The organism is Clostridium hominis, assembly GCF_014287825.1.
GTDB classification, from domain to species: domain Bacteria; phylum Bacillota; class Clostridia; order Clostridiales; family Clostridiaceae; genus Clostridium; species Clostridium hominis.
On sequence record NZ_JACOOO010000005.1, the window covers coordinates 57,672 to 115,342 of the forward strand.

At 29.0% G+C, this 57,671-nt stretch carries 46 protein-coding genes and 2 tRNA genes (2 of these 48 cut by a window edge); 9 read left to right on the forward strand and 39 right to left on the reverse strand.

The annotated features are described in order from the left end of the window. On the reverse strand, positions 1-104 hold the start of the coding sequence (locus H8S20_RS04875; protein ID WP_032117833.1) for a GNAT family N-acetyltransferase. The gene continues 403 nt to the left of window position 1, outside the view; only the first 104 of its 507 coding nucleotides appear in the window; it begins with the start codon at positions 102-104; its stop codon lies beyond the left edge, outside the window. 624 nt (positions 105-728) lie between these two features. Between H8S20_RS04875 and H8S20_RS04880 the strand changes: the two genes are divergently transcribed. Beyond that, the gene (locus H8S20_RS04880) at positions 729-2,474 is read left to right on the forward strand and encodes an ABC-F family ATP-binding cassette domain-containing protein (RefSeq protein WP_032117832.1); all 1,746 of its coding nucleotides are present in this window, start codon (positions 729-731) and stop codon (positions 2,472-2,474) included. A gap of 60 nt (positions 2,475-2,534) precedes the next feature. Here H8S20_RS04880 and H8S20_RS04885 read toward each other — a convergent pair whose 3' ends face one another. Together H8S20_RS04885 and H8S20_RS04890 are read right to left on the reverse strand one after the other, a co-directional pair. After that, the gene (locus H8S20_RS04885) at positions 2,535-3,188 is read right to left on the reverse strand and encodes an SIMPL domain-containing protein (protein WP_032117831.1); all 654 of its coding nucleotides are present in this window, start codon (positions 3,186-3,188) and stop codon (positions 2,535-2,537) included. Between the two features lie 255 nt (positions 3,189-3,443). Next, the gene (locus tag H8S20_RS04890) at positions 3,444-3,971 is read right to left on the reverse strand and encodes a putative immunity protein (protein ID WP_032117830.1); all 528 of its coding nucleotides are present in this window, start codon (positions 3,969-3,971) and stop codon (positions 3,444-3,446) included. Positions 3,972-4,190: 219 nt separating this feature from the next. Here H8S20_RS04890 and H8S20_RS04895 point away from each other — a divergent pair. Together H8S20_RS04895 and H8S20_RS04900 are read left to right on the forward strand one after the other, a co-directional pair. Beyond that, a tRNA-Val gene (locus H8S20_RS04895) sits at positions 4,191-4,266 on the forward strand. Between the two features lie 6 nt (positions 4,267-4,272). Continuing rightward, positions 4,273-4,346 (forward strand) — tRNA-Gly (locus H8S20_RS04900). Positions 4,347-4,446: 100 nt separating this feature from the next. On the opposite strand, the gene H8S20_RS04905 is transcribed toward H8S20_RS04900, so the two are convergent. From H8S20_RS04905 to recA, 8 genes are all read right to left on the reverse strand, one after another. After that, positions 4,447-4,602 (reverse strand): FeoB-associated Cys-rich membrane protein, encoded by a 156-nt coding sequence (locus tag H8S20_RS04905; protein WP_081921685.1) that lies wholly within the window; start codon positions 4,600-4,602, stop codon positions 4,447-4,449. Next, complete coding sequence (gene feoB / locus H8S20_RS04910; RefSeq protein ID WP_032117829.1) at positions 4,590-6,605, reverse strand: ferrous iron transporter B; 2,016 nt, start codon at positions 6,603-6,605, stop codon at positions 4,590-4,592. The genes H8S20_RS04905 and feoB overlap by 13 nt, the downstream gene beginning before the upstream one ends. 23 nt (positions 6,606-6,628) lie before the next feature. Beyond that, positions 6,629-6,919, reverse strand: coding sequence for a FeoA family protein (locus H8S20_RS04915; protein ID WP_081921684.1), 291 nt, complete (start codon positions 6,917-6,919; stop codon positions 6,629-6,631). 221 nt (positions 6,920-7,140) lie between these two features. Then, positions 7,141-8,427, reverse strand: a complete 1,287-nt coding sequence (locus tag H8S20_RS04920) for a glycoside hydrolase family 125 protein (RefSeq protein WP_032117828.1) — start codon at positions 8,425-8,427, stop codon at positions 7,141-7,143. 1 nt (position 8,428) lies between these two features. Then, positions 8,429-9,196 carry a MurR/RpiR family transcriptional regulator gene (locus H8S20_RS04925; protein WP_032117827.1) on the reverse strand — a complete coding sequence of 256 codons (768 nt, stop codon included), beginning with the start codon at positions 9,194-9,196 and terminating at the stop codon, positions 8,429-8,431. A 117-nt stretch (positions 9,197-9,313) separates the two neighbouring features. After that, positions 9,314-11,974: a glycoside hydrolase family 38 N-terminal domain-containing protein gene (locus H8S20_RS04930; protein WP_032117826.1), complete on the reverse strand. Its 2,661-nt coding sequence runs from the start codon at positions 11,972-11,974 to the stop codon at positions 9,314-9,316. Positions 11,975-12,039: 65 nt separating this feature from the next. Next, positions 12,040-13,371, reverse strand: a complete 1,332-nt coding sequence (locus H8S20_RS04935; RefSeq protein ID WP_032117825.1) for a PTS sugar transporter subunit IIC — start codon at positions 13,369-13,371, stop codon at positions 12,040-12,042. Between the two features lie 312 nt (positions 13,372-13,683). Beyond that, positions 13,684-14,712, reverse strand: coding sequence for a recombinase RecA (gene recA / locus H8S20_RS04940; RefSeq protein ID WP_186859443.1), 1,029 nt, complete (start codon positions 14,710-14,712; stop codon positions 13,684-13,686). 285 nt (positions 14,713-14,997) lie between these two features. Between recA and H8S20_RS04945 the strand changes: the two genes are divergently transcribed. Both H8S20_RS04945 and H8S20_RS04950 read left to right on the forward strand, forming a co-directional pair. Further along, complete coding sequence (locus H8S20_RS04945) at positions 14,998-15,186, forward strand: hypothetical protein (protein ID WP_032117824.1); 189 nt, start codon at positions 14,998-15,000, stop codon at positions 15,184-15,186. A gap of 12 nt (positions 15,187-15,198) precedes the next feature. Continuing rightward, on the forward strand, positions 15,199-15,393 hold the full coding sequence (locus H8S20_RS04950) for a hypothetical protein (protein WP_032117823.1): 195 nt from the start codon (positions 15,199-15,201) through the stop codon (positions 15,391-15,393). Between the two features lie 138 nt (positions 15,394-15,531). On the opposite strand, the gene H8S20_RS04955 is transcribed toward H8S20_RS04950, so the two are convergent. From H8S20_RS04955 to H8S20_RS05030, 16 genes are all read right to left on the reverse strand, one after another. Continuing rightward, positions 15,532-16,179 carry a helix-turn-helix transcriptional regulator gene (locus tag H8S20_RS04955; RefSeq protein ID WP_032117822.1) on the reverse strand — a complete coding sequence of 216 codons (648 nt, stop codon included), beginning with the start codon at positions 16,177-16,179 and terminating at the stop codon, positions 15,532-15,534. A 22-nt stretch (positions 16,180-16,201) separates the two neighbouring features. Then, positions 16,202-17,386, reverse strand: a complete 1,185-nt coding sequence (locus tag H8S20_RS04960; RefSeq protein WP_032117821.1) for a M20 metallopeptidase family protein — start codon at positions 17,384-17,386, stop codon at positions 16,202-16,204. 233 nt (positions 17,387-17,619) lie between these two features. Then, positions 17,620-18,789, reverse strand: coding sequence for an FMN-binding protein (locus tag H8S20_RS04965; RefSeq protein ID WP_032117820.1), 1,170 nt, complete (start codon positions 18,787-18,789; stop codon positions 17,620-17,622). Positions 18,790-19,038: 249 nt separating this feature from the next. After that, positions 19,039-19,812: an HD domain-containing protein gene (locus H8S20_RS04970; RefSeq protein ID WP_032117819.1), complete on the reverse strand. Its 774-nt coding sequence runs from the start codon at positions 19,810-19,812 to the stop codon at positions 19,039-19,041. 208 nt (positions 19,813-20,020) lie between these two features. Beyond that, complete coding sequence (locus H8S20_RS04975; RefSeq protein WP_032117818.1) at positions 20,021-20,431, reverse strand: peptide deformylase; 411 nt, start codon at positions 20,429-20,431, stop codon at positions 20,021-20,023. Positions 20,432-20,464: 33 nt separating this feature from the next. Then, the gene (locus H8S20_RS04980) at positions 20,465-21,337 is read right to left on the reverse strand and encodes an SPL family radical SAM protein (protein WP_032117817.1); all 873 of its coding nucleotides are present in this window, start codon (positions 21,335-21,337) and stop codon (positions 20,465-20,467) included. A gap of 186 nt (positions 21,338-21,523) precedes the next feature. Continuing rightward, positions 21,524-21,664, reverse strand: coding sequence for a hypothetical protein (locus tag H8S20_RS04985; protein WP_186859444.1), 141 nt, complete (start codon positions 21,662-21,664; stop codon positions 21,524-21,526). 100 nt (positions 21,665-21,764) lie between these two features. Next, entirely contained in the window at positions 21,765-22,847 is a 1,083-nt protein-coding gene (locus H8S20_RS04990; RefSeq protein ID WP_051986825.1) for an HRDC domain-containing protein, read from the reverse strand. 122 nt (positions 22,848-22,969) lie between these two features. Further along, positions 22,970-23,686, reverse strand: a complete 717-nt coding sequence (locus H8S20_RS04995) for a response regulator transcription factor (RefSeq protein ID WP_032117816.1) — start codon at positions 23,684-23,686, stop codon at positions 22,970-22,972. Next, positions 23,679-25,328, reverse strand: coding sequence for a sensor histidine kinase (locus H8S20_RS05000; protein WP_032117815.1), 1,650 nt, complete (start codon positions 25,326-25,328; stop codon positions 23,679-23,681). Before H8S20_RS05000 ends, H8S20_RS04995 begins: the two co-directional genes overlap by 8 nt. A gap of 102 nt (positions 25,329-25,430) precedes the next feature. Further along, positions 25,431-27,227 (reverse strand): flavocytochrome c, encoded by a 1,797-nt coding sequence (locus H8S20_RS05005; protein WP_032117814.1) that lies wholly within the window; start codon positions 27,225-27,227, stop codon positions 25,431-25,433. Positions 27,228-27,439: 212 nt separating this feature from the next. Next, positions 27,440-28,321, reverse strand: coding sequence for a DUF4300 family protein (locus H8S20_RS05010; protein ID WP_032117813.1), 882 nt, complete (start codon positions 28,319-28,321; stop codon positions 27,440-27,442). Positions 28,322-28,529: 208 nt separating this feature from the next. Beyond that, a complete protein-coding gene (locus H8S20_RS05015; RefSeq protein WP_032117812.1) occupies positions 28,530-31,748 on the reverse strand; it encodes a sensor histidine kinase in 3,219 nt (1,072 codons plus the stop codon). Between the two features lie 242 nt (positions 31,749-31,990). Further along, entirely contained in the window at positions 31,991-34,093 is a 2,103-nt protein-coding gene (locus tag H8S20_RS05020; protein ID WP_032117811.1) for a diguanylate cyclase, read from the reverse strand. A 183-nt stretch (positions 34,094-34,276) separates the two neighbouring features. Beyond that, the gene (locus H8S20_RS05025; RefSeq protein WP_032117810.1) at positions 34,277-34,741 is read right to left on the reverse strand and encodes a hypothetical protein; all 465 of its coding nucleotides are present in this window, start codon (positions 34,739-34,741) and stop codon (positions 34,277-34,279) included. 6 nt (positions 34,742-34,747) lie between these two features. After that, a complete protein-coding gene (locus H8S20_RS05030) occupies positions 34,748-35,662 on the reverse strand; it encodes a ParA family protein (protein WP_032117809.1) in 915 nt (304 codons plus the stop codon). 311 nt (positions 35,663-35,973) lie between these two features. Here H8S20_RS05030 and H8S20_RS05035 point away from each other — a divergent pair, with 311 nt between their 5' ends. Next, complete coding sequence (locus H8S20_RS05035) at positions 35,974-36,342, forward strand: metal-sensing transcriptional repressor (RefSeq protein WP_032117808.1); 369 nt, start codon at positions 35,974-35,976, stop codon at positions 36,340-36,342. A gap of 142 nt (positions 36,343-36,484) precedes the next feature. Here H8S20_RS05035 and H8S20_RS05040 read toward each other — a convergent pair whose 3' ends face one another. The 7 genes from H8S20_RS05040 to H8S20_RS05070 form a co-directional block, all read right to left on the reverse strand. Continuing rightward, the gene (locus H8S20_RS05040; RefSeq protein ID WP_032117807.1) at positions 36,485-37,012 is read right to left on the reverse strand and encodes an FmdE family protein; all 528 of its coding nucleotides are present in this window, start codon (positions 37,010-37,012) and stop codon (positions 36,485-36,487) included. Positions 37,013-37,031: 19 nt separating this feature from the next. Continuing rightward, positions 37,032-38,732: an ABC transporter ATP-binding protein gene (locus H8S20_RS05045; protein ID WP_032117806.1), complete on the reverse strand. Its 1,701-nt coding sequence runs from the start codon at positions 38,730-38,732 to the stop codon at positions 37,032-37,034. A 1-nt stretch (position 38,733) separates the two neighbouring features. Further along, positions 38,734-39,570 carry an ABC transporter permease gene (locus tag H8S20_RS05050; protein ID WP_186859445.1) on the reverse strand — a complete coding sequence of 279 codons (837 nt, stop codon included), beginning with the start codon at positions 39,568-39,570 and terminating at the stop codon, positions 38,734-38,736. Next, the gene (locus tag H8S20_RS05055; protein WP_032117805.1) at positions 39,567-40,535 is read right to left on the reverse strand and encodes an ABC transporter permease; all 969 of its coding nucleotides are present in this window, start codon (positions 40,533-40,535) and stop codon (positions 39,567-39,569) included. Before H8S20_RS05055 ends, H8S20_RS05050 begins: the two co-directional genes overlap by 4 nt. A gap of 17 nt (positions 40,536-40,552) precedes the next feature. Continuing rightward, complete coding sequence (locus H8S20_RS05060) at positions 40,553-42,184, reverse strand: ABC transporter substrate-binding protein (protein WP_243177516.1); 1,632 nt, start codon at positions 42,182-42,184, stop codon at positions 40,553-40,555. A 254-nt stretch (positions 42,185-42,438) separates the two neighbouring features. Continuing rightward, positions 42,439-42,762 carry a DUF1904 family protein gene (locus tag H8S20_RS05065; RefSeq protein ID WP_032117803.1) on the reverse strand — a complete coding sequence of 108 codons (324 nt, stop codon included), beginning with the start codon at positions 42,760-42,762 and terminating at the stop codon, positions 42,439-42,441. A 77-nt stretch (positions 42,763-42,839) separates the two neighbouring features. Continuing rightward, positions 42,840-43,694, reverse strand: coding sequence for a YitT family protein (locus H8S20_RS05070; protein ID WP_032117802.1), 855 nt, complete (start codon positions 43,692-43,694; stop codon positions 42,840-42,842). Between the two features lie 335 nt (positions 43,695-44,029). On the opposite strand from H8S20_RS05070, the gene H8S20_RS05075 reads away from it, so the two are divergent. Next, a complete protein-coding gene (locus tag H8S20_RS05075; RefSeq protein ID WP_032117801.1) occupies positions 44,030-45,040 on the forward strand; it encodes a phosphotransferase in 1,011 nt (336 codons plus the stop codon). Between the two features lie 37 nt (positions 45,041-45,077). Here the strand turns inward: H8S20_RS05075 and polC are convergent, their stop codons facing one another. Then, complete coding sequence (polC, locus tag H8S20_RS05080) at positions 45,078-49,466, reverse strand: DNA polymerase III subunit alpha (protein ID WP_366455647.1); 4,389 nt, start codon at positions 49,464-49,466, stop codon at positions 45,078-45,080. 383 nt (positions 49,467-49,849) lie between these two features. Then, entirely contained in the window at positions 49,850-51,226 is a 1,377-nt protein-coding gene (locus tag H8S20_RS05085; RefSeq protein ID WP_186859446.1) for a clostripain-related cysteine peptidase, read from the reverse strand. 150 nt (positions 51,227-51,376) lie between these two features. Here H8S20_RS05085 and yaaA point away from each other — a divergent pair, with 150 nt between their 5' ends. Further along, positions 51,377-52,132, forward strand: a complete 756-nt coding sequence (gene yaaA / locus H8S20_RS05090) for a peroxide stress protein YaaA (protein WP_207725252.1) — start codon at positions 51,377-51,379, stop codon at positions 52,130-52,132. A 112-nt stretch (positions 52,133-52,244) separates the two neighbouring features. Here yaaA and H8S20_RS05095 read toward each other — a convergent pair whose 3' ends face one another. The 3 genes from H8S20_RS05095 to H8S20_RS05105 form a co-directional block, all read right to left on the reverse strand. Beyond that, positions 52,245-53,696, reverse strand: a complete 1,452-nt coding sequence (locus tag H8S20_RS05095; RefSeq protein ID WP_032117799.1) for a protein adenylyltransferase SelO — start codon at positions 53,694-53,696, stop codon at positions 52,245-52,247. Positions 53,697-53,916: 220 nt separating this feature from the next. Beyond that, entirely contained in the window at positions 53,917-55,461 is a 1,545-nt protein-coding gene (locus tag H8S20_RS05100) for a beta-N-acetylhexosaminidase (RefSeq protein WP_186859447.1), read from the reverse strand. 263 nt (positions 55,462-55,724) lie between these two features. Further along, entirely contained in the window at positions 55,725-57,101 is a 1,377-nt protein-coding gene (locus H8S20_RS05105) for an MATE family efflux transporter (RefSeq protein WP_243177518.1), read from the reverse strand. A gap of 162 nt (positions 57,102-57,263) precedes the next feature. On the opposite strand from H8S20_RS05105, the gene H8S20_RS05110 reads away from it, so the two are divergent. Then, a protein-coding gene (locus H8S20_RS05110) for a hypothetical protein (RefSeq protein ID WP_032117795.1) crosses the window boundary here: on the forward strand, positions 57,264-57,671 show its 5' portion. The gene runs 183 nt beyond the window's last position; the window shows 408 of its 591 coding nt (coding positions 1-408); it begins with the start codon at positions 57,264-57,266; its stop codon lies beyond the right edge, outside the window.

The window sequence follows — 57,671 nt, forward strand, 5'->3', positions numbered from 1 at the left end:
TCATTCAAATTGCTAATTATTTCTTTGTCGCTAAGCCAATTAACCATTTTCTCCGCATCGGATCTATATACCTCTTGACTTAGCTCAATACTAATAGTTTCCACTAGTTACACTCCTTAAATTATTATCACACTTTTAAATATAGACTAGTCTCAACACAAACCTTACCATCAATATCTATATAAGTAAAAATCTATATTCTTAATTACTTAAATTTACCTCACTTTTTAAGTATTTATCTTAACTTTTTACTCTTTTTTTATTAAGTTTATATTTTCCATTTTTAGTATTTAACTTCCATTTAAAGTTATTAAAAGTATTTTTATTACATTTATAATAAAATAAAGTAATATTATTTTATATTTATGGTAATTAATTTTAATTTTTTCAATCTAAGTTTTCGATATAATTTGCTACTTTATATATAAATAAAAATACACCTATATGATAAGTTATAAGTGCATACTATGACAGTTTTTTCTACTTAATATGAAATGATTGAACTTATGCAAAAAAGGTGTTATGCTATCAATAAGTGAAGTTCTAAATCTTCGATTTAGTCAACTGAACTTACTCCTACGAACACAGGTGAGTAGTGAGTTTCCTTATTAAAACCAATAAAATTTTTTACTACGTAAAAATAAAGCGTAAAATTTCAATTCATAAGATAATAATATTAGGGAGCTTATTTTGATAGGCTCTTTTTTAGCGATAAGCGAGGTACTAACATGATAAAAGTTGATAATTTGTCCTACTCATTTCCACAAAAAAATCTATATAATAATATTTCCTTTACATTAGAAGATGGCCAGCATTGTGCCTTTATCGGAACAAATGGTAGTGGAAAAAGTACACTTATAGATATAATTATGGATCCAGAAAAGTATATGTATGATGGTTCTTTAGAAATTGATCCAAATTGTAGAATTGGATATGTACGTCAATTCCAAGAATTAGATAAAACAAAAGAAATCACAGTTTTTGAATACCTAGCAGAGGATTTTCTAAAATTACAAAATGAAATAACTGCTATATGTACTGAAATGGAAACATCTTCTGATATTGATATTTTACTTGAAAAATATCAACAAGCTTTAGATGCATTTGAAGCTATTAATGGTGATGATTTCGAAAACATTATTGATAAGAAACTAAATCTTATAGAATTAATTAAGTATAAATACCTAAATATATCTGAACTTAGTGGTGGAGAGTTTAAGCTTATTCAAGTAATTAAAGCAATGCTAACTAGTCCAGACCTACTTATTATGGATGAGCCTGATGTGTTTTTAGACTTTACAAATCTAAATGCTCTTAAAAACCTAATTAATTCTCATAAAGGAACAACTTTAGTTGTTACCCATAATAGATACCTATTAAATCATTGTTTCAATAAAATTATTCACCTTGAAAATATGGAACTACAAGAGTTTGATGGAGGCTATATCGAGTATAACTTCTCATTACTTCAAACAAAAATCGAGCTACAAGAGCTTGCTGCTGCTGATACTGAAGAAATTGAGAGAACTGAAATATTAATAGATAAATTAAGAGAGCTAGCAACTGAGAATGCTGAACAGTTTAGAGGAAAAACTTTAAGAGCTAGGGTTAAAATTAAAGAAAGATTAGAAGAGCGTAGAATTAAAGCTCCATTTGTAGAGATTAAAGAACCTAACATAATCTTTGTTACAGCTAATGAAGTTGAAGAAAAAACTGTTTTAAAAGTTAATGACTATAATGTTGCTTTTGATGAAGTACTTTTAGAAAATATTAACTTTGAGATTAAATCCACTGATAAAGTAGCCATTGTTGGTTCAAATGGTACAGGTAAAACTACACTATTCCAAAGAATAATTAAAAACGATGATCCTTCTATAGAAATAGATAAAGATATTAAAATAGGTTATTTATCTCAACTTCAAGGTCAAACGCTAAATTATTCTAATACAATATTTGAAGAATTCTTTGATATTGGTTTTAAAACCCGTGATGATATTAAAGAATATCTAGAAGGTTATAACTTTGATGAAGAATTACTAAATCAAAAGATAGGAACTTTATCTGGTGGAGAAAAAAATCTACTTCAGCTAGCTAAAATTTCTGAAACTGGAGCTGATTTATTACTTCTTGATGAACCTACAAGTCATTTAGATACATATTCACAAATAGCTTTAGAAAAAGCTATAAAAAGATATAAAGGTGCTATTTTAATGGTTTCTCATGATTACTATACTATAGCAAACTGTATGGATTATGTTTTACTTATTAAAGATAAAAAGATTAGAAAAATAAACATCAATCATTTCAAAGATATAATTTATGCTAATCATTTTGATAAGCACTATTTAAAAAATGAAGAAAAGAAAAAAGCACTTGAGACAAAAATAGAATTAGCTTTAAGGGATAATGATTTTCTTCTTGCACAATCTTTATCTGAAGAATTAGAACCTATTATTAAATTACTACAAAATTAGCCAATAAGTAAAAACCTCAACAATACATTTGTGTATTGTCGAGGTTTTTCATACTTGCTATTATTTTATCTCCCAAACAAAAGTTATAGTATCACTTACATTTATTTCATCTGGTTCAATACTTGGTGCATATGATTCTTCCATAGCATAACTTTTATTTTCTATTTCGTAATTTGTTTTAGAATAAATATTTATCTCACTCCAACTATAGTCTATGTTTACTAATTTCCCAAGAGTAGTCCTTGATGCTTTAGTTAAAATCTCTGCTTTACTTCTTGCATTTTCAGTTGCTTTAATAAGAAGCTCTTCATTTATTACATCTTTATCTTTTACAGAAAATCTTATATTAAATCTTGGCTCTACCTTTGACTTAGCAATAGCTGTAAGCACCTTAGATAATAGCTCCATATCTAAATCAAACTGAAGCTTTAAGTCTTGCTCGGCCTTATATCCGTCAAACTTACTTTTATACTTATTATTTTCATCATAATAATTTGTATAATTTGTTGTAATATTGAATCTTGTAGTTTTTAAATCTTTCTTATTAAAACCTACTTCTTCTATAGCTCTTTCTAATGCATCTACTGATTCTGCAGCAAGCTTCATAGTTTCATCGTAATTATATTTATGTGATACTAAATTCATAGTAATAACTATTAAATCTGGTTTAACTTTTATATTAGCAATTCCTTTAACTGTAATTAACCTCTCCATACCCTTTCCCCCTTAAATATAATAAATTTATTTATTATAAATTCTCTCTATCTTATATATTTGTTGTACACTATAGTAATCTGCCATACCTATATTTACCATTTTACTGATACCGTCTTTATAAGTTATGTAATTAGCTTTATAATCACATATTGCAGGTAATACCACTCCCTGTATCTTCTATAGATATAGCAATATAGTTATTTTTCTTATTGTCATATTCAATTATTTCACTAAAAATAGTTTTATTATATATTAACAATTCCAACTTATCTTAACTGGATTAACTTCGTTTTCTACAGCTACCTCTTGTAATGATTCTAACACTTTAACAAACTCATTAGCTGCAAGTTCGTCATAAGTTTCTATCTTTTCTTTTAAGCCAACTTGGTTATATACTATAGCTGCCACTGCATAAAATGTAAACCCTAACGCATTTGTTGGTGTTTGAACAGTTCCGCAAGCAGTTAAAATTGCTCTAGCTGAAGCTTGTGCAACTGGATTTTCTTCTACTTCCTTGGGAATTGCTTTTACTTCTCTTAAAGCTTCTTTTATTTCTTTTAGCTTAATATTTCCACTTAAATATTCCTTTGTTGCAGATATTACTTCTCTTAACCTTAATTGGTCATTACTTTCTTCTTCATATATATTAAGTATATTTTTTTCTACATAGTTGACTGCCCATAATGATATAGTTTCCTTACTTTGTGTTTCTATCACTCTCATTAATTTAACTATAACCTCATCATTGATATTGCCTAACATTTTTCTTAACTTAGCCATTACTTTCCCCCTATTAATACAATTTATCTTCTCTAAATAACTTTCCTAATATAAGCATTAGGATATTACTATTCTTTTCCTTATTATATCTTAAATTAATATTATCTAAAACTACAAAAATATATTAAAATTTTTTATTGTTTTTATATAAAAATTATTGACTAATTTAGAGGAATATTATAATATAATTATTGTAATCAGGACAAGCATAATAAATACGGAAGCATAGCTCAGCTGGGAGAGCATCTGCCTTACAAGCAGAGGGTCACAGGTTCGATCCCTGTTGTTTCCACCATAATATGCGGGTATCGTATATCGGTAATACTCCAGCCTTCCAAGCTGGAAAGGTGGGTTCGATTCCCACTACCCGCTCCACAGTTAAAGTAGCTTATTAAAAGCTACTTTTTTTATACGTACGAAACAATAAAAGGCTGCGACAGTAATTAACTTACTGTTACAGCCCTTTAGTTTAACTTTATTTTTTTATAGTTATATTTCCATTATTTTTTGAGCATTCCTTACTATGTGGACATCCTATGCACTTAGAACCTTTTTTCTTCTCTTTAATTACTTTTCTAATTGATAATCCTAATATAAGTATAATTATTAATAATACAATTACATTTCCCATGCTGCACCTTTATTTTCACCATTACTAGCAGCCTTTTCACTACCCTTTTTCATAAGGTATATAATTATAGATGCTATAACTGCCACTACTATAAGTCCAGGAACAAATGCAGTTCCAAGTGAACCTGTAGTTACTAATGTTCCTATTTGATAAACTAAGAACGAAACAGTATATCCAGTAGCAAATTGGAAGGCTATTCCTCCCCATAACCACTTTTTATCTTCCATCTCTGAGTTCATTGCTCCAATAGCTGCGAAGCAAGGTGGTGTGAATAAGTTAAACATTAAGTATGAAAGTGCTGCTACTGAAGTAAGTCCCATAACTTGAGATACTTCAGAAACCCCTGATACTAAGGCTAATTCTTCTACATCTATAAAGTTAGTTATTGAATATACAACTGCTAAAGTTCCTACAACATTTTCCTTAGCTATAAATCCAGTAATTGCTGCTGCCGCTAATTGCCACACTCCAAATCCTAATGGTATTAATATAAATGCAAATGGTGAAGCTATTGTAGCTAATATGCTAGTGTTCTCTGCACCTTCTGCAACTAATTGGAATTGCCAGTTGAAGCTTTGCATAATCTGTATAACTGTGTTACAAAGTAATATAATTGTCCCTGCCTTAACTATGAAAGCTTTTCCTCTTTCAAACATTGAAACTGTAGCTCTTTTTATACTTGGAACTTTATATTGAGGAAGTTCCATAATGAAATATGAATTTGACCTCTTATCGCCTGTAATTCTAACAACAATTAATGCACCTATAATTATTAATAATATTCCTAAGAAATACATTAACGTTCCAACCCATGCAGCATCGTTGAAAAATACTCCAGCAAATAAAGCAATTACAGGAAGCTTTGCTCCACATGGCATAAATGGAGTTAACATTGCTGTTGTTCTTCTTTGTCTCTCATCTTTTATAGTTCTAGTAGCCATTATCCCTGGTATTGCACACCCTGTACCAATTATCATTGGAATAATACTTTTTCCGCTTAATCCTATTTTCTTGAAAAATCTATCCATGATTACAGCTATTCTAGCCATATACCCACTATCTTCTAATAATGCAATTAAGAAGAATAATATCATTATTAATGGTAAGAATCCTATAACAGCTCCTACTCCACCAATAATACCATCTAATAATATTGAGCTTAGTAAAGGTGATACGCTATCCCCTAGTAATTTCTCTACAAAGGCATAAATTTGATCAACGCCTCCAACAAGAATATCTGCAAATAATGGTCCTAAATATGTTTGAGATATTGAGAAAACCGCCCACATAACTGCTGCAAATATAGGAAGTCCAAGCCACTTATGAGCTAATATTCTATCAGCCTTATCTTGCCTTTTTATCTTATCTTCATCTTTACTTCTTTTCTCAACCTTTGATATTATACCTTTAACAAAGTCATATCTCTTTTTATCATTTTCTTCTACTTCTTTTTTATTTGATAAATCAACACCTTGTCCATTAAAAGGCGCTTTTTGATTATTTCCTTTAACTTCTATAGCTTTCTTTATAAGAGCTTCTATTCCATTATTGCTATTAGCTATTGATACCGTCTCTACGATTGAACATCCTAGAAGCTTTTCTAAAACTTTTACATCAATTTTAGTTCCTTGCTTTTTATTTAAATCAGTTTTGTTTAATGCGATTACAACTGGTATATCTAATTCTAATAACTGAGTTGTAAAGAATAAACTTCTGCTTAAGTTTGTTCCATCAACTATATTTATAATAACATCTGGATTTTCATTTTTTATAAAATCCCTAGTTACATTTTCTTCGCTTGTAAATGGAGACATAGAGTATGCCCCTGGAAGGTCTATTATTTTTATCGAATCTCCATCTTTCATTAATGATTTTCTTATAGTACCTTCTTTTTTATCTACGGTAACACCTGCCCAGTTACCAACCTTTTCACTTCTACCTGTAATAAGATTAAACAAAGTAGTCTTACCACTATTAGGATTTCCAGCTAATGCTATCTTCATAATTTACCCCCATATCTATTATTTTATATATTTTTCACGCTTATAGCTGATGCTAACTGCTTGTCTATGCTATATCTTCCATCTTTTATCTTGATTACATAAGTGTCTCCTAAAATAGAAACCAAAGTAACTATCTCACCTTCATAACAACCAAGTGAGAATAGAAATTTCTCCATCTCTTCATCATTACTTTTTACATCTGTAATTATATATTCTTTATTAACTTTCCCTTGGCTTAAATTTTCTATCGCTGACATAGTCTTGTCTTTTCCTTTTGATTTTGAAAAAAACATTCTACTTAGTAATCCTTCCATGGTAATCTCCTTCAAAAACTTACTTAACTGATAATGAATATCATTTTTATATTATAATACCAATAAGTTAATTCTTTGTCAATACAATTGATAACATTTTTCAATTAAATCTTATTCTCTCTCACTCTCTTTACTGTAACCCGCAAATAAATAATAAAAGTTCCTATGACATCATCATAGGAACTTTTATTATTTATTGTTAATTCACTCTACTAAAAACTTTAAGCTTTAATTAAAGTGTCGTATATAAACTTTGCAAACATTGAATTTGACCATGCAAACCAGTCTCTTGTAAATTCATTAGAATTATTACAATTAAATCCTTCATGCATTAGTCCCCTACCACCATCAGTATTAACAAGCGTATTTACTATATCTAGCTTCTCTTCTTTATCAAGTGAAGTTAATCCTTGAATAGAAAGAGCTATATGCCATATATATTCCTCAGGAGTATGCGGACTTCCAATCCCCTTAGCTTCACTTCCCTCGTAATAGTAAGGATTATTTGTACTTAAAACAAACTTTCTTGTGTTTTGATAAATCTCATCATTAGCATTTCTATATCCTAAATAAGGAATTGCAAGAAGGCTCGGTACATTTGCATCATCCATTAAATTAATGTTTCCATTTCCATCAACCTCATAAGCATAAATATCGCCATATTCTTCATGATGAATAATTCCAAATTTGTTTATTCCCTCTTCAATCTCAATTTTAAGGTTATTAGCTTTTAATTTTAAAGCTTCATCCTTATATACCTCACTAAAAATTTCCTCCATATATCCTAGAACAACAACAGCAAACATATTTGAAGGAATTAAATAACCATATGTACATGCATCGTCACTAGGTCTAAACCCTGACCATGTCATTCCTGTATAAGAAACTGGATTTCCCATTCCATTATTGTGAAGAGTATCTTGGTATGGACAATTTAATCTTGTAAATCTATATTTAGATCTTTCAAAATGCATTTGCTCTACTGTCCATAAAGCAATCACTGTTTCTAAAACTTCCTTGACATCCTTATCGAAGAAGCTATCATTACCACTTTCCCTCCAATAGTTATACATTAATCTTACTGGATAACAAAGTGAATCTATTTCGTATTTTCTTTCCCAAACCCATGGGCTATCCTCTGTAATATCGTTGTCCCATTTTTGCCCATTAGCTTCCTTATTAAAAGCATTTGCATAAGGGTCAATTTTAATACATTTAACATATCTATTAATAAGTCCTAGAAATAAGTCATTTAGTACTGGATATTCATTTACAAACGGTAGATAATGCTCTATTTGTGAAGCAGAATCTCTAAGCCACATTGCAGGAATATCTCCTGTAATAACAAAAGCATCATCATCCATTACATCAACTGTAGTATCTATTGTATTAATGAAGCAATCATAAAACATTTTTCTTAATTTTTCGTCTTCTAATTGGTCACTTAACCTATTTCCTATTTCATATACACTCTTTTTAATTTGCTCTAACTTTTTATTTTCTTCCACTTCACACACTCTCCTGTTTTCCAGCCTGTATTTTATCAGTAATCTTTTTAGTTAGCAGATTTACTGCAAAATGTTCTTGGAGTCTAGAATCCATATCAATTCCTTCTTCTTCAACCTTTGCAACTGAAAGCTTATAGTCAGCTAAATCACCTATTGTTGAATATCCAACCTCTCCTATATAAATTACACTTACTCCATTTAATTTTATATTTTTCACGATATCAATTAAGGATTTTGTCTCTCCTGTCTTTGATAAGATAATTACTACATCATCCTTAGTTAGATTGGATGATTCTAAATACATAAGCCAACTATCTTCCCTATATTTAGTATCAATATTGCATAAATTCAATTTCACCTCTAAAATTCCACCAATATAATTATTCATTCCACTTCCGCAAACCATAACTCTTTTGGCATTAATTATCTTATCAACTATTGGATCTATATTACTCTCCCTTAAAAGTTTCTCTGTTTCTGCAAGGCTTTCAGAAATAGTACTTAAAGCATCCTTTTTATCATCATATCTATTAGGAAACTTTTCTCGCTTTAAGTATAGTAAATCATATCTAAAATCTCTAAAGGATTCATATCCCAAATTCTTAATCATACGGAATATCGTTGTTGTTGATACGCTTGTTTCATCCGCAATTTTTTGTATTGTTATATCTGTTTTTATATCAATATTTTTTAGTAAATTTTCAAAGCATAGTTTTTCAGTTTTAGTTAAGTATTCCTCATTTTCTTGATACATCTTTAATAAGCTCATAAATTAATCACTACTCCCTATAAATCAAAGCTTTCGACAATATACGATACTAACATTATACAAAATTTAATATAAGAAAAATACTTAACTTTAACATTTATAAATAATAATCCCAACTTATTTTATTATTATAGTTACAAAACTTTCTTTATTAATATATGGAATAGTAATAATTCCATTATCCATAGCTAAAATATCTCCTGCTTTTTCCCTTAATGAGCTTAAATATGCTTTTCCTTCTCCAAAGTTAACTTTAATATTAACATTGTGAAGCTCTTCTTTGCCAGGGTTTAAAATCCTTAGAACATATCCATCTTTGTTTTCAGCTCTCTTAAATGCAGTCAATTCCACATTTTCAGGTAATTCTAATATTGAATTTTCCCAAGGCCTATCCTCATGTTTTTCTCTTTTAAATATATTTAACTGTCTTGATGGTACAGGAACATTAAGCATATTAGCTTCTCTGAATAGCTGCCCAATATTTTCACTTTCTCCTATAAATAATGAATACTCAAAAGTTAATTCCTTTAAAAGTTGAGATGATGGAGCATCTAATCTATATCCTGAACTTCTTCCTGGTCTTATTAAAAGATCAGCTTTTCCAAGCTTACCAACACTTCTAAATAATGTTAGTGCGATCTCCTTATTGTTGTAAATCATATATTCACAAGGTCCCTTGCTAAGTACAGCAAATGTATTTTTTGTGTTATTAAGCTTAACAAATCTTTGCATTGGATAAATCGGAAGTTCTTCCTCTGTTGCCCCATTCTTAAGACCAACTTGCTCTAAGATTTCATTATTTCTAACTATAGTTCCAAAATGATCTTGTGCAAGACTTTCTTTACTACACTCAACATCCTCAAATATTGCCTTAACAATATGATCCTTTGCCTTATTATCTATTGTTGTTCTAAAATCAACTCTTTTTGAATTATCCTTTAAAGAAACCTCAGTACTTATTGTAGAGTTAACCATTTCCTCTGTTCTTTTATGTTCTATACATTCTAAAGGTGTTTCAATATTAAATGTAATCTTAAACTTAACCTCATAACTTGTATTTTCTATTAATTCAATAGATGGGGTTAATTCTTTTGTTGTAATTACCTTATCAACTACTGGTGGTGAGAAATTATATTCATCTCCATCATCACCTTTTTCTTCAAAGTAATGAACATTTTCGTAGCTAACGTTATTTTCTTTATTTAAAACATTTAATGTTCCGTTATCATTAATTTTTACTTTTATGAACTTATTTTCAAAAGTTCTTTCGTCAATTAATTTAACAGTTCCACAAACTTCTTCCTCAAACTTTTCTCCATAGCAAACTTTAATTACCTTATATCCCATTTTAGGTAATATATCTCCCTTAATTTTTACCTGTACATTAAACTTTGTACCCTCAAGAATTTCACCAGCATCATGATAATTGTCAGTTCCATTATAATGCTCAATTTCTGTATTAATTTTTTCCATATGCTCTACCTTAACAAATGGAATTATATTATCATTTTCATCTTTTAATGTAAATTCTTTATCCTTACATATAAAATTTAATAATACTAAATCTTCTCTCTTATAAGGAAGTGTATTAAATAATACAACAGCCTCTTCATTTTCTTTAAATGCTGTAAAATCAAGCTTATCCTTTAAACTTCTTAAATTTAACCACATAAGTTCATTAAGTCCATGTCTTAAATTTAGTAACCTATTTTTAACTGTTTCATTTATAGAATCTGGTGAAGATGAGTATATTGAATCATGGAACTGATTCTTAAAAATCGTCTTCCAATAATAATTAGCTATTGATTGGTCATATTTCCCGCCAATTGTACTACTAATTATTGACATTGGTTCTACTACAAGTGGTAATATTACCTCATATTTTTTCATTTCATTTTTAATATCCATTCTTGTTGAAGTTATACCTGCATGTATTCTTCCAAGTGCAGCTGATTTTGCCTCACCTTTAAATACTTCAAGCTTTCTATTTGAAGCTTCAAGCTTTTTCTTAACTTCTTTTGAGAATATCTCTGGGTTTGATTGTTTTATCGTATAACCATCTTTTCCAACCATATCTTCAAGCTCACTAATAGTTTTTGCTATACTTTCTTGTGGCCTTGTATGGTCACTTCCACCCATTAATAATATTTCACCATCTGTAAATCTATTTTCAACTCTCTCTACAAATCCCATAATATCTTTATATGCATTCTCTTTATCTGTTGGTAGGTATCTATAATATCCATAACCAAGCGGAAAATGTATAGTTAAAATATTGTCTCCATTTGGTGCTTCCCATAAAAATACCGAGTCATCTGTATACTCATAGTTGAAACCTCTCCAAACGAAAAGTGATTTCATACCTAACTCTTTAAAAATTTGTGGAGTTGATTGAATTTGTCCAAATGCATCTGGTATCCATCCACACTCCATACAATGTCCCATATTCTCTGCAATGTTACTTCCAATAATTAAATTTCTAAGTAATGACTCCCCACTAACTAAAGCTAAATCAGGTTGAGTATACCAAGGCCCTATAAATATTCTTCCTTCTTTAACAAACTTACTTATTTTTTCTCTATTCTCAGGTCTTATTTGTAGATAATCCTCTACAACAGCAGTTTGCCCATCATATGTAAAGTACTTATATTCACTGTTTTTTTCTAATATTTCTATAAGCATATCAAACATATATACAGCTCTTATCCTATATGTATCTGATGATCTTAGCCATTCTCTGTCCCAATGTGTATGATTAATATAGTGTATATTTTTCATTTTCTTCACCTTCTATTGCTATAATTTTAGGACTAAGAGTATTTATTCTCTTAGTCCTCTTTACATTAAAATGACATTTCAGTCTCTTGATTTGCACTATTTTGTTTAAGTTGTAACTTTAAGAATGGTGCATATAATACCATATCTAATACGAATAATAGTGCATATAAAATTACTGGTGACCACTTAAATGCTGCTAAAACTAAGACATTTAAGAATACTGGTTCTGCTCCGGAGTTTAATACAACTAATGGAGTAACAAGTCCTGAATTAATTGCAAAATAAGCTATAATTGCATTTATTACTGGTACAAATACAAAAGGTATAAACATTATAGGATTTAAAACTATTGGTAATCCAAATGTTAATGGCTCATTTATTCCAAAGCATCCTGGTATTAAAGAAACCTTTCCAACTGCTCTTTCAGCTGAACTCTTTGGTGCCACTATTAATATTAGTACAACAAGTGCTAGTGTTGAACCTGATCCACCTATCATTGCATAAACATTACTTAATGTGTTTGGTGCTACCTGAGTTATTGATTCAAAGCTTCCTGTTTTTAAGTATATATCTATATGTTCCATAAATATTGGCATCCATAATACTGATATTAATCCCCACATGATTGAGAATCCATGAATTCCAAAGAACCAAAGTAATTGCATTATAATTATTACGATAATTACTGCTGGTAAGCCTGTCCCAACCCCTGATAGCGGTGCTACAATTGTGTCTGCTACAAGCCTTTGTAATGATTCGAATCCTAAAGTTTCTACTACTACTCTTAATGTTGAGAATAATAATAGCACTACAAAGAATGGTACTATTGCCATAAATGAGTTCATAATCATTGGTGGTACTGAATCAGGTAATTTAATTGTAAACTTTGATTTTATTAATTTTGAATATATGTAAGCTGTTAATAAACCTATTATTAATCCCGTAAACATTCCTTCATAGTTGAAAAAGTTTATAGTATATGCTGAAACTACTTCTGTTCCAACAGTAATTTTATCTGGTATTGTTACAAAATACGTTACAAGTGCAACTAATGATGTTATTATAGGATTTACTTTATCATTGTTCAGCTTTAAATGACTAGCATAATAGTATGATGATGCCACAACGATAATTATTCCAACTAACCCCATGGCAACTGTATTTATATTTCCAAATATACTTAGTAACTTTCCTAAAAATCCATCTAGCGAAACTCCCCATTGAGCAAACCAATAATCTCCTTGAGATTTAACAAGTCCAGTTAATGAACCGACTACTGTAAAAGGCATACTTAATATAAAAGCATCTTTTATTGCCATCAATACATGATTTGCTGATACTTTAGCAGCTATTGGTGAAAGATACCTTTCTAATAATTCTAAAAATTTGTTATACATTATTCTCACTCCTCAATATCATTTTTACAATTTCATTATATTTGATACCCTTTACAATTGGAATTACTAAGTCCGTAAAACTTTTACTTTTTAAATTTTTCACAAGTCTATATTTCTCCAAATACAAATGCACCTATAACTTTAGCTATAAGTGCACTTATATTTAGTAAATAAGGTATTTCCTATTTTATTACATTACGATGTAACTTTTATATTTCCATTCATATTTTTAATTTTTTATTTATTCGGATTGAGGTAATATATCAATCCTCAACTTTTACTTTTTTTATCACTACTATCCTATAATATGCATTATTTTTTACTTTCAGCAGAACTTACACTTATTAGTGGCATATTATTCTTCTCTCTTATTAAGTTTTCTATTTCTAATGACAGAGCAGAATTCTCTTTTAAGAACTTCTTTGCATTTTCTCTTCCTTGTCCTAGCCTTATATCATTATAAGAGAACCATGCACCGCTTTTTTGAATTATTCCATTATTAACAGCAACATCTACTAGATTTCCTTCTTTTGAAATTCCTTCATTGAACATTATATCAAATTCAGCTTGTTTAAAAGGTGCTGCAACTTTATTTTTTATAACTTTTACTCTAACTTTATTTCCTAAGAACTCATCACCATTTTTTATACTCTCAATCCTTCTAATATCTAACCTTACAGATGCATAAAACTTAAGTGCTCTTCCACCTGCTGTCGTTTCTGGATTACCAAACATAACACCAATTTTCTCTCTTAACTGGTTTATAAATATCACTGTGCACTTTGACTTATTAATTGCTGCAGTTAACTTTCTTAAAGCCTGTGACATAAGTCTTGCTTGTAATCCTACATGAGAAGCTCCCATTTCGCCTTCTATTTCTGCTCTAGGTACAAGTGCTGCTACAGAGTCAATTATTATTACATCTATTGCATTACTTCTTACAAGTGCTTCTGCTATCTCTAATGCCTCTTCTCCTCTATCTGGTTGACTCACTATAAGCTCATCAGTATCAACGCCTAGTTTTTTAGCATATGAAGGATCTAATGCATGCTCAGCATCAACAACTGCAGCTGCACCTCCATTTTTTTGAGCTTGTGCTGCTATACTTAGTGCAATAGTAGTTTTTCCCGAAGACTCTGGCCCATAAATTTCTATTATTCTCCCCTTTGGAACTCCTCCTATTCCTAAAGCAATATCTAAAGATAATGAACCTGTTGAAATTGCCTCAACCTCCATAGTAGATTCACTTCCAAGCTTAATAACAGCTCCTTTTCCGAACTGTTTTTCTATTTGACTCATTACATTATCTAAAGCCTTTAACTTATTATCATCAATATTCATTTATACCATCTCCATCTCTTAAAATAAAAATGCGTTGTACTTTACGGCAAGTAGTATAACCGTAGGTACAACGCATTGACTTATAAAAAGTATATCATAAATTTTTATTTAAATGTAATATTTATTTTTTATATTTTTTTACATAAAAATATAAATTTATTTCTAAGAGATATTTAATACTTACATAGTTTCCTTACACTACCTTTATTAAAAACTTTTCACTAAAATCTTTTTCTTATTTTTACATAAGATATATTTATAATCTTTTAAAAGGTGGTGTGAAATATGCCTTATAACGCTAAAGATAACTTAAAAGAAGCCATAGATGAGCTATGTTGTTGTGAAACTCACTTAAATTCTGCTTATATACACGCTGAAGGAACTCATAATAGGATTGAAATACATGCAGCATTAAAAGCTGTAGGAAGTGCTTTAGATTCAGCTCAATATACACTTCTTCATTTTAAAGATTAAGGAGGATTTATTATGGGACATAAACCTAGTGCTAAGGAAGAATTAAAAGCTGCCCTTAATGATGTTATTTATGCTCAATCATTACTTTATGAAGCTATTGATATAGTAGAAGATAATGACAATAAACAACTTTTACAAAATACATTATCTAATGTAAATGAAGCCTTATCTGCTACAAAAACATCTACTTATGGTTTTAAATATTAAGCTGTTAACTTCATTTAATAATACATAGTTTAAAAACTCTTCTATAAAAACTATAAAAGCTAGACTTGTAATTAATTGCTCACTGTCTACTTGATAGGGAAGTTCATAATCAACCTAGCTTTTATAGTTTTATTATAATTAGATAATCTTTTTATCCTTATTATCCTTGTATGGAATTATTTTTCCTTCATAAACTTTTTCACAATTTGTTACATTAGATATGTTATCTATTAAAATTAATTTATATTCTCCATCATAGCAATATAAATATAACCCTTCCTTTTTTAATACATAGGAAATTGGAAATAACTCTATTACTTTTCCTTCACTCTCCAACTTAACATAAGTTTTATTATCTAAGGAATTATTAATAATTTTACAAATATCATTATTAATAATTGTCCTTTGATCATCTAAATCTACTATAAGTCTTTTCTCTAGACTATCTAATATCTCTGTACACCTATTATGATTAACAAGCTTAAATTTATTAATAAGATCTGATTTTTTCAAACTTTCTATTATATGTTCAGATATATATAATGATAGTATTAAATCTTTATAATCGCTTTCTGTTAAAACATATTTGGCTATTATATAGTTTTTATCTAATTCTATTCCACCATTAACTCCCCTATATGAGATTATAGGAATACCTAAAACAGATAGTTTATCTAAGTCTCTTTGTATAGTTTTGGGTGACACATTAAATATATATGCTAATTGTTTAACTGTAGTTTTAGAATTACTTTTTAATAAATAAAATAGTATTTCTAATAATCTCATCTTGCTCTCCTCTCATCTACATTTATTTATTATTTTGTAACCACTTAATTGCACAATATGTATGCATAGCTGCCCCTGTAACTAATATATCCTCATTAAATACAACCTTCTCATTATGCATTGGTTCTCCATATAATGGATTCTCTTGTTTTGTACCTGCACCTAACATAAAGTAAACGCTAGGTACTTCATACGAATACGATGCAAAATCTTCTGATCCCATACCTCCTCCTTGGAATGCAACAACAGCTTTTTCACCTATTAACTCTTTTACATAAGCTCCAAGTTCATTAGCTAAATCTTCATTATTAGTTAATGGTGGTACTGAAGATAATTCTATTAATTCAGCATCTCCTCTAAACATTTTTGCTGTAGCTGTTACTATTTCATTCATCCTGTTAAATATGAATTCACCTAACTCTTTATCTAAGCTTCTTATTGTTCCTTCCATAATAACTTCTCCTGGAATTATGTTTGGTGCATCTCCTCCTGAAAATTTACCAATTGTCAATACGGCTGGTTTAGTTGCAGATATTTCTCTACTTATTATTTCTTGTAAAGATATATATATATGAGCTGCTATATTAATAGGGTCAACTCCTGTTTCTGGCATAGCCCCATGACATCCATTTCCTTTTACAACTATTCTAAATCTATTACACCCAGCTATACTCGTTCCTAAACCATATAATACAATATTTGAAGGTGTTCCTGAATGAACATGCATAGCCATAGCTGCATCCACTTTAGGATTTTCAAGCACTCCTGCTCTAATCATCTTTTTAGCGCCAGTAAATCCTTCTTCATCTGGCTGAAATACCAATTTGACAGTACCCTCAATTTTATCTTGATTTTGTTTAAGCAATTTAGCTGCACCTAAAAGCATCGCACTATGCATGTCATGTCCACAAGAATGCATACATCCATTACTTGACTTAAAATCACATTCAGTGGCTTCAGCCATTGGTAACGCATCCATATCAGCTCTTAATAAAAATGTTTTTCCCGGCTTATTACCTTTAATAGTGGCTACTATACCACTTTCACAAATCTCTGTAGGATCATATCCAAATTCTTTTAACTTATTCATTATATAAGCTTTAGTTTCTGGTAATACAGCTCCAACCTCCGGATTATTATGTATTGTTCTTCTGTAATTTATTAATTCATCTTTTATTTCTTCTGCTTGTTTTATAAAGTTATTCATATTACACCTCATAATTTATTAAAATTTTCGTTCTTCATTCATATTAACGCTAAATTCGGACACATATAGTCCTATTTTTGCTAATATTTTTTTAATTTATGCACTACTCTTTACTTATGTTTTATAGTTTTTTATCAATTATATTTTAATAGTGTAATTCTCAATTAACTTTAAAAAATAAATTTCTGAACAAAAAATAACCCCCTATATTAGGGAGTTATTTTTTATTTACATTATAAACCTTTATAATATTCAGTAGCAAGCTTAACTGCTTTAACTAAAGCTTCAGATGTTTTTGTAGCACCTGATACAACTTCAACATCATCAATTTTATCTTGTCCTTCAATTAGTGAATTGATAAATTCTGAGTTTTCAGCTGTTAATACTCCACCTATTTCTGGTGTTTCTTGAGCGTCTCTAATAGCTATTTCAGTAATCTTACCTTCGCCATCAAAAGTAACATGAGTTTCAACTTCTCCACCATAACCTTGAGTAACTACTTCTACTTTCGTATTTCCATCAGTTATAGTATGAGTTACAACACCTTCAAATAATTCTCCGTTAATAGCAACATATACCATTCTTTGGAAGTCACCAACAAATGAAATTGTCGCACCAGAGACTACATCTCTATCTGCAATTGGTTGATCCATTTGATTAACTGTTTTGAACATCTCATAAACTTCTTCTAATGTCATTTTCTCATTTAATATATGTGTAGCTATAGCATCAATTTGCTCACCATAACTTCTTCCTCCATTATATCCAGCGAAAGAAATTCTATTAACTCCTTCTACAAAAGAACCATCTTTATATAATTCATGTTTACTTATTATATCTTTAACTAAAGTTTCTTCATTTAAATCTTCAATGCCAGCTTCAACTGCAACATATTTATAAGCTGCAATAGCTTTATCAAATTCTAACTCAGCTTGTGTAGCTAAATTTATAAAAGTTAAATCTTTAAATGTAGTTGTATCTGTAATAACATCAGCAGATGCTGTTACCATATATTGTCCACCTTCGAAAGCATCATCATAACCAGCTGCTGATAGCTTAGTTAATTTATAATCTTCTCCTACTTTTTCAATTTGTACATCTGAAACATTCATTTGGTATCCCATTATATCTTTTTTAGAATATTCTCCTTCTGTACCTTTGTTACGAATAATATCAAAGTTTAACTCAGTAATAACACCATCTTCAGTAGTTCCTTCAAAGATAAAAGTATCATTTTTAGGCTTACCAGCTGATGTAGTACCTTTCATTTCATATTCAGCAGCAAATGTTTCAACTACCGGAGTTTTAGTTGTCACTCCTTGATCCTTTGTTTCTGTTGCGCATGAAGTTAACCCTAAAACAAGTGTAAGCGCAGTTAAAGTAGCTATTAATTTTTTCTTCATTTTTTTCGTCCCCCTAATTGTTTAATTATTAACAAATTCAACTTTATTATATATTGCTTCTTCTAATATTAATAGGTAAATATTGCTCAGAACATTGCATATATTGTTATTCGCACCTTAATGTAAATGTTTAATAACTTTTCTGTTAACTTTTGTATAATTTTTTATTTAACATTATTTTTAAATTTAAAATTCTATTAAAATAAAAATGCACCTACAACCTAAGTCATAAATGCTTTTTTTTTATTATTAGTATTCTATTTCTTCTATATATTCTCTTACAACTTCTCTCATCTCATCAAATTGCTTATTAGTTCTCTCATTCTCTGATTTAAACTCAAGAATTTTCTTTAAATAGCCTTGCTCTTCTACAAGCTTTATACTTTCATCATATACAAGTCCAAATAAAAGAGAAATATGACCAACCACATTATCAACAGCAGTCTTTTTTAAGCTTCTTAATATTGTATCTCTTCTTTTAAAATTTTCTAAAACTTCTTCTGTTACTTTTGTTGTATAAATCTCTTCTTTTGTAACATTATAGATTTCCTCCGTTGGAACAATAACATTAACTTTAAATATATCTACTTTATCCGCATCTCTTAATATATTACAAAAGGTTTTATAACGCTCTGAAATATTTTCTGGTATTCTATGTTTATTATGACTTTCAATAACAATCTTTATTAAATCATCTTCAGATTTGTCATAAATGAAATCTCTTATATTCCCATCCTTAAATAGAATTTCACTACTTAATTCTGCATGATCTATAGACTTAGAGTCATTAAATGTTCCGTATCTCTTTACCTGCTCAAATCTTCCTACATCATGAAGAAGCCCTGTAAGCCAAGCTATATCAATTTCACTCTTATTTAACTTTAAACTTAAAGCTATTTTTTCACATAATTCACATACACGATATGTATGTTCAATCTTTAACCTTATTTTCTCATCTTTTATATCATACTTTTTTACATAGTCATCAAAAGCTTTCAAAGCTTTAGCCCTATCTATTCTCATATTACCTATCCCCCTTTTTATATCCTAACTAATTTATCTATTACTATATTATACCAACATGTCATTCTATGGTAGATTATTTTTAAAAATACCCTGGATTAAAATATTCCAAGTCATATACAAATAGATTATGCCCTCAGTATTATAGTTAAATATCTACTGAAGGCACATAAATCAATTAAATTATTAATAATTTTACTTATATATCTTATATTATTATACCTTCAAAATGATCTACTTCATGTTGAATAATTTGTGCAGTAAATCCAGTAAATACTTGATTATGCTTATTAAAATCTCTATCGAGATACTCTACTTCTATACTTTCATATCTCTTTGTTTTTCTAAAACCTGTTAAAGATAAACAGCTCTCTTCTGTTTCATAGCATTTTTCCTTCTTTAATATAACAGGATTAATCATAGGAACTATAATATTTCCTATACTAAATACTAAAATACGCTTTTTAACTCCTATCATATTTGCAGCCATACCAACACAATACTCTAAGTTTGATCTTAATGTATCTATTAAATCATCTACAACTGCTATATCTTCTTTAGTGGCAGGTTCAGACTTCTGCGCTAAGAATAATGCATCTTTCATAATTGGTCTTATCATCTTTATTCCAACCTTTCTAATTTCTATCTCTTATTATATATCAAAACTTATTTGAATATCTTTAGGCTTTTCTTCAAAAGTTCTCAAATACTGAAATACTTTTTCTGTCTCATAAATAATATTATTCTTTTCACAAGTTTCCTTAATCATCGCCATCAATCTCTTACTGTTAGGACTTCCTATTTCATAGCTGTTTCCATAATTTTTTATATATTTTTCTTTCAGCCCTTTAAAATGTCTATCTAAATTTTTATAAAAATATTCCCTGCTTCCAGACCTTAAAGTAAGTCCTACTCCAAAGGTTAAAATACCTTTAACCTCTGCTTCAAGGCAGTAATCTAATATTCCTCTTATATTTTCTTCAGTATCATTAATATATGGTAAAATAGGAGTCATCCATACTACTGTAGGTATCCCATTATCTCTCATTACTTTTAAAACTTCAAATCTTTCTTTCGTAGTTGATACATTTGGTTCTATTATTTTACACAATTTCTCATCAAAGGTTGTCATAGTCATTTGTACAACGCACTTAGATTTATTATTAATGCTTTTTAATAAATCTAAATCTCTAAGTATTCTATTGGATTTAGTCTGAATAGATAATCCACAGCCATACTTATCAATTATCTCCAAGCACCTTCTAGTATTTTTAAGATCACTATCTAAATGAATATATGGATCTGTCATAGCTCCTGTTCCAATCATACACTTATTTCTTTTTCTTTTAAGTGCATCTTCTAATAGCTCTGGAGCATTCTTTTTTACTTCTATATCTTCAAAAATATGATCCATACTATAACAAACACTTCTTGAATCACAATAAATACACCCATGGGTACATCCCCTATATATATTCATTCCATTAGATGCAGATAATATTTTCTTTGCTAATACTTCATGCATTCTCTAAATCAAACCCTTTCATAATTCTCTTAACAAAAGTAGTACCTATTTTAGTTTATCAAAACTAAATATCTATAACAATAAAAAATGTACTTATAACACTTGCTATAAGTACATGTAATAATAAAAGAGACTGTATCTTAAAGTTCAACCCTAAAAATACAGCCTCCTCACTAATAATACTTACTATTTATAATCTGTCTTTGTTGATGGTTCATCTTCTCCAAAAGGAGTATTTTCAAGAGCTTTATTTCTTACATCTTGAGCATAGTTTGAAGATGATGGATCAGTGTTGACCTTACTATTACTAGTTTTTTTATTCTTCATAGTAATACCTCCTGTTATTATAAATTAAATGTATTATCTAATTTATCTTATCCATTTCATCAACTTTTTATATAAAAAAACATCTATTAATATGATTTTATTATTTTTTAAATATAGTATATCCTCTAAGTATATCTATTATATCTTGCCCATACTTATCTATCTTAGTAGGCCCAAATCCTTTTATTTGAATAAGTTCTTTCTTGTCGCTAGGATTTAACTCTATTATTTCATTTATCATATCATCATTGTATATAAAATACGGTCTAATATTTTCTTCCTTAGATTTATTCTCTCTATACTTTTCAAAGTCTACTATTAATTCTTCATAGGATTTTACTTTATTTAAAGCTTCAGAGTCTATACTCTCAATCTCTTCTACTTCTTTAACATGTTCAATAATAGACTTTTCTTCTAACTTTTCTTCAATAAAATCTAATTCATTTAAATCATACTTTTTATAGTAATCATATTGTATCTCTTTGTTATTTGAGATAAAATATTCAGCTATTTTCTTCATCTGATCATCAAACATTTTCTTATCTTTGCTATAACAACTTAATTTTCTATTTATAAGTTCTGTTAACTCATCATAAGCAAATATCTCATATTTTATTTTCTTTTTAGCCTTACTCCTATTAACTGTAGTTTTTTCATTTGCTATAATAACTGCTGAAAGAATAGGCAATGTCTTTATTAACTTCTCTTCAATTAAAACCTCTCTAACTACTCTTACATTTCTATCATTTTGAGCTATAGGACTATCTACATCTTCTATATCTATAATCTTACCATCTTTGCTTTTTATGTATCTTACAAAATCCCCTTCTTCATTTATAGATATATCACCATTAAGCGTTTTAGTCTCTAATATCATAATAAACTTAGTAGTAATTAATATAAAATCTAACTGAGCTATATAGTCTCCATATTTTATCTTTATGTCATGTAAGCATATCATAGGTGCAGAAGAATTCTTTAATTTTGAATATACATTCTTCTCACCTTCTATTATATCCTTTAAAAATTCTATATCTCTTTCTATATATTTAATCTTATTAGACTTAACCTTATCCTTTAAATCTAATAAGTCACTTAAATCTTTATTTTCTTCTTTAAAATCCTTATAAAATTCTGGTGATTTTATATCTCTTATGCCAAATAAATTTTTGAATATCCCCATATATAAACCTCCTTCTTCCATAAGTATTATAACATATTTCCTATATAAGTTAATATTTAACATGGTTATATATTATCTTATAATTTACTCTTTTAATTTAAAAAATAAATTTAAATATTATGTCATATTAATTTAGATGGTGATTTTCCAGTATGCTTTTTAAATACTTGGCTAAAATAATGTTGGTTACTATATCCAACTCTACTTGCAACCTCATTAATTGTTGTTAATTTTCCTTCTCCTAGTAATATCTCATTTGCTTTATTTATTCTGATACTAGTAAGATATTCATTAAAGCTCATTCCAGTTTCCTTTTTTAAGACTTTACTAATATAACTCTCACTCAATCCAACAGTTACAGCAAGATCACTTAATGAATAAGCACAATTAGAATAATTACTTTTTAATTCTTCTAAAATTTTATTTATTAATGGATTTTTATCTTCTATCTCTCTACTTAAAAAAGTATTCTTTAAGTCTATCGCTGCTTGTAAAACATTATATAATTCTTCTTTTTCTATTGGCTTTAAAATATACCTAAAGACGCCATACTCTATAGCTTGTCTTGCATAAGAGAAATTATCATATCCACTTACTATAATAAAAATAGTATCTTTTGAAAGCATTTTACCTTTCTTAATAAAATCAAGTCCACTTAAAAACGGAATATTTATATCTACCAGTGCAATATCTATTTTATAATTCTTTAGTTTTTCAAGTGCTTCTATCCCATTCTCCCCTTCATAGATAGTTCCAATTGGTAACTCAAATCTAATCAGTCTCTTTTTTATACCTATTCTTATTCTTTCCTCGTCATCTACAATTAAAACATTATACATCTTGTACCTCCTCTAAAATAGGATGAGTTACAACAGCTATAACCTTACTTTTGTTTATTTCAAGCCTAACTCCATACTTCTCTCCAAAGTTCAATTTAAGCCTTTGGTTTACATTATAAAGTCCATAACCTTCTTCATTTTCTTTTTTATAATCATTTTTTAGTAATTCATTTACTTTATTGATTTTATTTTTATCAATTTTATCAGAAGTATTAATTATCTTAATTATATAATTATTATTCAAGCAGTATATATCCACATTTATATGACCTATTTTATCCATCAACTTTACTCCGTGATATATAGCATTTTCCACCAATGGCTGTAAAGTAAATTTCATAAACTTTGATTTTTTATTGATATTATCACAATTTAATTTAAAAGTAAATTTATCACCATATCTTAGCAACTGAATATTTACATAACTAGTAAGATGTTTTAATTCATCCTCTATCTTTATAAAACTTTTGTCACTACTTAGTCCAATTCTAAATAATGTTGCTAAATTTCCAATAGCTGTTTCTACCTCGTCGTTATCATCTGAAATTGCCATTGCTTGAATAGTTTCTAAAGTATTGTAAAGAAAATGTGGTTTAATTTGACTATATAGTGCTTTATACTCAGCTTCCTTTTTTAACCTTTCTTCAATCTCTAACTTCTTAATTAATGTTTCAATATTTTCAATCATGGAGTTATAAGTAATCCCTAAGCTATTTAGTTCTACTATCTTATCATCCGGATTAATCTTACTTAATTTCTTAATATCATTAAAATTCATCTTAGCCTTTAATTCTTCAATAGGCCTAGTAATTGACTTAACATATTTAGTTAATATATATATAGTTAATAAAAGTATACTGATTCCTAATAATATTGTAAAAATAGCAGTTTCCTTAATCTTTCTATTAATAAATCTATCTGGCACCATCATTTTAATTGACCAACTTGACTCATTATCTATATTTGATTCAAATTTCGTAAACTTTGAATTGTTCATTTTTTCATTAATATTTACCATAGTTGATACTAATACACAGCCAGTATTTTTATTATATAATTCTACTGGAAAATCATATATATTAGCCCTATTTACAATATCTATTAAATATTCAATAGATACAGCTCCACTTAAATAACCAACTACATCACCTTCAACATTTCTAATCTTCATTATAATTAAAATTATTTCAACTTCATTAGATTTTGATATTATAGGGTCCGTTATTATATACTCCTTATCTACTTCTGATATTTTCTTAAAGTACTCCCTACTATCTACTGAAATTATATCTCCATTTGTTAGATATTTTACCCCGTCCTTACTTATAATCCCAAAGGATTCATAGTTTTCAATATTCCTTATTTGATAATTCCTAAGCATCTTAATATTTTTTTCAATTTCTTCTGCGTTTACTTCTTCTACATTTATTGCACTTACCAATTGCTTCATTTCACTTATTCTCATGCCTAACCAATAACTTATCTCATTAGATTTAGAACTAATTAAATCCTCTGTTGTTTGCTTTATATCCGGAACTATAAATAAGTTTATATTGATAACTGAAAATATCATTATAGAAGTTAACGATATTATTATTAACGTAGCTATTGGCATAATAATTTTAGAATATAGACTCCTCATTCCCTTACTCCTTTATACCACTCTTTAATCATCCAAAATACATATAAATAAAGCCTACAAAAATCATATGTAGGCCTTATTATTACTTAATTAATCCTTATTCTATTTTACTACGTTTTGTCCTGCAATTCTACCAAAAACAACAATATCTGTGATAGCATTTCCACCTAAGCGATTTGTTCCATGAATATCTCCTACGACTTCTCCTGCTGCATATAGGTTTTCAATAACCTTTCCGTCTTTATTTATAACTTCTGCATTTGTATTGATATTAATACCACCCATAGTATGATGAGTTGATGGAGTTACTTTTTGTATATAGAATGGTCCTTCAGCTATAGTTCTTAATGTTCCACCCTTATTAAAATCTGCATCCTTACCATCTGCAACAAATCCATTAAACTTATTTATTGTTTCAGTTAATGCTTCTTTACTTATACCATAATGTTCTGCTGCTTCTTCAATTGAATCAGCTTTAAATATTACCCCGTCTTTCTCCATTGTTTCATATTCTTTACTATGAACTTCTACCATATTTCCAACTGACTCTACTTCTTGTCCCCAAATTAAGTATGCTATAGAATCTGTTTGCTCTATTATTCCTTTAGATATAACATCTCTTCTACCCATTTCATCTACAAATCTTTCACCTTCTTGATTTACAAGTATAGCACCGTCAAATCTTGAATTTGAAACATATGAAATTATTCCTGTTACTGGACTACATGTTGGATAAACTTGAATAAACTCCATATCCACTAAGTTAGCCCCGACTTCCTCAGCCATCTTTATTCCATCACCAGTACTTGCTTCTGTACAAGTTGTCTTATATTTTTCATCATAATGATCATTATATTTCTTTCTCATTTCTACATCAGCACCAAAACCACCTGTTGCTAATATTACACCTTTGTCAGCATTAAATACTACTTCTTTACCTTTATTTTCAGCAACTACACCTTTTATAGAACCATTTTCTTCAACTAGCTTTTTACCTGCTGTCTCCATAAAGAACTCAACACCTAGTTCTTCAGCTTTAGCCTTAAGCTTATTTATTAACTCAGTTCCCTTATTTCCTTTAGGTATCAAAGCCCTTGGCACAGAATGTCCACCAAATTGTTGTAATCTATCCGGCATTAATTCTACTCCCATATCATCAATTAACCAATTAACCGCATCTAATGCATTCTCTGCCATAACTTTAACAAGTTCAGGATCATTTTCACTATCTCCACCCTTTATTGTATCCTCTGTAAATAATTCTACAGAATCCTCTATTCCATTAGCAATTTGTTGTTCTGTTCCTGGAACATTTAATCCTCCTCCAGATACTAATGTATTCCCACCAGCGAACATAGTTTTTTCAATCACTACAACCTTTGCTCCAGATTGAGCTGCTTCTACTGCGGCTGAAAGTCCAGCTCCACCTGCTCCAACAACTACAACGTCAAAGGTATATTCATCTTGCATTTCTTTTCCTACTAATGATTGCTTTTCATCCTTACTAAACATATCATCTGTTCCGCCCGCTTGTCTTAATGCATCCTTTACAGCTTCCATCATTGCATTTGAGCTAACAGTTGCTCCACTTACAGTTTCAATATTAGTGCTATTAGTGTTCTTAATTACCTCTCCAATAGTCTCCATAGCACTATCCCCTAATCCTTTTGTTTCAGAATGCTCTAAAACTTTAACATCGCTTATCTTACCATCTTCTACTGTTACTTCCACTTTGATTTCTCCACCATTACCTGTGGCTTTCCCTACATATGTTCCTGCTGTATAGCCTTTATTGTCTGTAGATACTCCATCATCATTACCTTTTGAACATCCCACTGAAGTAGAAATTATACCTACTGCCATAATTAAAGCTATTATTCTCTTTGCTGATTTGTTCATCTTTAATTCCCCCATTTATAAATATTTTACCTCATTAAAACTTTAAATTGCTTATAAGGTTTTCGCTTGTTAATATTATAACAATTATATTTTCTTACGTATTTATAAAAATCGGTTCTTTTGTATAATTTTCGGCAATAACTTTATAATAAAAAAAGAATGAAACCAAATAAACGTTTGATTCCATTCTTTTTATATTACTATTTACAATTTTAAAATTCCTCATTATTAATTAATATTATTGGTTTTATCTCACTTCCATATATATCATTTCTAGATAAAAGATATTTCTTCACATCTTCTTTATTAGAAAACTTAGATATTTGAAATGGATCTATAGATGAAAATTTCTCAAGCACTATATATTCACCATCATTTTCGATCATAACTACAGAGTGTCCCACAAACATCTTATTTTCAAATTCATCATTTATATAGATATTTATTAATGAAACTTTGCCATTATTCTCGATCTTAACCTCTCTTTTGTTTAACTCATCTTTGATTAGTTCTATTATTTTTTTAGAATCTTTAGCATCACCTATATCTACAGGATTGAATAGGTTTATATATTTCTCTTTATCCTCTTTATTAAAGTCTAATATAGGATTATTATCAATTGCCTCAATATCAAACATCAAATAATTATCTGACTCAATTTCTCCTTTAGTTGTAACAAAATCTTTAAATAATTCAAATGCTGATAACCTACAATTTATTTCACTTAAAGTCATTCCATCGTCTAATATTTTCTCTTTTAAACTAACTGCAGCATATAATCCATTTATTGAATCTACGGTTACAAACTCTTCTTTTAATACACTTTTATCTTCAACTCTTTCATTATAATCATTAATATAATTTATATACGTATCTACATTTTCCCCATTTATACCATTATTAATAAGTAAAGTCTTCACTTCATCTTCCATTTTTTTATTTGTTATATTGGAAAGTGTTACTGGCACTTTTTCAACTTGATTTTCGCTTGAAATATTATTATCTTCTGTTAAATTATTTTTATCTTCACCACAGCCCACCATCATACTACCAATAACTAATGCTAAAGCTAATGTAATAAATCTTTTCTTCATAACTTTTACCTCCACTCTTTTATCGCAATTATATTATAATTTAGATGTTCAAAAATTGTAGTTACAAAACTATTACAACTAATTTACAAATTTTATTTTATTCCTATTATTAATTCATAAACAGCACTTACCTTTTAATAACAAAAAGAGTCCCATTTGAATGGAACTCTTTAATTCTATAATTACTATGATAAATTATAGTCTTAATTTATTGTTTTACAGGTAATTTAATAATAAATTCACTACCTTTTCCTAGTTCACTTTCTACCCAAATAACTCCGTTATGAAGCTCTATAAGCTGTTTACTTAGGGTCAGCCCTAGTCCGCTTCCTCCGTGCTCTTCAGATGTTTCAGAATACTCTTGTGAGAATCTATCAAAAATATACTTATGATATTTAGGATCTATACCTATTCCATTATCTTTAATAGATATTTTTATCTGTTCCCCTAGATCCCATAGGAAAACTTCAATAGTACCACCTTTATCTGTAAATTTTATAGCATTTGATATTAAGTTTATTATTACTCTTTCAATTTCTAAATCATCACATTCTATGATTTTTTCTTCTATGTAAGGTTCTACAATTAATTCTATATCCTTTTCATGCATTAAATCCTTCATAGATAATGCTACTTCTTCTACCAAGTAAACAATATCATGTTCTTTAATATTCAACTTATATGATCCTGATTCTATCTTAGAGGTATATATTATATTATCTATTAAATTCATAAGCCTTGTACAATTTCTCTTCACACTCTTCATATAGTGAGACATCTTCTCTTTTGGAATTTGTTTATCTTCCTCATTTAGATTCTCTATAACCTTCTGAGTTGCTGATATTATATTTAATGGTGTTCTTAATTCATGAGATAAATTTATAAAATAATTATTTTTATATTTCTCATGATATAACAGCTTTGAATATAATATCTTATTTTCCGATAACTTACTATTTAATTCGATTGTTCTTTGTTGTACCATATTATCTAATATTTTAACTCTATTCCATATTACATAAATTATAATAATTATTAATGCTCCATAGCAGAAATAAGCAAAAGGAGTTTTCCATGGAGGATTATCTATTTTTATTTTTATTTTTGTATAATCACTCCAATTACCGCTTGAATTTCTAGCTGCTACTTGAAATTCATACTCTCCAGGTAATAGATTAGAATATTTTATACTATTTTTATATTCACCAATTGTCCATTCCTCATTTAATCCTAATAATCTATACGCATATTTCACTTTATTAGTTTCCCTATAGTCAGGCATAAAAAATTTAAACTCTAGTTGATTATGCCTATAACTTAACTTTATTTCATCTCCTATAATAACCTTCCCACAATTACTTGATATAGCTTCAATCTCTACATTAGTTATAAATTCTTTTTCTTTTATTTGTTCTGGCATAAAGCTGGTTAATCCATTTGTTCCTCCAAAAAACATTTCTCCACTTATACTTTTAAAATACGCATATTGATTAAACTCATTTCCTTGTATACCATCAGTTCTATTGAAATTTATAAACTTTTCTTCTTCTATATCAAATTTTGTAATACCATAATTAGTACTAGCCCATAAATTTCCTTCATCATCAAATAAAATACCGTATACAAAATTATTAGGTAATCCATCATCTTCAGTATATCTAATGTATTTATTAGTTTCCTTATTAAATCTAACTATTCCATAATCAGTCGCTAGCCAAATATTCCCCTTATTATCTGAATTAATTGATAATATATAACTATACCTCCTAACTTCCTCTTCAGCTAAGTAATTATATCTCTTTAGTTCATTTGATTCTTTATTAAAACTTATTAATCCATCTTCTATACTTCCAGCTAACCATAAAAGCCCATCTTTGTCTTCATATATATCATTAAATGATAATACATTTACTCCGGCATCTTTAAAAATTTGCGAATGATCTGTAAATGTACCATTTCTATCACTTGAAAATATTCCATTACTAGTTCCTATCCATAGTACTCCTTTACTATCTATATGTAATGTCTTTACATCATTACAAGGTAATCCATTCTCTTCTCTATATTGTGCTTTTTCATGTGTATCCTTATTATATTTATCCAATCCATTTTGTGTTGCTATCCAAATTTCATCCTCTATCCCTGTAATATCTCTAACAAGATTATTACTAATATATAACTCTCCTTCATAATCTTCTGTCTGATCAACTCTTGTTATCTTATTATTTTCTCTATCAAAGATATTTAATCCATCATAAAAAGTTCCTATCCACAATACTCCATCACTATCTTCATATATCCCTGTTATACTCTCTGAACTTAAAGAATTACTATCAAAAGGATCAGATTTATAATAATTAAATAAATTTTCCGGATTAAACAAACTTATTCCATCATTGGTCCCTATCCAAATAGCTCCTGATTTATCTTCACATATAGACTTTGTATCATCACTAATTAAACTTCCTAAGTTATATTTAGAAGATTTATATCTAATAAACCTATTCTCTTCTTCTATAAACTTAGCAAATCCATAATCAGTAGCAATCCATACAGTTCCTCTACTATCCCTTAATACATCTCTTATATACGCCCCGGGAATTCCATCTTCAAATCGTGGCATATACTTTTCAATCTCTTCTGTTTTTAGATTTAACTTATTTAACCCTCCGTAGTATGTTCCAATCCATAAATACCCCAATTCATCTGCATATAAGCTATATATGAAATTATGACTAATACTCTTTTCCTCTTCTTCACTTGCAAAATATTTTATTACTTCCTCTGTCTCATTATTAATCTTATTTAACCCATTTCTAGTACCTATCCAATAATGTCCATACATATCCTCAGCTAATGAGTATACTTCCTGATGGCTTAAAGATTTATTATCGTCTTCAGAATTATATATTCTAATAAAATTATCATTTTCTTTATCGTAAATATTTAATCCATCATTAGTTCCGACCAATATATCTCCATTTTTACTTATTAATATTTCTCTAATTCTGTAATGAGAAATATTACATCCATCTTCATTAGGCAAATAATTTGTTATTTCATCTGTCACTGTGTTAATTTTACTTAACCCAGTAGTAGTTCCAATCCATATGTTACCTTCCTTATCCTCTTTTATATCTGTTATTGAATTTCCACTTATACTATTTTCTTTACCATTATATTTATATACTTCAAACTTATTTCCATTATATTTATTAAGTCCATCACCAGTTCCAATCCACATATATCCTCTACTATCCTGAATTATTGTTGAGACACTCCCTTGAGATAGACCATCTTCTGTTGTTATCCGCTTAAAATTTCTATTAGCATAATTTATAACTGCATAAGTTGTTTTATCTACAATACATAATATTATAATAATTAATAATAAACCCCTCGCTAGTTTTCTAAATCCATTCTCCAAACCCTACTACCTCTTTTTGTACTTTTTGTATAATTATATCATTTTTTATCATTTTTAGCAGTATAAACAATAACCATTTTATTCCCAATCAATTTCTATATTTCGAAATATATCCTTTAACCAAATACCTATCAACATTTCCTTAAGAAAAATATGCCTACGGCAGATATAATATCTATGCCGTAGGCATTTATTTATCCTGGTGTAAGCCAATATTTCTCCTTGTAAGCTTAGAAAACAAATTATACATAGTTTGCAACAACTTTATTTTTTCCTGTATTTTTAGCTTCGTATAGCGCTTTATCTGAATCACTAATAATTTGTTGTAATGTCTTATCTTTTGCATCCATCTCAGTTATTCCTATACTAGAGGTTACTTTAATAAATTTATTCTCATCTACATTAATAACTATTTTTTCAATGTTTCCCCTTATTCTCTCAGCCATTTTTAAATTACTATTGTAATCATCTTTTACTATAACTATAAATTCTTCTCCCCCATATCTACCTACTATATCATCTTCTCTTATTGATTCTTTAATAGTCTTAGCAACAGTGGCAAGCACCTTATCCCCAATTTGATGTCCATACGTATCGTTTATATTCTTAAAATTATCTACATCTATCATCATAATACAATAACTTTCTAAATCTTTTTTGACCTTATTATAAATTTTTTCACTTCTTCTTAATATTTCCCTTCTATTAAAAATCTTTGTTAACACATCATAATTGGCTCTATATTTTAGTTCTTTATAAAGTTTAGAATTCTCTAGTGCAATACCTACATATGTAGATAGTATTTTCAAAGTATTTACATCCTTTAAAGTAAACATATTTTTTTCGTAAGACTGCACACTCATTACCCCTATAACTCTATCATGTATAATTATAGGTACAAAAATCATAGATTGAGAAAACCTTTCTGAAGTTCTATTTTGCTCTTTAGATAATTTATCTATATAACTTTCAAAGTTATTGAAATATTTATAGTACTCTTTATTCAAGTCATTTATTAATATCTCCTGCTTATGTTTAATAGCATATACTCCAAATCTATTTTCATCATTAAGATTAATTGGAACCATCTCAAGATCTTTCCCCATATTCATACATAATTTATATTCTAATGTTTTATTTTCTGTATTTATTAAAGATACTTGAAGTACATCGCACTTAATTAAATTTTTCATTTCTTCAGCAATAACTTTATAAATATTTTTTCTATTTAGATTGGTTGTTATCCTTTGCCCTACGCTATATAATGCCTCAGTCTGTTTATATAAAGACTTATATACTGTTTCTTCATCCTCTAATCTTTTTTTATCTAAATTTTTAATACTTGCAATGCTTGTCTTTTTAAACATCTCTCTTTGTAGATGATTAACTTTTTCTAAATATGAATATGCACTTTCATAATTACCTAAAGCTTTATAAGCTAAACTCATGTTATAATATATTTTATTCTTATTTCTTATAGAATTAACGCTTTCTATATTTTCTTCTACTTCTTTTAGCTTAATTATAGCTCCATTATATCGTTCCTTTTTCAAATCTACTTCTGACCAATAAAGTAATGCTTCATTTAAACATAATTTATGTTCTGTATCTCTTGAAATTCTTACACTTTCACTAAATCTTTCATCTGCAAGATTATATAAACCTTTAGCACAATAAGTTCTTCCCATCTCTTCTAGAACTCCTGGAATTAAATTTACTGAAAAATCTTTCGCAAGTTCTAAAGCATTTTCTAAATAATTTATGGATATATCATAATTATTTAGCTCCCTTTCGCACTCTGCTAAATTAATTAAGTTTACTATTTTATTATGCTTTATATCTATGTTAGGAAGGTTCGATATCTGTTCTAATAAAGATTTTGCTTTCCCATATTCACCGATCTCTACATATGTTATGGACATATTATTTTTTATACTATTTAATGCTTGATAATTACCAATTTTCTCTGCTAATTCTATTCCTTTTATACCATACTCTATAGCCCTATCAAACTGTTGTGTAAAGGAATAATTCCCCACTAGAGCATTAATAGTAGCCAATATTCCATCATGATCATTCTCTCTTTCAAATATTTTATAAGCTTCTGTATGAACTTCTATAGCTTTTTTAAAATTACCTAATCCATGTTGAATCCATCCATAGTTATGTATTATCCAAGGATATGCATAAGATAACCCCCTCTCTTTTACATATTCTATTAACTTTTCATATATGTCTCTTGATGCTCTATATTCTAACTCATTTATATTCCTGCATATTATCTTTATATATTCTTTATCAGGCTCTAACTTTTCCAGATTCTTAATAATTTCTTCGAAGTTCATTATTCTCCTCCTCAAATAAGTATACCTGTATACATTTTTTTCATATTTTGTATTAATATTCTACACTTAATGTAATTGTAATATAAATTATATTACTATGTAAATAAATATCATATCTTTCTTCAGTTAAATATAAATAGGTATTCCTTTACTAATATTAGAAATACCTATCTAACTTTATCATTATCCTTCTTTTAAAATTTTCATCTTAATTTTAACTCCTACAGTCCCTTGCACTAATTTATCTATAATTTCCTCTTTTTTGCTTCTACTCTTCACAAAAATTTCTGCTTTTTTAGCTATAGCTTTTAATTCATTAACTTTCAATCCACTATTCTTCAAATAATCATAAGCTTCTTCCTTAGTAATAACAGAATTTAATTTTATTAAAACCTCTTCTAACCTTTTATCATCACTGTCATTTTCAATTCTAGAAGCCCTAGGTTTTCTTTTGCTTGACTCAAGCTTTTTCCCTATGACTTTTTTATTACTGCTCTTGTTAGGTGATAATTTTTCTCCAGCATCTTCTCCATCTCTTAATTCTAGAAACTTGACTCCATTTAATAATTGTTTTAATTCCACATCGTCAAGATTTAATATATATTCAAATACTAATTTATTAACTTTTAAAATATCCGATTTTTCCATTATTAGCTATACCCTTCTTAAAAATTCTTTTTCAAAATTCTCAAAGTCTAAATGTATCGCTGTCTTCTTCCTATTTATATTGGTTAATACAAAAGGTAAATCATTATTATTATCAATCTCCTCGTCATTTGCTCTAATCTTTGATACAAATGTTTCTAGATTATCTTCATAATTTATTTCATTTAAATATTGTTTATGCATTGATTTAGGTTGTCCATTTATTATCTTAACCATAGTAGGTAATACTCCCATTAACTTTATATCCATATGCTTAAATTGATAAAAATCAAATTCATTTATCCCTCTTTCAACTTCCCTCTTCAAATTTTCAACATGTTCTAAGAGAGTAGGCGCCCCTACTGTTGAAAGATAATCTAGCTTTGTAGGTACTATATATGAATCAGATGCATACATTGCACTTTGAGTAATTAAATCAAAGCTCGGTTGGCAATCTAATAATACAAAGTCATATTCTCCATACACAGTCATTAACTCTTCTCTTAATCCAGATATACATCTTAACTTATTTTTTGTATATTTTCTTTTTGTATTTCCAGATATACTTCTTGCTAAATCTATTTGTATTTCATATAAATCTGTACTAGACGGTAATAAACTTATAGCCTGTCCTCCATTTTTAATTATTACAGAATTAGCTTTTAGATCATTAGTAATATAATTTTTTATATTATCCTTTTTCTTATTAATTATAGAGTTAAAAAGAGTCTTTATTGTTTTTTTGTCCTTATACTCTCTTTTCCAATTATCAATTCCCATATACGAAAAAGTTAAACTAGCCTGAGGATCTAAATCTATTAATAATACTTTATAACCGTCTAAAGCTAATAAAGCACCTAAATTTGATACAACTGTACTCTTTCCAACGCCACCTTTGTAATTAACAACAGAAATAATTTTCAATTAACTTCCTCCTACAAATACTCCCATCTTATTTATACTGTAGATTTTTTTATTTAATTACTTTACTATTAAATTTAGCTTCCAAAATGATAACTATATAAAATTCACATATGTAAACATTTTACTTTTAAAATAAAAAATGATATCATACTAGTGTCTTATAAATCATAAGTTATGTTATTACCATAAAATAATCACGAATTTATTCCAGTTAATATTTCTTTAAATAAATACTATATTTATAAGAAGATAAAATATTCATATGTTTCACAAATTGTATAAAGAGAGTTTTAAAAAGGGGGACTTTTATTATGGCACTAAAGCAAATTGATGAAAAAAAAGAACATATTCACATTAATAATGATGGAAAGACTTATATCCATAGCCATGATAACACTAGTGGACATACCCATAAGCATGTCCATCAAAATACTAAAGCCGTATTAAATAGATTATCAAAAGCAAAAGGTCATTTAGAATCAGTAAAGAGAATGGTAGAGGATGATAGAGATTGTAGCGAAGTACTAATACAATTATCTGCAGTAATATCAGCACTAACAAGCACAGGTAAAGTAATCTTACAAGATCATATAGAACACTGTCTTGTAGAAGCCGTAGAATCCGGTGATAGAAAAGCAATTGAGGATTTAAATAAAGCAATTAATTTATTTATAAAATAATTAATAAATTTAAAATTAAAAATGATAAATGTCAAATTGCAGATGAAATTACTACATAATTTCTAAAACTATTATTAAAAACTCCCATAGAGATTTAATTCTATAGGAGTTTCATCTTCAATATTTAATTTCCCATTTTTAATTAAACATTAAATCGGTTATATTCATTATAGCAATCCATACACAAATTCTTTTCATTTTGTATTCTTATCATATTTTCTGAAGTTTTTTCTCCACAATCTTCACAAATGATAGATTTGAATATCCTTGCTCTTTCTGGAACTTCAAGAGTTGTTTCTTTAACATCAAACATATCTTCTGGATTACATTCTTGATAATATTTGAAGCTTTCTTCTCTAGTCATATTTGGTTTTTGCTTTAATACAAGACGTACAGATTTTCCATTGTTTCTATTATAAAACGAAAAGGCTTGTTTACCTCTCATATGAAATAATAAATTACCCTTTCCTACACTACATCCTAAAATAACTTGAATAGCATCTACTCCACAGGCATCATTTTCTGTTATACAAACCATTTCCTCATCTTGTGAAAAATCACCACTTAGTAACTGCTTTGCATATATAGCAGCTTGATACCCTATAGTTAACCCTCCACACTCATGTCCATGAAACTCTACACACTTATTCCATAATTCTGTATTAATCATAATACTCTCTCCTATCTATTTAATTTGCAAAAATTTTATCTATATTAATTTGCATATACTCTGATGGATCTAACCTTTTCAACTTCCCTTGTTGTAATAAGTACGTTCTATCTGAGATTTTAAGTACACTTTCTAAATCGTGACTAATCATAAGCATGCTAAAGCCTCGTTTGTTTTGTAATCCCTTTAACATTCTTATAAGATTAGCCTTACTAGATGGGTCAAGCATAGCTGTTGGTTCATCTGCAATCATAATTTTTGGCTCCATAGTTAATGCTCTAGCTAGATTTACTCTTTGCTTTTGCCCACCTGATAATGTTTTTATCTTTTTATTTAAAAACTGATTATCTATAGGAAGCCCTGTATCTAATAAGGCTCTTTTTATCTTCTCTTCTAAACCATCATTTGCCTTAGCCAATTTCAATGGTTCAGCTACAATCTCCCTTACTGTCATATGTGGATTAAGACAGCCTTCACTATCTTGAAATACCATCTGAATCCCACCTATAGTTTTATGTTGCACTTTAAAATTTGCTGATTTACCTTCAAAATTAATATGTCCATCATCAAACTCATTTAAAAATCCACCTAATATCCTTGCTAAAGTTGACTTACCTACACCAGATTTTCCAACTATAGATACTATCTCGCCGCTATACACTGTAAGATCAATACCTGAAAGCACTTGTTGTTTGCCATATACCTTACTTATATTTTTCCCTTCTAAAACTTTTACAACACCACTACGGTTACAAGCAATCCATCTATTATCTTCTGCCATTTTAAGATCTGGTACTTTATCTTCACAAATGCTAATACTTTGAGTACATCTACCATAGAAAGGACATCCATAATTCTCCCTTTTAACTACCCCAGTTCTAATCCCCCATATATCTTTTACAAGGTTAAAGCCAACTGAAGCATGGATAAGTCCCCTAGTATATGGATGTCGTGGCTTCTCTAAAATTTCTTTAGTATCACCAGTCTCCATAATATGTCCACCATATAAAACAATCATTTTATTACTTAACTCACTACTTAGCTTTAAATCATGAGTTATTATCAAAAATGCGATTCCTAATTCCCTATTAAGCTTTCGTATAAGCTCTATAAAAGAATCTCTTGAAGCTACATCTAAAGAACTTGTAGGCTCATCCATAATCACAAGCTTAGGTCTTAAAGCTATAGCACTAGCAATCATGAACTTCTGACTCATCCCACCAGATAACTCTCTAGGATATCTTTTCAAATCATCTTTACTTAAGCCAACTACTTCCATAAGCTCTACCATTTTATCTTGCATTTCTTTTTTAAGTGAGAGTCCAAATCTCCGATTTGTTACCTCGAACTTACTCCTACGATCATAGGAGTAGTTAGCTTCCTTAATCAATATTTCCTTTAACTGTCCTTCTAATGTCATTGATGGATTTAACCACTCTAATGAATTCTGAAATACTATAGAAAACTCTGTCATTCTTAATAATTTTCTATCTATCTCTTTCATAGATAATAATTCTTTTCCATCTATGAAAACTTCTCCTGTTACCGCTGTTTCTTTATCCATAATACAAGTTATAGCTTTTGCTATAGTAGTCTTTCCACTTCCTGATTCCCCAATAATAGATAGAATTTCACCTTTTTCCATAGTAAAGGAAATAGGATGTAAGGTAAACTCTGGATATTCAACTGAAAGTTTATTTACTTTTAATATTTCCTCCATACTATTCCCTCCTTAAGCTATCACTCATCTCAGTATGGTTTTCCTTTAACATATACTGTTCTAAAGCCCTTGAAAGTAATCTTAAAGTTAATACTGATAATATCAATGCTAATATCGGTGGCATAAGCCACCATTTCCAAAACTCACTAAAGTATATTCCTGAAAAAGCTGTTGCTTTTGATATCATAAGTCCCCAGGATTTTGCTATTGGATCTGATAATCCTAGATATGCAAGGGACGATTCCTGTATAATAGCGCGTCCTATTACTGCAAGTCCATTTATCATAAGTAGTGGTATTAACTCTCTACTTAAATGCCTCATTATAATATATAAAGGACTTCCTCCATAACTTTCTGCAAGTTTAACATACTCCATATTTTTTATAGAAATAACCTTTGCTCTAAGCTGTTTAGCAATTTGAGCCCAAGAAAATGCAGCTATTATAAATATAATATTTAAAGTACTTTGTCCAAAAAACGCTCCTATTACTATCATTACAGGCAACTGAGGAACAGATAAAAATATATTTATCAAAAATAAAGTAATATGATCTATAGTTCCCCCAATATATCCTGATAAGATCCCTAGTAGTCCTCCAATAATTGTTGCAAATATAGCAGTAACTATTCCTATAGCCATACTTCTAAAAAACCCACTAGAAATTTGAGCATATATATCTATACCTAAATTATCTGTACCAAATATATGATTTATATTTGGCGCCTCAAGAGACAAACCTGAAGGTAAAGTTGCACTATGAGGATATATATAAGATCCATATAAGAAGAATAATGTAAGTATTGAAAATATAATTAGATAAGTATTAATTTTCTTCATACTTTTATCCCTCTCTTATCAACAAAATCATTTATTATATCGGAAATAAGTAGACTTACTAATACTATTATCGTTGATAGTAAAAATACACCCTGTATCATAGTATAGTCTCTATACCTTACAGCCTCTCTCATCACTGTTCCTAACCCTGGATAAGCAAATACATTTTCAATTAAAAGAGTTCCTCCAACTGTAGTTCCTACACTTAGAAAAAATCTTGCTATTATAGGTGTAATTCCATTTATAAATATATATTTCCAAAGTATTCTCTTCTCCTTTAGACCTTTTGCCTTCGCATTAACTAGATAAGGTTTTTCTAATACACTTAAGAAGCTTGCCCTTGCAGTAAAGTAAAACTTAGGTATAGTTACTATACACATTGCAAGTATTGGTAAAAGACTATGAATAAACACATCATATATCCATTCAAACTCTGTAGCATATTTTCCAAAAGGAGTTACTGCACCTGAAAGTGGAATCCAACTTACTTTAGCTGCAATTAAAAACAATAATACAATTCCTATAAGGAAAGGAGGAATTTCAGAAGCTGCAGATAATATACCATATGCAACCTTATCAAACTTTCTATTTCTTACACATATAAGAGCTAGAATAGACCCTAACAGTAAGCTTATAACTAATGTTGCCCCCATTATATATAATGTCCAAGGGAATCTTTCTTTTAAAATTTCACTAACTTGCCTTTTATAGTGAATGCTAATCCCAAAATCCCCTTTAATATTTTTAGTTATAGTATCTACAAGTTGCTCACCTATTGGTTTATCTAATCCGTAATACTTTTTCATCTGCTCTTTCTGCTCTTTACTAAACTCTTCTGTCATATCTTCTCCTGATACTGATGAAGAATATTGAAATGGATCACCTGGCATAAGTCTAGGTATAGAAAAGTTAAACAGATATATAACTACAAAGGAGAAAAGTAGAACTAAAAGTCTTTTTCTCATCTAATCTCTCATTCCTTTTATCTTGCCATATAAGATAATCTATTTTGTTCTGCTTGTTGATATGCATATGTCTTCATCCAACCATCGTAATAATCCTTTTTATACATTGAATAACTTGATTTATTCGCAATTACAAATAGAGGTATCTCTTCACTAACTAAGTATTCTAAATCCTTAAAAATCTTAATTCTTGCATCAAAGTCTGTTTCATAAACTTGTGCTTCTGCTAGTTCAGTCATTTCTTTGCTACTATATCCTATAGCTCCCATAGAGTGAGGATTTGTTCCACTAAACTTTGACTCATCAGAAAATAAAGTTCTCATAAATGTAGGTGGATTATTTCCCCATCCTCCATTACCAACAAGTGCAAATTCGTAATCTCCATTATTAATCATAGTATCTCTTGTTGCTGAATCATAGGCTACTACGTTAACCCCTATTCCTACAGCTTCAAGATTATTTTTAATTATTTCTCCAATATTTACATCATCACCACTATCAGCAACTAAAAGTGTTACATTATAACCTTTTCCATCAAATACTTCTTTTGCCGCTTCTGGATTATATTCATACTTTATTACATCTTCATTGTAATAAAGACTTCCTTCTGGAACATATCCAGCACTTCCAACAGTACCTGCTCCCCTAAATACATTATCCACTACAGATTGTCTGTCTAATGCTGCATAAATAGCTTGCCTTAATTTTATATCTAGAAAATCTGGACATTTCTCATAATTGATTAACATTTTATATCCCATATCATTCGCTTTTTCAACTATGCCAACAGAACTATCACTTACATATTTATCCTTTAAATCAGCAGGCATTGAGGTTATATCAATTTCACCATTTTCAAAAGCTAAAATTGCATCACTAACAGGTACAAATTGTATTTTTTCTGCTGCTTGTTTTCCGTTTACCCAACCTTCATAAGCAGTAAACTCATATGTTCCAGTAGCACCTTCATATGCAGTACACTTGTAAGCTCCACTACCTACTAAATATCCATCTCCAGTATAGCTATATGGATCATCAACCTTTTCCCATATATGCTTTGGAATAATAACAAAAGATCCTAAACTGCTTAATGTATCTGCATTAGCCTCTTTAACAGTTATAGTTATTGTCTTTTCATCTACAATTGTATAATGGTCTACTATAAATTTTTCACCAGCTCCAAGAGAATTGCTTACTGGTGGATTCTTCTTGAAATAATCAATAGTAAAAGCTATATCCTCCGTAGTTAATGGAGTACCATCTTGGAATGTTGTATTATCAAACAAAGTAAAAGTATAATCATTGCCGTTAAAATCAAAGCTTTCTGCAAGCCATGATATATCACTTGTTTCATCTTTTTCTAAAAGGCTTGCATAAACAAGTCTCATCTTTGCTGTTCCAGGGCCTCTAGATTCATTTAAAAACGGATTAGGGGTTCCCCAATCTGTTCCTCCCTCTAATTTTAAGGTTTCTACTAAGTAACCATCTGAATCTTTATTTGATTCTATATTATCTTTATTTTCATCTACATTATTACTAGCTGTTCCATTTGTATTATCTACATTAACATGACTTCCACATCCGCTAACTGTAAATACTAACACAACAATCATAAAGCTAGCTAACAATATTTTTTTAATATTTTTCATCTTTACCTCCATAATTCTATATCATTTTATTATAACAAGCCAACTATATCATTCATCAATTTTATCTACAAGCTACCTATAGGGTTATTAATTTCACTAAAAATATTCTATTAAAATATTTCCATAGAAATAAAGCAATAAAGGGATTATATAGCTATTTATTAGCTATATAATCCCTATCTCTAATAACCTATCCCCCCGGTTAGCAGTATAGTCTAATTTTTCATAAAAATATCTAAGTAAAACTATATTTTTTAAAAATGCTCCCCATTTTCATAATAGTTTTTATGCTCTAATCCTTGGAAAACTACATCTAAACATTCTCTGTCCTTCTTAAAGTGACTTGTTATAGCCTTTGCTACCTTATCTTGAACTTCTTGACCTCTATCAAACCAAGCAACTTCTATTATCGTAGGAGGTACAACTACTTCTCCATCCATTATAAAAGTATTATTAATTAATTCTATAGTAAAATAATCTCTTGGACATTCTATTATTTCTACTAATTCATCTATTAATACTTTACTTTCCTTCATAACCTCTTCTTGAGGTATTCCTTTAACTCTTAACATCGGCATAATCTATTTCTCCTCATCCTCATTGTTCTATCTTAATTATTAATTCTTCACTCTTACGTACTACTTAATTAATCATATTATTCTAATAGAGATTTATCTAAGAATTTACCTATTACATCTACTGTTGGTTGAACATTTACGAAAGCATCTTGGTCTACTTCTTCTACAGCTTTCTTTATAAATAAAAGCTCATGCTTTGATATTACTGTTATAACAGATTGTAACTCTTCTTTTGTATATCCACCTAAGAAGCCTTTACCTATAGTTACACCTCTTAAATTGTTAGATAACAAATTCTTTGCCATCTCTTCACCTTTTTTGGTGTAAATAGTAACTGTTAATTTATGTTGTTGGATAAAGAACCTATCCATTACTTGGGTCATTGCATATATAGCTACTAAACTATATAATGATTGTTCCCATCCGTATATAAGCCCTGCTGCTAATACAATAGCTCCATTTAGTAAAAGTCCAACTTGACCTACTGACTTCCCTGTAAGCTTTTGAACAACTAAAACTATAATATCAGTACCTCCAGTAGAAAATCCTTCTCTTAGGCATAATCCTACACCTGCACCTGTTAAAACACCACCAAATATAGCTGCTAAAATTTGATTATTTGTTATTTGGACCATTGGTATTATCTTCATAAAAAATGATGATGATGCAACTGCTAATATAGTATAAACAGTAAACTTTTTACCTAATTTAAGCCATGATAAAATAGCTAACGGTAAATTTATAATTAATACCCATGCAGATATACTTATATTAATATTAAAAAAATCTAAGCCAACTGAAGATAATAATTGCGAAAGTCCAGTAACCCCTCCTGAAAATATATTACTTGGTGCTAAAAACATATTTACCCCAACAGCTGCTAAAACTGCATAAAATACTATAACTATTGCTCTTTTAATTATACTTCTCATACTGCCTCTCCTTTATATTTATCTTTAGATCTATTTTAAAAATTATATACATTATTTAATATTATATTGTTATAAATAATTTTCAATAGTTTTTTCTTACGTTATCATAAATTTATCCATCTAATAATAATATCTGCAAAAACTGTAATAATACTTATGTTTTTATAAAATTTATTATATATTTCATACTTTTGAAATAACCATTCTACCTGCTGATTTATATTAAACTTATTATTTTCCATAATTATGTATTATACTTATATAAGAATATAATAAGAATTTTATAATTACCTAACACAACTTTGATTTTGTTATATAAAAGGGGCAGATAAAATATGTTTAGTTTTAATGATCTAAAAATCATTTGTCAGGAATTTAATATTGAGTGTATTCAAATAAGTGATGTAATTGATACATCCAAATCTGAATCAGATAGACGTTTTAATTACAAAATTAATAACGAATACTTTTTAAAAATTAATAATTCTACAGTTATTACTGAAGATTTTTTGCAAGACATATCAACTTTGATCTCAAAATATAGAAAAATAGGAGTATATTGTCCAAGTCTTATAAAAAACAAAACCGGAAATTTAGCTTGCTACTATGAGAAAGATAACATTCAATATATTTGTTATATTGAAGAATGTGCACCATATAATATTTACAATTCAAAAGATAACTCAATTGACTATACTTTTAGAAAAAATGTGGTTAAACACATTGGTAAACTCGCTCAACAGTTTTCAAATATCGATTTATCTAAATTTAAATCAATGTGGTCTCTGATTGAATTAGGCCCATTTGATATAAATAAAGATGAGAAACAAGAAAATCTTGATAGCCTTGTTTCTACACTAAAAGAAAAGCAATTCAATGACTTATCAAATAAATTAGTGCTAATTAATCACCAACTTAGAGAACATATAAAGATTTATATTCATCAACTTCCTAGATGTGTTTACCAGGGTGATTTGAATGATTCAAATATTTTAGTTGATGATAAAGGTGATTTTAGAGGAATAATTGATTTTAATATGTTTGGAACGGAAGTTAATATTAATTGTTTCTTAAACGAAACAATGTATTATTTAGAAAAGTCTGATTTTGATCAACTAACAGCTCAAGAGATTTTTGATAAAATGAACAAAGTGCAAGAACTTTTATTATCTGAAATATTTGAATCTTATAGTTTAAATAATTTAGAGCTCAATATATTTAAATATTATAAAAAGATTATTTACCTATCATTTTATCCTAATGTGGCCTTATGGAATTCTTTAATTTCAAAAAATCAACATTTAGACAAGGTTTTAGAGTTAATAAATATTATTTTGAATTCTTAAAAAACATGAAATAAGTGCGAGCTAAGCTCGCGCTTATTTATATTGCATCAAAAAAGCTTACTTGGTCACTTTCTGAAAGTCCACCTAAGCATCCAAACTTTCTTAGTAAGTCTGTTGTAGAATTTCCTATTTTAGCTCTCTTTCTTAAATTATCTATGGAACTTATAGGAATATCTTCATGAACAGCATTAAATATAGATTCAGCTGCTATATTCCCCATGCCGGATATACTATTTAATGGTGGTCTTATTCCATCGTCTTCAATTTTGAATTTAGTAGCATCAGATTTATATAAGTCTATTGGTAAGAATCTTATCCCTCTCTCATACATCTCTAAAACAATCTCTAAATCATCATACATATCTTTATCCTTTGGTGCTGCTTCATTACCTTGCATCATTATCTCGTTCATTTTTTCTTTTACTTTTTCTTTTCCAAAAATCATAAATTCTGCATCAAAGGCTTTAGCTCTAATAGTAAAATAAGCAGTGTAATATGCTTTAGGTATATGAACCTTAAACCATGCTATTCTAAATGCCATCATTACATAAGCTGCTGCATGGGCTTTAGGGAACATGTATTTTATCTTTCTACAAGAATCTATATACCATTCTGGTACATCATGTTCTCTCATCATAGCTTCATATTCTCCCCATTTTTCTGGATCCTTTAAGGCTTTACCCTTACGTACTGTTTCCATTATCTTAAAGGAAGCATTGGGATCAAGTCCTTTTTTTATAAGATAAATCATAATATCATCTCTTGTACACACCGCTTCACTTAAAGTAACAGTTCCTGCATCTATTAAATCTTTAGCATTACCAAGCCATACATCTGTACCATGAGAAAGTCCTGATATACATAATAAATCACCAAAGCTTTTAGGTAGTGTATCTAAAAGCATTCCTCTAACAAACTTAGTTCCAAACTCAGGTATTCCAAAGGTTCCGACCTTTGAATTTATCTGTTCTGGAGTTACTCCTAGAGCTTCTGTTGATGAAAATAAAGACATAGTTTCCTTATCATCAAGAGGTATCTTTTGAGGATCTACTCCAGTTAAATCCTGTAGCATTCTTATTACTGTAGGGTCATCATGACCAAGTATATCAAGCTTTAAAAGATTTTGGTCAATAGAATGATAATCAAAATGTGTTGTTATGATATCTGAATCCGGATCATCTGCTGGATGTTGAACTGGACAAAATTCAAATATCTCTCTTCCCTTAGGTACTACTATAATTCCCCCTGGATGTTGTCCTGTAGTTCTTTTTATCCCTGTGCAACCTTTAGAAATTCTAGTAATTTCAGCTTTATTTGCAGGAGTATTTCTTTCGTCAAAATATTTTTTAACATATCCAAATGCTGTTTTATCTGCTATTGTACCTATTGTACCAGCTTTAAAGGTAGTTCCTTTACCAAAGATAACTTCTGTATATCTATGTGCTTTTGCTTGATATTCACCTGAAAAGTTTAAATCTATATCTGGTTCTTTATCCCCATTAAATCCAAGGAATGTTTCAAAAGGTATATCCATACCATCCTTATCCATCTTCTCACCACAGACAGGACAATCCTTATCAGGCAAATCAAAACCATTCTTATATCCATAGTCTGTAAAGTCTGAATACTTACATTTACTGCATCTATAATGAGGAGGTAGTGCATTTACCTCTGTTATTCCTGTCATATACGCTACAACAGATGATCCAACAGATCCTCTAGATCCTACAAGGTACCCATCTTCATTTGATTTCCACACAAGCTTTTGAGCAATTATATACATTACTGAGAATCCATTCTTTATAATAGAATCAAGCTCTTTATCTAATCTTTCTTGAACTACAGTTGGTAGCTCTTGCCCATATAATTCATGAGCTTTTCCATAAGCTATATCTTTAATTGTCTTCTCACAACCTTCAATATGAGGAGGACATTTTTCTGGAGATATAGGACTTATCTGTTCACACATATCTGCTACTTTATTAGTGTTTGTCACAACAACTTCATAAGCTTTTTCTTCCCCTAAATATGAGAATTCCTCAAGCATCTCTTCAGTAGTTCTCAAATATAATGGAGCCTGATTATCTGCATCTTTAAATCCTTGACCAGCTTCTAAAATACGTCTATATATTTCATCTTCTGGATCCATAAAATGAACATCTCCTGTAGCAACTACAAGTTTCCCTAGCTTTTCAGCTAAAGCTACAATTTTTCTGTTTATATCTTTTAAATATTCATTATCAGGAACTTCTCCATTTCTTATTAAGTAATCATTATTTCCTAATGGTTGAATTTCTAAGTAATCATAATCTTTTGCAATACTTTCAATTTCTTCATCAGACTTTCCAAGTAATATCGCTTTATAAAGCTCGCCCTCACTACACGCACTTCCTAAAATCAATCCTTCAGAATATTTCTTATACATGCTCTTTAATATACGAGGCTTTTTATAGAAATAATCTAAATGAGAATATGAAACAAGCTTATATAAATTCTTTAATCCTACATAATCCTTTGCAAGGATTATAGCATGATAGGTTTTTACTTTTTTATAGCTTTCTTTTTGAGCTTCTTCATCAAAGGCATATTTATCTATGTCCTCTAAAGTACTTGCTCCTCTTTCTTTTAAATTTTCAAGCATTATATTAAATACTTTAACTGTTGTATCAACATCATCTAATGCTCTATGAGCAACCTCAACCTTTATTCCAAGATTTTTAGCTATTCTTCCTAGCTTATATGTTTTAAAATGTGGAAAAACATCTTGAGCTAACGATAAAGTGTCAATATACGTAAAGTTAAAATCATATCCTAAAACCTTGGCATTATGCTTTAAGAAACCTATATCAAAATCAGCATTATGTGCTACTAAAACAGTACCGCCAATAAAATCTAGCATTTTAGGAAATATCTTATCTATGGTCTCTGCACCCTTTACCATATCATCAGTTATATTAGTAACTTCAACCACTCTTTGCGGAATAGATTTTTGTGGATTTACAAAAGTACTAAACTTATCTATTACTTTACCATCTTTAATCTTCATTATCCCTATTTCAGTAATCTTCTCTGTCTTAGGTGAAAATCCTGTAGTTTCTAAGTCTAAAACACAATAAGTAGTATCTATACTCTGACCTCTTCCATTAGTTACAGAGTTCTTTTTATCTGGTGCTAAATATGCTTCTACACCATAAATTACTTTCATATTATCATTGTTTCTTCCTAATAATTTATGAGCTTCAGGAAAAGCCTGCACAACTCCATGATCTGTTATAGCTATAGATTTCATTCCCCAGCTCATAGCTCTCTTAATTAAATCAGCTGCACTACTCATAGCATCCATCTGACTCATCTTAGTATGCATATGAAGCTCAACTCTCTTCACTTCTGAGTTATCCATTCTTACGGTCTTTGTCATACCAGAGGTTTCTACTATAGTATTTGCAATTACTTCTATTTCTCCTGTAAATTTACTCACACCTGAATTTCCCCAGAGCTTTACTCCTTTAGCCTTTTTAATTCTTGATACTACTTCTTCATACTGTTCACCTTTTACGAAACATTTACAACTAATGGAGCTTGAGCCATCGTATAAATCAAAAGAAACTAACATCTTTCCACTACGTAACTCTTTACTCTCCATGTTAGCAACCTCACCTGTTATAGCTACAGTTCCTTCATAAGGTGTAATATCACTTATTTTAATTATATCTTCTCTAAATCTAGCACTTCTGCCTAATATCAATGCAGCATTATCTTCCTTTTTACTACTCTTTGTATATTCTTTGGCTTTATTTGCCTTATTATAATCTTTATTACCTTGCCAACTTTTCTCACTATTCTCCCTATTGCTGCTCTTCCTCTTTGAGTTTGGTAGGTTACTTTCCATTACATTCTTAAGAGTAATAATTTCTTTCTTAATCTCATCATCTTTTATCTTCATTAACTCTTCATGATCCACTCTATCAATAAAATTTATCTTATAAGTCTTTCCATATAAGTTCTTTACAGACTCTTGAATCTCTTTATGATAATTTAAATCTCTAAATATATGAGATATCTCAACTTTAAAATAAATATTTATTGTATTACTGCTTACTTCATATTCTGTATTCTTTATTGCACCTCTCAAAAATGGATGTTTTACAGAAAGTAATAACATTATATTTTTTATCTCTTCTTCTATAGGTTTTTTCTCCACTTCTTTTGTATAGGTTATAACTATTTTAGAATCATTAAGTACGAACCTATCCTTTAAAAAATTGTTGAAATCTTCAATTTCTTTTACATCTAGATAACTATCCGAACTAATATTAAGAACTAAAGCTTTAGCTTTTTTTCTTAACGTAACATTTTCTACAACTGCATTAGTAATATTACTATCTACATAAAAATCACTAAAAATTTCCCTTACTCTTTTCATTATTTTTTCAAACCTTTCTTAAAAAGATTCATCACATCCTTTTATTATATAACTACTTACCACAATTTGTAATTATGTAAACATACTCATATTTATAGTTTCTAGTAAACAATCTCTTAATATCTTTACTTTTTTCATTTTTACTTACATTCTGAATTATATAAATTATGTTAAATGCTTTCATCAATAAAAAAATATAATTCTTTAGGCACTAACATTAATGATTCTCAACTAAATAGCCTACAATTTAGTTTGTTAAAAATATAAAAATTAAAATAGGAATGTAGATTATGAAGATAGTTCTTCATAATCTACACTCCTATTACTTTCCACTTGTCACTTGTCACTAAAAATTATAACTTTATTATTAAACTTAAGTTTATAAATTAATTACTATTATATCTATTAATCTCAGCTTCTTTATCTTCTTCAAACTTACGCGCTTCCCCTATAACCTCTACCTTGCCTTCTTTAATAGCATTAGTTATATTATTTACAAAGTAAAAATGTTCTTCACTTAAACCTAAGTCTTCAAAGTTATCTTGGAATTTATTAAAATAATTCATCTTATAATAAGGAAAATATAAAGATAATCCTCCTACTTCAGCCATAGTGGTAGTTTTCCTACTATATTTAACAGAATTATTAATAGAATCTATTACATTTTGTGATGAATTCATATTTAATCTCTCTGCCAACCTTAATATATCTACATGATCTGTTAAGTTTTCTGCATAAGCTTCAACTTCACTTCTTACTAAAGATACTCGTTCATACTCTTTATTTTCTAACTCATAATTTATTTCACTTATCAAATTACAAACCTCATTATAAGTAGCTCTTATCTCACTTAAATCAGTAATTGATAATACTGCATTTTCTGGAACCCCTTCGCCTGAGTTATACTCTACAAAATCATCTATAATAATATTCCCTAGTTCAACTGTATCTATAGATGTATTACTTGATAATTGATTTAGCCAATTAGTATAATACCATCCTGCAAATGGTTCTATTTCAGCTGATGCAATTAAATAATCAGCAAAAGGCTCAAGAGTGTACGCCACTTCTAATGTAGACATAAAACAAGCATCAAAACCTATAAAGTCAAAATATGTATCACTATCATCTAAAGCTTTCTCCAAACTATAAACATTCATATTATCATTTTCGAAATTTTCATCTTGTCCAAAACCTTCAACTGCTCCAAATCCATGGTTCCAAATTATCAAACCATATCTGTTAGCCGGATAATTATCTTTAGAGTACTTTATGAACTCAGTTAGAGTATTGGGTTCAGCCATATTCTTCAAACCCAAATTATCATTTACTAATTGCAACTCTCCATTTTCAACAGAAAATATTTGAGTCCTTCCCTCGCTAATTTGCTCATTAGTCCAATCTATACATCCACCTGTTTGTATTAATATATTTACGTTTTCACTTATATCTGCAGATAAAATTTCATTTATATCAACACTTGCAGTTCCATATTTAGATTCTAAATCAGATCCACACATATAAATCATTAAAGTAACAACATCTTCATTATTTCCTTTAATATTGGTTCTGTGTTCTCTTTTTAGGCTCTCAACTACATTTTCTTCTACTTCAATAGTTTCATCTGTTTCATTTATTTCTTCTTCTATTTGAACTACAGCATTTTCTTCCATTGCTCTTTTATTATTTGTACACATATTAAATAAACAAATAGTTAAAACACTAATTATTAATAACTCTATATATCTATACCATCTTTTCATATATATCCCCTCTAATTTTATATCCTATAAATTATATCATATTTTAATTAAATCGATTATAATTATCTTGTTTATTATTTATCTATAACACAAAAATATTAAATAAATTTATGATATACTTTTTGTAAAAACTATAAAGGATATGATTTTATGATAAAACAGCATATTAATATTATCATTTCACCAGCAAAAAAGATGAATATATGTGATGATGATTTATCACCATCCTCTATCCCCTGCTTTATGGATAAAACAACTATTCTCTATGAAACTTTGAAAAATTTTTCTTACGATGAATTGAAAAAACTATTAGTTTGTAATGATCAAATTGCAGAACTTAATTACGATAGATATTTACATATGGATTTGAATAAAGCTTTCACTCCAGCAATCCTTTCCTATGAAGGAATTCAATATAAATATATGTCTCCAACTTCTTTTTCTAATGATGAATTTGAATACATAAATAAACATTTAAAAATAATTTCCGGATTTTATGGAGTATTAAAGCCTTTTGATGGAACAACTCCATATCGATTAGAAATGCAGGCCAAGCTTAAAGCCAATAATTTTAAGGACCTTTACTCTTTTTGGGGTGATAGTATATATAAAGAAGTTCGTAAAGATTGTGATATAATTCTAAATTTAGCTTCAAAAGAATATAGCAAAACAATTGAAAAATACTTATCCGTAGACGATAAATACATTACTTGTGTATTTGGCTCTCTACAAGATTCTAAAATCAAAGTTAAAGCTACTGAAGCAAAGATGGCCCGTGGTCTTATGGTTAGATATTTAGCTAGTAATAACATATATAATATTGATGATATAAAAAACTTTTCAGATTTATCTTTTAAATACTCTGAAAAACATTCATCAGAAAATGAATTTGTATTTTTGAAATAGGTTATTTGCTACGCTTACAAAGAGAAATGTTGCCATAGGTAAGAGAAATATTCATCTTTGAATATTTCTCTGGCCGAAGGCCACATCTCTCTTAGCGTAGCTAATATTTATCCTATGTTCCACAGAAAGTCCTATAAGGAGTTTTTGTTGGTCCAGGTAAAGAAGTGTATTCCTCTTGCTCCTTAGAATATTCATAAGGATTTTTAATCACATCTAAAAGCTTATCCATAATACTATAATCATCGGCCTTTACAGCAGCATCTAATGCTTCCTCCACCCTATGATTTCTTGGTATTATTGAAGGGTTATTATTTTTCATAAGCTTCATTACTTCTTCTTTGGTCTTATCTTGCTTTGACAATCTTTGTTGCCATAATTTATACCAATCTTTAAATCCTTCTTCATCAGCCATCTTCATTTCATCTAAATTTCCAATAGTTAATGAACGGAATGTATTTGTAAAGTCAGCACCATACTTATTCATAATACTTAAGAGGCCTTCTATTAACTGTTCATCTTCTGCCTTCTCAGTAAACAATCCAAGTTTCGCTCTCATTCCAGATATCCATTTTCCCTTAAATATCTCTGGATACTCTGCAATAGCTTCTTGGGCTAAGTTAATAGCTTCGTCTTTATCATCACTTAATAACGGCAATAAACTTTCAGCAAACCTTGCAAGGTTCCAAGCTCCTATATTAGGTTGATTTCCATAAGCATAACGCCCACTTCTATCTATTGAACTAAATACAGTACTAGGATTATATACATCCATAAAAGCACATGGTCCATAATCAATAGTTTCTCCACTAATCGTCACGTTATCTGTATTCATAACACCATGAATAAAGCCTACTAGTTGCCATTTAGAGATTAAATCAGCTTGTTTTTTTATTACCTCTTTAAGGAATTTAATGTACTTATTATCGTCATTAATTAATTCTTTATAATGTCTCTCGATTGCATAATCTGCTAAAGCCCTTAAATCATCAAGCTTTCCATAGCTTGCTATATATTGAAAAGTTCCTACCCTAATATGACTTGAAGCTATACGTGTTAATACTGCTCCCGGCAACAGCTTTTCCCTAATGACTGTATCACCAGTTTCAACTACTGCTAAACTACGAGTGGTTGGAATTCCAAGACCATACATAGCCTCACTTATAATAAATTCCCTAAGCATAGGTCCTAGTGCCGCCTTCCCATCTCCACCTCTTGAATATGGTGTCTCACCTGAACCCTTTAGCTGAATATCTACTCTTTCATTTTTAGGTGTTATAAGTTCTCCAAGAAGTACAGCTCTTCCATCACCTAACATTGTAAAATATCCAAATTGATGTCCTGCATAAGCTTGAGCTATAGGCGTTGTTCCTTCTAATATTCTATTTCCAGAAAGTATGTCTACTCCTTCTGAACTTTCTAAATACTGTGAATCTAATCCTAGTTTTTCTGCTAATGAATAATTAAAAGTAACAAGCTTAGGCTTAGGTACATGACTTGGTCTTTGCTTACTATAAAACATTTCTGGTAATTTTAAATATGTATTCTCTAACTTAATTTTTATCATCTCCTTATAAATTATAAATAGTTAATGTCTATATCTTTAACTTACCCAAGCTATAATTTTTATATTATCTTTTTATAAATTATATATTACTATATTAATTATTAAAAGATAAATATTATTAAGTAGTATTTTATTTTCTAATATTTTGTATAAATTTTATATTTTAAAAAATACATCAAACACGAAAAAATCATACTTGATGTATTTTTTAACATTCTATCTAATTGCTCCATATAGTAGGATCTTTATAATAATTTATTTCCTCATTCATCATTCTTTCACCTTGTTTTTGCAATCGAACTTTATACTCAGACCAATTTCTTTCTTCCTTAGGTGTCCAACCTATTTCAGCATATCCTAATAATCTCGGATATATCATATAATCCATTTGATCTTGAGTCGAAATATTTTCAGTCCATAATGGTGCTTCTATACCTAATACTAAATTCTTTGGAGCAAAGTCAGTAGGATCCCAATTATATGCAGTTTCTACTGGTATATATCCCGCCCAATCTGATCCATATGGAGTGCTCTCATTATATTTCATATCTAAATAAGCTTTACTTGCTATGGAAATTATCATTTTCATATTCTTTTTTCTAGCAGCTTCATTAGAATCCTTCCAGTTTTGTAGTATTACACTTGAATTTATTTCAGGAGAAGTATCTATTGGATCCCAGCCTATAGGAGTCTTTCCATACTTTTCTGCTATTTTAGCTACTCTTCCAACAAAGTAATCATAATCTGCCTTTGGCGTAGCTTCTGCCTCATCCCCTCCTATATGAAAATACTTTGAAGGAGATATCTCAGAAACTTCTTTAATTACATCATCAATAAATTCATATGTTTTTTCATCATGTGTCATGAAAGAGCTGAATCCAACATTTGTCCCTGTATATAATGGCTTTCTCTCTCCATCCGGATTTAAAAAGCCATAAGAAGCTAATGCTGCATTAGTATGTCCTGGCATATCAAATTCAGGAATTATTTCTACATATCTATCTTTAGCATATTCAACTATTTCCTTAAATTGCTCCTGTGTATAGTATCCTCCTTGCCCTCCACCAACTTCAGTACTACCACCTATTAAAGTTAAGTCAGGATATTTTTTAATTTCTAAACGCCATCCTTGATCGTCACTTAGATGTAAATGTACTCTATTTATTTTATATTGAGCTGCTAAATCTATTTGACGCTTAACCTCATCTTCAGTAAAAAAGTGTCTTGCTACATCAATCATTAATCCTCTGTAGCTATATTCTGGCTTATCATCTATTGTTGAAATAGGAACTGTCCATTTAATATTACTCACAACTGTAGCCTTTTCAATATCTGATGGTAACAACTGTCTTAGTGTTTGAACCCCTCTTGAAATCCCTTCAGGTTTAAATGAAATAATCTTAATCCCCTGATTATCAGTTATAATCTTATATCCTTCATCACCTTGAACTTCTTCCCCTCCTATAGTAGTTAAATAAATATTACCTTCTGGTGGATTATCACTTTTAATAATTTTAAATTCAAATCCAGTTGATGGTTGTAATTTTCCTTTTATAAATTCTGCAACTTTATTAATTTCATCTGTTTCTTTTTCAGTTTTTCCTTTTATATAAATTGAAGTATCATTAGTAATATTAAATTCCCCAACACCTTTTTCAAAACTTAATGGCTTTGGGATGATATCATTTACATTTTCTTGTGCTTTAACGTCTTTATATGCTATAGCAATTATTATAAAAGCTACTACCACTATAAATCCCGTCATCAATTCAAATTTTTTTCCTCAACTTATTATTAAATTTTATTTTCATTTGTTCACCATCCTATATACTAAATAATTTAGTTTTTAATAAATCTTCATTATTATTTTATAACCTAAAGGGTGTATTCTATACTATTCTTATATTGCTTTACTATCAACTTTATCTATTTTAACATCATAATTTTTTCAATAAAAAAAGAGGTAAAATCTATTTAAAATCTTACCTCTTACATATTCATATTTTAGTTATTTACAAAACTACATTTCTAATTAGTATTTATTCGTCTTCTTATTTTTCTATAATCATTACCTTTCTCTCTTACTAATATAATACCTAATACTATAAACGTAATTAATTCAGCTAAAGGTAACGATAAGAAAACCCCAGTAACTCCAATGAAGGGTGGTAATATTACTGTAAATAAAAATTGAAATACAAATCCCCTTCCTACTGAAATTACATTAGCATAAACATTTTTACCTATTGCTTGGAAATATCCACTCATTGTAAAAATCGTTCCAATTATAGGACTTCCAATGCAATAAATTAATATCTTATTATAAGCAAAATCTAAACTTTCTGCTCCTATACCAAATATTGAAATCATTTCTCTACCAAAAAGAACTATACTCGTGTAAACAATAATTCCTCCAATTATACAAATACCAATAGTTATATATAATAGTTTTTTCATTCTCTCTAATTTATTTGCTCCATAATGATATCCTATTAAAGGTTGTAAACCTTGAGCTATTCCCATACATGTATTTACTAAAAAACAATTTATATATGTGGCAACTGTATAAATAGCTACATCTACTGTATTTCCATAAGCAAACATAGTTCTATTCTGTACTAAAAGTATGATCCCATAAGATAATTGTACTGCAAAACTAACAAAACCAATTTTTAATATCTTCTTTAAAATTCTAAAATCTAGTTTAAAATATTCTTTTCTTATTTTTATATTTGATTTTCCCTTTATGAAATGTAATAAGGATACTACCATAGTTATAAAGATACTTGCACTAGTTGCTAAAGCTGCACCTTTTACACCATATCCAAGCTTAATAACAAATAACCAATCTAATATAATATTAGCAATAGCTCCTATCCCAATCATTATCATTGATAGATCTGGCCTACCACCAGTTCTAACTATAGGATTTAACGCTGTTGAAAATATATATGGTATAGAAATAAAAAATATTATTGTGTAGTAATCTCGTGCATACTCTATAGTATCAGCTGTAGCACCTAACATTCTTATTATAGGCTCCCTAAATATAAGACCTAAAAGCATCACTATACTTCCAATAATAATAATTGACTTAATAGCAGTTCCTAAGGATTTTTCAGCCTTTTCCTTATGTCCTCTTCCCATATGGATAGCTACTATACTGCTTGTCCCAATTCCTATCATTAAACCTATCCCAACAACTAATGTTACAGCAGGCCAAGCAATATTCACACCAGCAAGTCCAGCTTCTCCAACACCTTGTCCTACAAAAATACCGTCTACCATTGTATATATAGTATTTAAAACAACTCCTACTATGGAGGCTACAACAAATTTAGTCCATACCTTAAATATATTCATATTTAATACTTCATTTATGTCCATAATTTCACCTTTCAACATTATAAAAATTGCAATAATATAATAATCCTTGCCTATTATATCATTAACTTTCTCAAAATTATATGGATATTTTTATGATTTATTTCTCTTTTAATTAATTTGAATATAGTTATCTTTTTTAAGCACACTATAAATATAAATACTTAAGGAGGTAATCTACTTATGAAAAATATTAAATTAGTTTCCGCATTATTATTAGCTATGCTTTTAACTACTTTTATAAGTTGTAGCAATAATGGCTCAAACAAAAATAATTCTTCAAACAATTCACAAAACACAACTGAAAATAATACTTCTACTACAGCAACAACTAAAGAAGATTATGAAAAATACTTAACAGAAAGATATACTCATTACTTTGGAGACCCTAGTAAAGCTCCTGAATATGATATATATGCTGAAGACTTCACTTTTAATGGTACAACTGAAGAATTTCTAACTATATATAATAATTCTTATAATGACCTTAAAACGAATTTAGAAGCATTTAAAGCTGACTTACAAAACTATGTAAAAAAAGGAACTCCTGAAGTTGACAAATTAAATGCCGATGTAATTGCTGAAGTAGAT

Coding starts and splice junctions, on each gene's coding strand:
- H8S20_RS05035 (WP_032117808.1), top strand. CDS start 35,974: ATGGCACTAAAGCAAATTGATGAAAAAAAAGAACATATTCACATTAAT.
- H8S20_RS04935 (WP_032117825.1), bottom strand. CDS start 13,371: ATGTATAACAAATTTTTAGAATTATTAGAAAGGTATCTTTCACCAATA.
- H8S20_RS05100 (WP_186859447.1), bottom strand. CDS start 55,461: ATGACGGGATTTATAGTGGTAGTAGCTTTTATAATAATTGCTATAGCA.
- H8S20_RS04930 (WP_032117826.1), bottom strand. CDS start 11,974: ATGAAAAATATACACTATATTAATCATACACATTGGGACAGAGAATGG.
- H8S20_RS05025 (WP_032117810.1), bottom strand. CDS start 34,741: ATGGAAAAATCGGATATTTTAAAAGTTAATAAATTAGTATTTGAATAT.
- feoB (WP_032117829.1), bottom strand. CDS start 6,605: ATGAAGATAGCATTAGCTGGAAATCCTAATAGTGGTAAGACTACTTTG.
- H8S20_RS05075 (WP_032117801.1), top strand. CDS start 44,030: ATGTTTAGTTTTAATGATCTAAAAATCATTTGTCAGGAATTTAATATT.
- H8S20_RS05000 (WP_032117815.1), bottom strand. CDS start 25,328: ATGAGGAGTCTATATTCTAAAATTATTATGCCAATAGCTACGTTAATA.
- H8S20_RS04905 (WP_081921685.1), bottom strand. CDS start 4,602: ATGGGAAATGTAATTGTATTATTAATAATTATACTTATATTAGGATTA.
- H8S20_RS04885 (WP_032117831.1), bottom strand. CDS start 3,188: ATGGAGAGGTTAATTACAGTTAAAGGAATTGCTAATATAAAAGTTAAA.
- H8S20_RS04975 (WP_032117818.1), bottom strand. CDS start 20,431: ATGATAAGACCAATTATGAAAGATGCATTATTCTTAGCGCAGAAGTCT.
- H8S20_RS05005 (WP_032117814.1), bottom strand. CDS start 27,227: ATGAACAAATCAGCAAAGAGAATAATAGCTTTAATTATGGCAGTAGGT.
- H8S20_RS04985 (WP_186859444.1), bottom strand. CDS start 21,664: ATGAAGAATAAAAAAACTAGTAATAGTAAGGTCAACACTGATCCATCA.
- H8S20_RS05065 (WP_032117803.1), bottom strand. CDS start 42,762: ATGCCGATGTTAAGAGTTAAAGGAATACCTCAAGAAGAGGTTATGAAG.
- H8S20_RS04955 (WP_032117822.1), bottom strand. CDS start 16,179: ATGAGATTATTAGAAATACTATTTTATTTATTAAAAAGTAATTCTAAA.
- H8S20_RS04960 (WP_032117821.1), bottom strand. CDS start 17,386: ATGAATAACTTTATAAAACAAGCAGAAGAAATAAAAGATGAATTAATA.
- H8S20_RS05040 (WP_032117807.1), bottom strand. CDS start 37,012: ATGATTAATACAGAATTATGGAATAAGTGTGTAGAGTTTCATGGACAT.
- H8S20_RS05070 (WP_032117802.1), bottom strand. CDS start 43,694: ATGAGAAGTATAATTAAAAGAGCAATAGTTATAGTATTTTATGCAGTT.
- H8S20_RS04925 (WP_032117827.1), bottom strand. CDS start 9,196: ATGAGCTTATTAAAGATGTATCAAGAAAATGAGGAATACTTAACTAAA.
- H8S20_RS05045 (WP_032117806.1), bottom strand. CDS start 38,732: ATGGAGGAAATATTAAAAGTAAATAAACTTTCAGTTGAATATCCAGAG.
- H8S20_RS04950 (WP_032117823.1), top strand. CDS start 15,199: ATGGGACATAAACCTAGTGCTAAGGAAGAATTAAAAGCTGCCCTTAAT.
- H8S20_RS04880 (WP_032117832.1), top strand. CDS start 729: ATGATAAAAGTTGATAATTTGTCCTACTCATTTCCACAAAAAAATCTA.
- H8S20_RS05050 (WP_186859445.1), bottom strand. CDS start 39,570: ATGAAGAAAATTAATACTTATCTAATTATATTTTCAATACTTACATTA.
- H8S20_RS05020 (WP_032117811.1), bottom strand. CDS start 34,093: ATGAACTTCGAAGAAATTATTAAGAATCTGGAAAAGTTAGAGCCTGAT.
- H8S20_RS04990 (WP_051986825.1), bottom strand. CDS start 22,847: ATGGGGATATTCAAAAATTTATTTGGCATAAGAGATATAAAATCACCA.
- H8S20_RS04945 (WP_032117824.1), top strand. CDS start 14,998: ATGCCTTATAACGCTAAAGATAACTTAAAAGAAGCCATAGATGAGCTA.
- H8S20_RS04965 (WP_032117820.1), bottom strand. CDS start 18,789: ATGAAGAAAAAATTAATAGCTACTTTAACTGCGCTTACACTTGTTTTA.
- H8S20_RS05055 (WP_032117805.1), bottom strand. CDS start 40,535: ATGAGAAAAAGACTTTTAGTTCTACTTTTCTCCTTTGTAGTTATATAT.
- H8S20_RS05060 (WP_243177516.1), bottom strand. CDS start 42,184: ATGAAAAATATTAAAAAAATATTGTTAGCTAGCTTTATGATTGTTGTG.
- H8S20_RS04890 (WP_032117830.1), bottom strand. CDS start 3,971: ATGGCTAAGTTAAGAAAAATGTTAGGCAATATCAATGATGAGGTTATA.
- yaaA (WP_207725252.1), top strand. CDS start 51,377: ATGATAAAACAGCATATTAATATTATCATTTCACCAGCAAAAAAGATG.
- H8S20_RS04915 (WP_081921684.1), bottom strand. CDS start 6,919: ATGGAAGGATTACTAAGTAGAATGTTTTTTTCAAAATCAAAAGGAAAA.
- H8S20_RS04995 (WP_032117816.1), bottom strand. CDS start 23,686: ATGTATAATGTTTTAATTGTAGATGACGAGGAAAGAATAAGAATAGGT.
- H8S20_RS05010 (WP_032117813.1), bottom strand. CDS start 28,321: ATGAAGAAAAGATTTATTACATTAGCTTTAGCATTAGTTATTGGTAGT.
- H8S20_RS04980 (WP_032117817.1), bottom strand. CDS start 21,337: ATGCATGAAGTATTAGCAAAGAAAATATTATCTGCATCTAATGGAATG.
- H8S20_RS05105 (WP_243177518.1), bottom strand. CDS start 57,101: ATGTTGAAAGGTGAAATTATGGACATAAATGAAGTATTAAATATGAAT.
- H8S20_RS05085 (WP_186859446.1), bottom strand. CDS start 51,226: ATGAAAAGATGGTATAGATATATAGAGTTATTAATAATTAGTGTTTTA.
- recA (WP_186859443.1), bottom strand. CDS start 14,712: ATGAATATTGATGATAATAAGTTAAAGGCTTTAGATAATGTAATGAGT.
- H8S20_RS04970 (WP_032117819.1), bottom strand. CDS start 19,812: ATGAGAATAGATAGGGCTAAAGCTTTGAAAGCTTTTGATGACTATGTA.
- H8S20_RS05095 (WP_032117799.1), bottom strand. CDS start 53,696: ATGATAAAAATTAAGTTAGAGAATACATATTTAAAATTACCAGAAATG.